We start from the raw sequence: 57,671 nt of genomic DNA, 5'->3' as shown, positions 1-57,671 counted from the left end.
AATGCGTTGAATTATTATACTCAGATCAAATATACCACCTATTATCGCTCCTCTTTCTTCATAATGTTTTACAGCACCCAATAGAAGGTCGTTATTTATTACATTCAACTTAAATGTTAATGCTGGTTCTGCGTCTTTGGTTAGAAGTTCATAAGTTTTAAATCCTCTACTATCAATCGAATAGCAAGACAAGAGCTTTGCAATTTCGAAGATAACAAAACGAGAATTGGTATCGTATACGTCTGATGAGGAAAGAAGTCTGGCAGGCAACTTTTCTTCTAAAAATTGAACAATTTTTTGTATCGTTATTTTTTTGGTAAGTAAAGAGTGATAAAAATCAGGGTAGGATATACGGAAGTATTGCAAAAGTAAAATCGTACCAGGTTGAGAATAGCTATTTGTTTGAATTGTTTGTAGCGTTAGACGAATATGCGCATATATTTTTTCCATTTGCCTTAAATTAAGATGCATCTGAGCAAATATAATTTTGGACATTTTTACAAAACTCTCACCCTCTTCTCTATCTCTAAAATTAGATAAACGTTGAGGGTTTTCGAAAAAAGCATCAAAGTCATACACATCAAAAAGATAGGCGCAAAATTTGTCTATATCTGGCTCTGGCAAAGCATATTCTATATCTATAAAGCGTTTGAGATATTCTTCCGCATTGATAGAGTCACTGCCGTAGTATCCTCGGATGGAGCTGCATAGCTGTTTCTTGTCGATCGATAAAACAAATACAATATTGGGAATAGAGAAAAGGTGTTTGATCCTTTCGAGGACTTTTACCGCATAAGCCGGATTGCATCTATCCAATTCATCCACCATAAATATTAAGGGCTTACCTTCATTACAAGAATCAACAAGATCGATCAATGCATTGCGAAATTCTTTTATTGAGTTGCATTGCTCTTTATAAGTATCTAATTCTTTTTTTAATAAATCAGAAGATGCATCTATTCCGGCTTTAAGAACATCACCTATCTCATCTCCTAAATATTTCTTTACTGCAGTGGTAGTTGCGGCAGAAACGATGCTGGTAAAAATTTTTCCGCCAGTAGCAATAACGGTCGCTAACTTGCTTTTAACATTCTCTTTGAGTTCTAATTCTTGCAACTCCCCTATTAAGCCGACTAAAGGGTCTGAAACAAAATCGTGTTCCCACACATTGAAGTATAGCGTTTTGAAATTCTCTTTATTCAAGTATTGACGCCACATTTTCATAAATGTTGTTTTTCCACTTCCCCATTCCCCATTGATAGCCAAGACACAACCATTTGTGTAAGAAGAAACTATCTGTGTTAATATTCTAGCATACTTTTCACGTCCTAATTTACAATTCTGAAAAGGATTGCGTTCTATTATTTCGGGGTCTTGTAACCTACAAATCATACGATTAATCTTATTATACTATTCTACAAAGTGTTATAATGCTACACTACGAACATACTAACCATGGTCAAAGGTAACGAAATTCTATTAGCAGGATAACCAATTTTTGAGCATATAATATATTTATTAAGTGTAATAGACCCTGAAGATATAGCAAGAGCACATAACCTTCTTTTTGGCTGCCAAGTATAGAGTAAGAAAACAACATAAGTTGCTAAAAACAAAGGTTCTTCATTATTGTTGTTCCCATTTGCCTAATATTCATTAAATTTGTAAGCAAGTAAAACAATTTGAAAATGAACATAAAACAGTATATCGAAGAGTTACAAAGGTAATACCAATCTGGAGTTGCACGTGAACACACCTATCGACCTGCTTTGCAACAGCTTCTGGCAACGATGTTACCCCATCTTATCGTGCTTAACGAACCGGCGCGACAAGCCTGTGGAGCTCCTGACTATATTCTGCAACGAAAGACGGATAATATCCCGGTAGCGTTTATTGAAGCAAAGGATATTAACGATTCCGACCTTACCGGTCGCAATAAGAATAAAGAACAATTCACTCGGTATAAAAATTCGTTAGATAATATCCTGTTCACCGACTACCTTGACTTTTTATTGTATGAAAAAGGTGAGTTTGTTGAAAGCATCCGTATTGCGGAGCTCAAAGGTGAAAAGATTATTCCTCTGCAAGAAAACTTCGATAAGTTCACTCACCTGATAACTCGTTTTGGTGATGCGAAACCACAACGCATAACCTCCTCGGCTAAGCTGGCTGAAATAATGGCGGGCAAGGCGCGATTATTAGCCGATGTGATTGAAAAGTCTTTTTCACAAGGCGATATAGAAGGAAACTTGGAAGGACAGATGAATGCATTTAAAGAGGTTTTGATTCATGACATCACCCCTAAAGAGTTTGCCGATGTATATGCTCAAACTATTGCTTATGGTATGTTTGCGGCTCGTTTGCACGATTCTACTCCCGACACCTTTTCTCGCCATGAAGCAGCGACACTGATTCCTAAAACTAATCCATTTCTCCGGCAACTGTTTCAAAATGTTGCCGGATATGATCTCGACGAACGAATCAGTTGGATAGTAGATGACTTGGCCGAGACTTTTCGTGCCACGGATATTCAAGCTGTTATGAAAGGATTTGGAAAGCGGACACAGCAAACCGATCCGATGATTCATTTTTACGAAAACTTTCTTTCTGCTTATGATCCAAAATTGAGAAAAAGTCGTGGCGTTTGGTATACTCCACAGGCAGTAGTAAGCTTTATTGTAAGAGCTGTAGATGAAATTTTACAACAAGAGTTTGACTTGCCAATGGGATTGGCAGATACGTCAAAAATCAAGATTGAGCGCAGCATCATACAAAGTCTCGATAAGCGTTATACTGATAATAAAAAGAAAGAACAAGTAGAAACCCACAAAGTGCAGATACTTGATCCGGCGACAGGAACAGGAACTTTCTTGGCAGAAGTTGTAAGTCAAATATACGATAAGTTTCAAGGACAGACCGGCATGTGGCAGGGTTATGTAGAAGAACATCTGCTTCCTCGCCTCAATGGATTTGAGCTATTGATGGCTTCCTATACAATGGCGCATCTGAAGTTGGATTGGCTGCTTACTGAAACTGGATATAAAGCGATAGAAAACAAACGCCTACGTGTATTCCTTACCAATTCATTGGAAGAGTATCACAAAGACACCGGAACGCTCTTTGCTCAGTTTCTCGCTCGCGAAGCCAATGGTGCAAACGAGATTAAACGCAACACACCCGTTATGGTAGTATTGGGAAATCCGCCGTATAGTGTGAGTAGCAACAACAAAGGAGAATGGATTCAGAATCTCATTGCGGACTACAAGAAAAATCTGAACGAACGAAAGATCAATCTTGATGACGACTATATCAAGTTTATTCGATATGGGCAGCATTTCATAGATGAAAATGGAGAGGGAGTCTTAGCCTATATTTCTAATAATAGCTTTATTGACGGAGTAACTCATCGTCAGATGCGAAAATCTCTACTCACTACTTTTGATAAGATATATATCATAGACTTACACGGTAGCACGAAAAAAAAGGAGACTGCCTTAGATGGTAGCAAAGATGAAAATGTCTTTGATATTATGCAGGGGGTCTCAATCAACATTTTCATAAAGACCGGAGAAAAAGCACCAACACAATTAGGAAAAGTCTTTCATCATGATCTTTATGGCAAACGAGAAGATAAATACTCTGTATTAAATGCCGGCAATTTACATACAATCAACTGGTCTGAGTTAGCCATCTCTGCGCCATACTACTTTTTCGTCCCCAAAGACTTTTCTTTGATTAAAGAATATGAAAAAGGATTCAAAATAGACAGACTATTTGTATTAAATGTATCTGGTTTTCAGACAAAGCGAGATAAAATTACCATAAAATTCACAGAACAAGAGCTCTGTGATGTACAGAATGTGTTTGCTTTAAATGACCCAGAGCATATACGGTCTATTTTACAACTACCTATGGATGGTCGAGATTGGACTATTAATGCTGCAAAAAATGACCTGAAATCAAATAATCCGAGAGCGATTAAGATTATGTATAGGCCTTTTGACGAGCGATACACTTTCTATACTGGCAAGTCTAAAGGATTTGTCGCTTATCCTAGAGCCGAAATCGCAAACCATCTTTTTAAGGAAGACAATATTTCGTTAATAACCTGCAGACAACAATCATCATTCGATTTCCAGCACGTATTTGTAAGTAAGCTATTATCTGATATGTGCAATATATCTTCTCAAACAAAAGAGACCGGATATATATTCCCTCTATATCTATATCCACAACAGTCTGACTTACTTAACACTACCCGTACTCCCAACCTTGACTTAAAGATCGTTCAGAAGATAACTACAGGCGTTGGGCTGGAATTTGAGGCAGAAAAAAGTGGCGATACTAACAAATATGCTCCGATAGATTTACTCGATTATATCTATGCCATCCTTCATAGTCCGGCATACCGCAAGAAATACAAAGAATTTCTAAAAACAGACTTCCCATATGTGCCTTATCCGCAAGACGCGGAAGAGTTTCATCGCCTTGTTGTCATTGGAGGCGAACTTCGTAAGGTTCATTTGATGGAGCATCCCTCCTTATCGAAACTTATCACGCAATATCCTGTTGCCGGAGATAATATTGTAGGTAAACCACGCTGGGAATTATTTCCTGATGAACAGAGCGGTCGGATATGGGTAAATGACCAACAGTATTTTGACAATGTACCCCTAACAGCATGGCAATTCTATATAGGCGGCTATCAGCCCGCCCAGAAATGGCTAAAAGACAGACAAGGGCGCACACTAGCCTATGATGACATTATGCACTATCAACGCATAATAAAGGCGTTGGTAATGACAAACAAAATAATGTCCACTATTGACAATTAAACATATAATAGATGAGAATCGAAAAACTGAAAGAGTTTATTCAATCAGCCAACATCAATTTTTTGATTGGTTCTGGCTTGTCTCGCCCATACTTGTCAACACTGGGAGATATAGAAACGTTGTTAGCCGATCTGAATGACAACAAAGAGTCCGACAACATAAAAAGTCTTGTTAAGGGATCAATCTACAAGTCGTATTTTATCCAAGTTATGTATCCCAATATTGATTCAGAAAAAGCTAAAAATATTGGCATCTATCAGCAAGTTATAGATCAATATTCATTTTTTCTTGAGCAGTGGAACCAGATAATTCATAATCGGGGCGGAAGTCTCTTAGCTAAACAGCTAAACATATATACAACCAATATTGATACTTTTTTTGAAAATAGTGCTGAAAAATGCAAGGTTGAATTGAATGATGGCTTCAAGGGTAGTGTAAAGCCTATTTTTGACGAAGGCAATTTCCAAAAATCATATACTAAAAACAGTGTCCACTTTCAGAACTCGACTGAACTACCGGTTTTCAATCTGTTAAAGATGCATGGCTCAATAAATTGGTCTGCGAACGAATACGGACAAATACTTAATGATTCAAGACTTCAGTTGGTGGACGCTATCTCTAAGGAGCTGTCAATCATCGGAGATGACTTTTTTATTTCTCTTAAGGATAGTCTCTCCGAGATGATAGAAGATGCCAAGACTAAAATTGGAGGGCAGAAAATAAAAGTAGGAACTCGACTAAAAAAGTTTTTTGACGCGTATGAGAAACTGATTATTGTGAATCCAACCAAAAGAAAGTTCAGTGAAACGGTTTTAGATATCCATTTTTATGATTTAATGCGAATGTTCTCTAATTCTCTCGAGAAAGAGAATTCTTTGCTGATGGTAATGGGCTTTTCTTTTGGAGATGAACATATCGCGAGCATAGTAGAGCGAGCAACAAGAACAAATCCAACTTTATTGGTCGCAATTTTTGCTCATTCAGATGCCGATGAAGAAAAATATCAAACTAAGTTCAAATCGAATAGCAATGTAGTAATATTTACACCAACCAACTTTAACTCTGCTAATAAAGAGGCGATGGAAAAGTTTGGAATAGACAATATTGTAGAATTTGATTTTAGCGGAATAAATAAAGTTTTTGAGTGGATATCTCGCATGATTCCAGTAAGTTTCAACTATGGCAAATAATAATGAGATAGTTGTCAACCAGTCTATATTTAGAATTGGCTGCGTATTGTCAGTCAATGGAAGAGATGTAAGAGTAAGAGTTGATAAACAAAAAAATCTTTCCCACATCATTTATAAAGGTGGATTGGTAAAAAATATCTCGGTTGGTGGTTATATAAAAATCATCAAAGGTTTCTCATCTATTATTGCTAAGGTTGAAAGTGAATATATTACCGAAGACACTTCTCGAAATGGGAACAATTATTCTTCAAGCGAGGACAAAATACATCGAATTTTAAGTGTTAGTCTGCTAGGCTACCTTGATTCAGACAAATTTATTAAAGGAGTGAAAGAACTTCCCCTAATTGATAATGAGTGCTATCTATTATCTAATGAAGAATTTGTAAAAATTCACAAATTTGTTAGTAAAGACACGGATAAGACGATAACAATAGGCACATTATCCTCGGATAACTTTATGCCAATCTCTTTAGGGGTAAATAGACTATTTTCAAGCCATATAGGTGTTTTTGGCAATACAGGAAGTGGAAAGTCATATACGCTCGCCAAGATATATAGAGAACTCTTTGAATCATATAAAGATAATCTGAATTTTTCAAATAACTCTAAATTCTTATTTGTGGATTTCAATGGCGAGTATTCAGGCAAAGATGTAATGGTCTCAAACAAGAAAATATGTAATCTTTCAACCCGCTCAAAAAAAGACACACTGCCTCTACCAAAAGAATCTTTGCTTGATCTTGATATGCTTTGTATTTTCGCCAGTGCAACAGAAAAGACGCAACGACCATTTATTAGTAGGTGTATTGAACTTGCGAAAAGGATCAACAATGAAACTCATTTCAAGAATTATTTAAAACAATGTATTGTCGAAATATTATGCATGGCTGATAAACCCAAAGCAGAACTTCTTTTAGACTATGTTGAACAGATTGTACCAAAACGTATAGATGAGGATTCTGGAGAGGAAATAGAGTTGAGAAGTGATATTTCTTTTCATGACAACAACCGCTATTATTATCTCGTAGGGAGAGGGGAAGCATATTTGAATAATATTCGAGATATTTCTCAAAATGGAAATTCTAATCATGAATTTGCTAAGCAGACTCTCTATTATCAGCAAGCAGGGGCTTATACCGATCCTACGAATTTTATTGAGAAGTTCATCAAAATAATGTATCTTAGACTTATTAGAGACCTTTTGAATAATAGGGCAATGAACGAGCATATTGCTCCAGCCATCAATAAACTAAAAAGTGTAGTGAATGATATAGAGAAGTTGATAGACTTTACTGATGATCGAGATTTTTGGGATGGCAAAAATATTGCTACTATAAACTTGAATGATACCAATCAAGATGCGAAGAAGATGATACCACTCTTAATAACCCGCTATCTATACAATGAGCATAAAAAGAAAAAAGAAGAAGACCTATCATATCTAAATATCATTATTGATGAAGCTCACAACATACTCTCTTATCAATCAAGTAGAGAAAGTGATACATGGAAAGATTATCGGCTTGAAGTATTTGAGGAAATTATCAAGGAAGGGCGAAAATTTGGGGTGTTTATGACAATTGCAAGTCAGCGCCCATCAGATATATCTACCACAATCATTTCCCAGCTTCACAACTATTTTATCCATAGATTGGTCAATGATGAAGATATTGATAAAGTCGGCAGATCTATATCATATTTAGTCTATCCTTAAAAGCATTTCATTTATTTGATTGACAATATATTAGTTTGATTATTTCTTGTTTATATCTGCAAGAATTAGTATCTTTATCTGATAATTCTTGCAGATATTTTATGTTATTACCTTCGAAAAAAGATTCTCAGAGAAGTATGTTCTTCTCATTGGAAGATAGTTTAGACCAACGTCATCCGCTTTATATTTTGGCAAACAGAGTAGATTGGGCTATGTTTGATCGTGAGTTTAGTTCTCTTTATAGTCAAGACAATGGGGCTCCGGCAAAACCGATTCGGTTGATGGTTGGTCTGCTGATACTAAAACATGTTAGAAACCTCTCGGATGAATCGGTTGTTGAACAATGGAGTGAAAACAACTACTACCAATACTTTTGCGGAGAGCTGGAGTTTGTTCCCAAATATCCTTGTGCATCATCAGAACTAGTACACTTTCGTCATCGGATAGGGGAATCCGGTGTTGAGTTGATTCTCAAAGAAAGTATTCGCATCAACGGTAAGGATGGCGATGAAGGTTCAATCTCAGCCGATACGACTGTCCAGGAAAAGAACATAACCTATCCCACCGATAACAAGTTGCATCGTAAGATTATCTCCCAATGTAAAGGTATAGCTAAAACAGAAGGTATTGAACTTCGCCAGAGCTATACACATACCTTAAAGAGACTGCTTCCCGATCAACGTTTTGGTTCGCATCCGAAGAATAGAAAGAAAGCCGCCAAGGCCAACCGTAAAGTAAAGACTATTGCCGGTCGACTGGTTCGGGAACTCGAGCGCAAATTACCCGCATCTCATCCACACAGACAATCATTAGCATTGTTCAGCCAGGTTTTAAAGCAACAAAGGAACAGCAAGCATAAAATCTACAGTCTTCACGAACCTCAGGTTCACTGTATTTCAAAAGGCAAAGAACATAAGAAGTATGAATTTGGCAACAAGGTCTCTATCCTTTATACGCAGACAACCGGAGTGATAGTCGGAGCTTTGGCATTTGGCAATGAATATGACGGACATACCTTGGATAAAGCTCTTGAGCAATACGAAAGATTGAAGGGGAAACGTCCTAAAAACCTATATGCGGATAGAGGATACAAAGGACGATCGCAAATAGAAGAAACTCAAATACTGATCCCTAAACCTTTCTCTAAGAAACTGTATCAATACCAACAACAAAAACGAAGAAAAGCGCATAAGCGAAGAGCTGCTATAGAACCAATAATAGGACATTTGAAAACAGACCATAGATTATCGAGAAACTTCTACAAGGGAGACTTTGGTGATGCCATTAACGTCATGTTGGCAGCGGCAGCATTCAACTTCAAAAGGGTAATGAATAAATACAAACAAAAAATTGCCTATATCATTTTACGGATACAGACAATTTTATTAAGTGAAAAACTTAAAGCCGCTTTTTAAGGGGTGACTATTTAGACAAAGTGTCAAAAGAATCGTTGCCGATCCTCTCAACTGGAGTCTGCGTCATCGCTGGACAACTTACCGAAATGCCTATAGTGGTTAAAGTAGATGAAATAGAGAAAAAGTATATACCATTGAATGAAACTATTGATATTGTCTCCAAGTGGACATAGCCCGAAATCTTTCAAAATCTGTCTGGGAACAATTTGGGAACAATCCCTCAAAATAAAAAGCCTAATTGACTGACTATCAATTAGGCTTTCATTTTTTCAGTACCCAGAGCCGGGATCGAACCGGCATGGAAATGAATCCACTGGTGTTTGAGACCAGCGCGTCTACCAATTCCGCCATCTGGGCATTGCGTGTGCAAAGATATAATAATATTATTTATTTCAAATAATAATATGCTTCTTTTTTTAAAGAAAAAAAATAGCTTTCTTTGTACAATACAATTTTGACATTAAATTTTTGAGTCATATTACTATATATTATTACTAAACATACATAATGAATAAAAACAATTACTGCGTAATTATGGGTGGCGGTATCGGTAGCCGATTCTGGCCTTTTAGTCGAGAATCCCGCCCAAAGCAGTTCCTTGACTTTTTTGGCACCGGAAGATCTTTGTTACAATTAACTTTCGATCGACTAAAAAAAATAGTTCCAGTTGAAAATATATTAATCGTTACGAACAAAGCCTATTTTGACCTTGTAAAAGACGAATTGCCGGAGTTGACTTCCGAACAAATATTACTTGAACCTGTAAGAAGGAATACCGCTCCATGCATAGCCTTTGCAACGTACAGGATAAAAGCGATCAACCCAAATGCAAATATTATTGTTGCTCCTTCCGATCACCTCATCTTAAAGGAAGACGAATTTGTAACGACCATACAAAAGGCATTTGACTTTGTTGAAAAAAATCCAGTCCTGCTGACTCTTGGTATAAAACCGAGCCGACCCGAAACAGGCTACGGATATATACAAATGAGCGAAGAGAAAGTAAATGATGTCACTAAAGTAAAAGTTTTCACCGAAAAACCAGATATTGAACTAGCCAAAGTCTTCTTCGAAAGTGGCGAATTTTTATGGAATTCCGGTATATTTATATGGAATGTGAACACCATTATGGATGCGTTTCACCGTCATCTGCCTGACATCGCAAATCTTCTCGACCCTGGATGTGAACTATTCAATACACCTGAAGAAACGCAATTTATAGAGCAACAGTTCCCTCGATCGCCAAATATATCCATCGACTATGGGGTTATGGAAAAGGCATCTAACGTATACGTTATGGCGGCCAATTTTGGTTGGTCCGATCTAGGTACGTGGGGATCATTGCATGATATTTCCAATCCTAAAGACGATGACGCTAACGCCGCATTGGCAGGAAACACCCTGTTTTTTGACAGTTCTGAAAATATAGCAGCCATTCCGAAAGGGAAAGTAGCCGTTGTTCAGGGACTTGACGGCTACATTATAGCCGATACGGACAATGTTCTATTGATTTGTAAAAAAGAAGACGAGCAACGCATCAGACAGTTTGTAACCGATGTTAAGCACAACTTCGGAGACGAGTTTGTATAAATTTTGAGAAACATACATGACCTTGAAAGGTGGCTTTCGCCACTTTTCTTTTTTTGCATACGGAATGAAAGTTATTTTAAGTATAATCACTGTCAATTTAAATAACGCCAAAGGGTTGGAAGAAACTATCAAAAGCGTTATTGGGCAAACTTATCACTCCTATGAATATATCGTTATCGACGGGGCTTCTACCGATGGCAGCACCGATGTCATAAAGAAATATTCATCCAACATAAATATACATATCAGCGAACCCGATAGCGGCATATTCAATGCCATGAACAAGGGAATAAAACTTGCTAAAGGAAAATATTGTCTTTTTCTCAATTCGGGGGATTCATTCGTTTCGGACGATGTTCTACAAAATATTTTTGAGCAGACAGATTATTCTTCCCCATTTATAAACGGCAATCAAGTCAATGACTGGGGCGATCATAAATCGACCGTGAAAAACAAAGGTCGGGATCTTACCTTATACGATTTTTACGCCGGAACGATCAAGCATCAGGCAACTTTCATCAGACGAGATTTATTTGACAAATACGGACTATACGACGAAAGTTTAAAGATTGTTTCCGACTGGAAATTCTTCCTTGAAGTTATTGGATTACACAACGAACAACCAACGTTTGTAGATATAGACATTGTAAATTTTTCGTGGGATGGCATAAGCACCGACAAGAAGATGCAAGAAAAACACGACAAGGAAAGAGAAAAGGTGCTATCGGAGTGTATTCCGCCTTCCGTCAGAAAAGATTATGAACAATTACAGCTCTTCAAGAATTACGAGTACCTTATCATTCCTATGCGAAACAATAAATTCTTATTTGGAATAGTTCGTTTTTTTGTCCGATTGTTCAGATAGACATGCTCTCTAAGGAATCATTTCGAACGTATACCCTTGAGCTATCAGCCACTCAATACTTCTCTCCAAAGCGCCCCTGATATTCTGTTCGGCTTTCAACGAGTCGTGAAAAACAATGATAGAGCCACTTCTTGTATACTTTCTTACATTCTCAAAAACCAGTTCCGGCGTCATATATTTACTATAATCCCGAGTTACGACATCCCACAAAATAATGCGGTATTTTTTTCTCAAGGGAAAATATTGCCTTATTCTCATGTGCCCGTGAGGAGGGCGGAAAAGATCCGATTTTATATATCGTGCAGCTAATTCGGTGTTTTTTATGTAGTTTTTTGTGCGTGTTCTTATTCCTTGTATATGATTGTGAGTATGATTGCCAACCCTATGTCCTTTATCTAAAACCTGCTGATAAACTTCCGGGTATTTTCTGACATTATCCCCTACACAAAAGAATGTTGCTTTAATTTTATACTTATCCAATATATCCAACACCCAGGGTGTCATTTCCGGAATCGGCCCGTCATCAAATGTGAGATATACGACTTTCTTACCTTCTTGAGGTATACGCCAATACCCTTTCGGGAAAAGCGCTCTATATAAAAAAGGAGGACGTTCTATTAACATAATATCAAAAACAAACGAGATTGCAACTATTATCTCTATATAGATGCAATCTCATTCTTTCTTATTTTGTTTCCTGTTCGTTTTCTATTTTTGGTTCTGGTGCTGGTGCAGGATTGGTCGTCACCGTTTTGTATTGATCGTATAAACGAGGATTATACCTTTTCATCACCTCAAGAATTTTTCCTGTGGCTTCATTTTCAGAATACAATGACGCCATATCCTTCTCTTGCATAGCCTTTTCTCCGTTCGTATAAGAAGTACTCAACATATTGGCCAGAATATAATCTCCAAGACCAATAGACCTGCGCATACCCGGTTCGTAGATGCTAACCCTGTTGGAATAGTAAACCGGAACGTATGAAAGAAGCTGGTCTACATAACTCATGTAAGTTTTACTATCTCCATACGCTTGAGCCACATGCATACTCATCAATATAGTATAAATATTGCTTCTTATATCGTCTGCCAGATTTTTCATCTGCTTTTCTTTCACCCGGTTTAGCCAGTTTAATGTTTTTGAAGAACGGTCTGTTATATCGCCCAACAATTTCCGGCCTTTTTCCACCTCGCCCAACTCATAGTAACAGTCAGCAAAAAGAATAGACTCGGCTCCGAATGGAACTGTTGTTCCGGGAACAACTTCCAAACACTTATCCAGTGCCTTCAATGCTTTGTCTTTCTTTCCTTCTTCTATCAGCGCACCAATCAAAGACCTGAACATCAAACGATATGTTTTACATGTTCTCATATTTGTCTCATCCAGGTAAACATTCGGGTCATTTATTCCTCTGTACACAAACTCGTTCACAAGATTATTAAATGTAACCTCCGTATCAACGCCTTCTTTATTCGGACGTATTCCCGGCACAATTCTGTTGGTAAGGCCTTTCATCATAAAGTTCGACTGCAATCCCATATACATGTCAGTCCCTACTGTGGTAGCGAAATAGATAGGTCGTTTCCAATTGGTTTCGTTTATATTGGAAATCATCTCCAACATCATCAGCTCGCTGCGGCTTACACCTCTTCCAACCCTGTTTTCACCAAGATTGATATACATTTCGGGTAATGGTTCTGTGCCCAGGTTTGCCCAGTTCACCGCCGTGGTATCAATATCCATTTTCAGGTTTATGCCCGGCACTACAGGCGAATACATCTTCAAATTATCCGGACGTTTATATGTATCGTTTCCACTCCTCAACACAGCCATAGCATCTTTCAGCAAAACCGTGTCTTTGAATGCCGTATCATACAAACCCGACACATCAATAGTCTGCAGCCTGTACATACCCATAGCATCATCATCCCTGATACCTTCCCGTCGCCTGATATCTTCTTTTATCATGCCTTCCAGAAGCCTGTTTGTCATCACCATTGCGCTTTGACCTTTTCCTCCCATATAAGCACTTCTTTCCCAATCGATAGGAAGCGCAGGAGAATCGTAGTACGGACGACGCATCTGATCGACATACCAATCTGTTTGCAAGTAACTTAAATTACATACTCGCACATCGGTCCTGTATCCTTCCACCTCTTGTATATACCATAAGGGGAAAGTATCGTTGTCTCCGTTGGTAAATATAATGGCATCTTTTTCACAGCTTTTCAGGTAGTTCATTGCCACATCGTGCATAATGTATCTGCCCGAACGATCGTGATCGTCCCATGTTTGCGTAGCCATCTGAATAGGCACACAAATACACGCCACGGCTGCAATTACCGACGCCGGCAATTCTGCTACACGTTTTTTCAGCAGTGCCCAGATTGCAGGAACTCCGAGTCCAATCCATATTGCAAAGGCATAGAACGACCCTGCATAGGCGTAATCCCGCTCACGAGGTTCGGCCGGTTTCTGATTCAGGTAAACTACAATAGCTAAGCCCGTCATAAAGAACAACATGAACGTCACCCAGAACTGCTGCTTACCTCTTTCGTCACGTGTTATTTGATAAATTATACCCAGTAGTCCTAAAATGAGCGGCAACATATAAAACTTATTGCGCCCTTTACTGTCTGCCATATCAGGAGGAAGATCGTCTTGTGGACCTAAGCCTAAAATATATTCATCTATGAAACTGATACCTGTTATCCAGTTTCCGTCTGTTATTCCACCCCTGCCTTGTATATCGTTCTGCCTACCCGAGAAGTTCCACATGAAATATCTGATATACATGTGATTGATCTGGTAGGAGAAGAAAAATTGTAGATTCTGGAAAAAAGTCGGAGCCTTATTCGGATTTGTTACCCCACCCCAGTTTGCATAGCCTTGCATATAAATATCATAGTTGGGCTGATTTTTATCGGCATGCATTCGGGGGAATAACATCGTGTTCGAATATTCCACCTCCGGAATTTCTGCTTCAACTACATATTTATCCTTTTCGTCAGGCGAATTTTTCACCACACGACCATATTTCTTATCTGATATTTTTCCTTCCTTCAATTTCCCTGTCGAAGCATACGTCCGTCCATAGAAAAGAGGAGAATCGCCATACTGCTCACGATTCAGATAGCCTGCAAGCGAAAACGCATCTTCCGGTGAGTTCTGATCCATCGGAGGATTTGCGGTAGACCGTATCGGGATAAGCGCAAAAGAAGAATATCCTATCAATATTACCATCAGGCACAAAAGGGATGTGTTCAACATCCGAACAGTCAAGCCTTTAAACATTACCATGAAAGCAATCAAACCTGCAAGCAGGATTAACCATATCCAAACACTGGAACTGATGAACACAACTCCCGTTATTGTCATACACAAAACGAAAGCTACTTTTGCCCTGTTCATGTTACCTTTCGACGAGAATGTTTCGAACAATCCCCATATCAATAACAAGGCTACCAATATCAGGTATGCAAAAACTCCGGAGTTGTATGAAAAGCCTAAGGTATTTACGAAGAACAACTCGAACCAACCTCCTACTTTCGAAAATCCGGGGATGATGCCATACATCAGCACCACTATCAACCCGAAAGACCCGAGTAAAGCCAAGAGTGTGCCTTTCAGGTCGGGTTTTTCTGTCTTTTTGAAGTAGTATATCAATACAATTGCAGGAATACACAACAAGTTGAGCAAGTGAACCCCGATAGACAAGCCCATCGCATAAGCGATTATAATAAGCCATCTATCCGCACCCACCTGATCGGATCGGTTTTCCCATTTCAGTATTAGCCAGAACACCAGAGCCGTAAACATTGAAGAGTAGGCATAAACCTCACCCTCGACCGCCGAAAACCAGAATGTATCGGAAAACGTATAGGCTAAAGCTCCTACAAGACCCGCTGACATGATGGCTATCAACTGCCCCATTGTCATTTCTTTACTTTTACTGCTGTCGGGATATATTAGTTTTTTGGCCAGATGTGTTATTGTCCAGAACAAGAATAAGATTGTCAAAGCACTCATCAATGCCGACATTATATTTATCATTGCTGCCACTTGCGATGGGTCGGAAGCAAACAAGCTGAAGAATTTTCCGGTCAGCATGAAAAACGGTGCACCGGGAGGGTGTCCCACTTCTAGTTTGTATGCGGTGGTGATAAATTCTCCGCAATCCCAAAAACTGGCACTAGGTTCAATGGTTAAACAATAGACAACCGCTGCGATAGCAAAACTCACCCATCCGAAGATGTTGTTAATAAGGTTGTATTTTTTCATTTTATCTTTGTTAATGTAATCTCTTTTTAGATTTTTCTGAATATTTGGGTGCAAAGATAAGCAATTGAATGATAGTTAGTATAAATATCATTCAAATTTTGATTGGTTTCATTGAATAAAAACTTCTAAATTGATTTTCGATTTGTTAAAAATAAATAAGGTTACCCGCAATGGATAACCTTATTGTAAAATATTGTAATTCTGTTCTTCTTTAGAACTTGTAACCTACTGTTATGTAAGCATTGCGATTTCTTACTTTATAATCGTCAACCTGACTTATATTGGTAAGACCAAAATCATAACCGATATTTACATTCAATTTACCCAGAACTTCACCACCAACGGCTGCAGTAAGACCAAAATCGTTCTTTTTAAATCCATCGTCACCGAATGTATCATGTTTTTTACCATTCACATCTTTATATTTACCTCCGATACCATAAGCCCAGTAAGGCCCTGCTTTAAATTTCACAGCCAACAAATTCAATGCTGATATTTTATAGCCGAAATAAAGAGGCACTTGCAAATACATTGCATTTGTAGAATAAGTTTTGTCGCCTACTTCTTGTTTAAAACCTTTTGTAGTTAAACTTACACCCGATTCTGCAAATATACCGATGATAGGCACTGTAAAATCTACTGTTGCCCCAACTTGATAACCGACCTTTGCTTTTGTATCGTCCACGTCTCCTCCCACATTAGAAGTATTCATACCGGCATGTATTCCAAAGCCAAATGGCAATAATGCATAAGCAGATGTGCTAAGAAGTAGAGCCATAGCTACCATGCATGATTTAATTACAATCTTCATATTCTTTTCACAATTAAAATGTAAATACCTACTCTTATTCTCAGGTTTTCGGTGTCCCCCTTTTTATAGCTTTGTATTTTAATAAAATTAACGTCAAATATAGTGAATTAATTTAATTTGACAAGAATGTATGCAAAAACACAATATTTTAGTATGAAGTCATCTAGACTTTTTAAATTATACTTAATTTTTGAGTTTTTGTCATGTTGAACGTAGTGAAACATCTAAAAAACAGATCCTTCGATACTCTCAGGATGACAAAATTGAATAAAACGAAAAAGTCTAGACGGTTTCATAACAAAAAAGCAGAATCTTAGTTTTCAGATTCTGCTTTTTATACTGTATAATTTTTCTTTAGAACTTATAACCTAATGTCAAGAAAGCGTTGTTATTATGAGACGATACATGGTCGCTATCTACCATATTGGTGAAACCATATTCATATCCCAAATTCACGGATATTTTTCCAAATATTAAATTTCACAAAGACAACTCACCAGATTTCTATCGCCATAAGCATTATCCACACGGGCAACATCTACCCAGAACTTATTTTCTTTCAAATAATCTAACGGAAATGCCGCTTTTGATCGGGGATAGGCATGCTTCCACTCGTCGGCACAAACTTCATACTGTGGGTGAGGCGAATTAACAAGGACATTGTCTTCTTTGCTGAATGTGCCGTTTTCCACCTCTTCTATTTCTTCCCATATCCGGTTCATAACAGCCACAAAACGATCCAATTCCGAAAGGCTCTCGCTCTCTGTTGGCTCTATCATCAACGTTCCATGAACAGGAAACGAGAGTGTAGGGGCATGATAACCATAGTCAACCAAGCGTTTTGCAATATCAGTCTCGGTTATACCTGATTTCTCTTTTATCTTGCGACATTCAAGAATAAGTTCGTGTCCTACCCTGCCCGATGCTCCTCTATAAACAATACCATACGTATCTTTCAAGCATTCGGACAGATAGTTAGCGTTCAAAATTGCAACCTTGGTAGCATTGGTCAAGCCGTCTTCTCCCATCATGCGGATATATCCGTAGGTAATCGGCAAAATACCTGCACTGCCATAGGGAGAAGAAGCAACCGTATTCATCGTACTGCCATCTAACATGGGGTGATGCGGCAAAAACGACACAAGATGTTTGGCCACACCTATCGGTCCTTCGCCCGGGCCTCCTCCTCCATGAGGTATGGCAAATGTTTTATGCAAATTGAGATGGCAAACATCTGCACCGATAAATCCGGGATTAGTCAAGCCGACCTGCGCATTCATATTCGCACCATCCATATACACCTGACCGCCGTATTGATGTATGATCTCACACATGCGCCTTATTTCTTTCTCAAATATTCCATGTGTGGACGGATAAGTTATCATACAAGCTGCCAAATTATCCTTATGTTCTTCTGCCTTTGCCTGCAAATCATCTACACGGACATTTCCGCCTTCATCGCAAGCTACGGTCACGGTTTCATATCCTGCCTGAATTGCTGATGCGGGGTTCGTTCCGTGAGCCGATGCCGGAATCAAAACAATATTACGATGTCCTTGCCCTATACTTTTTTGATATTCACGAATTACCATCAAGCCGGCATATTCTCCCGCAGCTCCCGAATTTGGCTGAAAGCTGACTGCGGCAAATCCTGTTATTTCGGCCAGATAATCACCTAAATTCTTAATCAACTCGCTATACCCTTCTGTCTGATCTTTCGGGGCAAAAGGGTGAATATTCTGTAACCCCGACATTCCCAACGGCAACAGCTCCGAGGCGGCATTGAGTTTCATCGTACACGAACCAAGCGAAATCATCGAGTGCGCCAAAGAAATATCTTTTCTCTCCAAACGTTTGATATAGCGCATCAATTCGGTTTCGGTATGATAGTTCTTAAAAGTATAGTGAGAAAGGTATTCATCCTTACGCAGATATTTTTCGTCAATGATTGAAGTTTCCGTCAACTCCACTTCTTCAAACGATTTCATCACGGCTAATGCAAAAACCGAAAGCAGTTGATTCATTCGTTCTTGGTTGGTGGTTTCATCCACACTAACTCCTACTTCACCCGTACTGAAATAACGGAGGTTTACTTGTTTTGACTCTGCTATTTTTCTCAATGCATCCTGAGAGATTCCTTCAGGAAGAGCGATTTTGATCGTGTCAAAATATTGATCATTCAACAATGTAAAACCAAAATCTTTCAGTTTTTCACTTACAATGGCTGCTACGGAATGGATTCTTGATGCTATTCTTCGCAAACCTTCCGCACCATGATATACGGCATAAAAGCTAGACATAGTTGCAAGTAAAGCCTGCGCCGTACATATATTGGACGTTGCCTTTTCTCTTTTTATATGTTGCTCGCGTGTTTGAAGAGCCATACGGTAAGCATCTTTTCCGTAAGCATCCTTACTCAAACCGATGATGCGCCCCGGAACGTTCCGCTTGTATTCTTCTTTTGTTGCAAAGAATCCCGCCGAAGGGCCTCCGTAAAACATCGGCACTCCAAATCTCTGACTGCTTCCGAAAGCCACATCCGCCCCCCATTGTCCGGGAGGTACAAGTTTTGTCAATGCCATCAGGTCGGTAGCAACAGCAATCTTGCAACCTATACTTTGTGCTTTTGATGCAAAAGCTGTGTAATCTTCAATCAATCCGTCTGAATTTGGATATTGTATAATAGCACCGAAAAATTTGTCATCCAACTCTATTGTTTTGTAATCTCCGACCACAACTTCAATACCCTGAGGCACAGCCCTTGTTTCTACAACGGCTAAAGTTTGCGGAAATATATTCTTATCAACAAATAGTTTATTTGCTCCATTTTTCACCTGCTCTTTACTCCTTAGCGACATAAACATGGCTGCCGATTCGGCGGCGGCAGTAGCCTCGTCCAGCAAAGAACAGTTTGACAAAGGCAAACCTGTCAATTCACTTACTACGGTTTGAAAATTCATCAACGCTTCAAGCCGGCCTTGCGATATTTCGGCCTGATAAGGTGTGTATGATGTATACCATACAGGATTCTCGAACACATTTCTGTAAATTGCCGCCGGAACAACCGTGTCGTACCATCCCATACCTATGTAAGACGCATAAACTTTATTCTTCGACGCCAAAGATGCTATATCCTGAGCATACTCATATTCGGTCAGGGCAGGAGGCAGATTCAATTTTTCCTTTAATCTTATATCCGACGGAATTGTCTGCTCCAACAATTCTTCCATTGATGACAATCCTAGTTTTTTGAGCATTATTTCCTGATCTTGCTCATTGACACCGATATGACGGTCTTGAAATCTTTCTGACAACATATTCTTTTAGATTAAAGGCGTTTATATTATTTTATTGCAAATATGGATTATGTTTTTTCTCGTAACCTACTGTTGTGTTAGGACCATGCCCCGAATAGACTAATGTTTCGGGAGGTAGTGTCATCAATTTCGATTTGATTCCCGCAACAAGTTCGTCATGATTCCCTCTCGCTAAATCCGTCCGTCCGATACTATCCCTAAACAGAACATCTCCTGCAAAAAGGCACTCCTCTTCTTCATTGTAGAAGACCAAACTACCCGGAGAATGACCGGGCACATGTATAACAAAGAATCTTTGATCACCAAATTCTATCATATCTCCTTCTTTTATCACCTTTCCTATCTTCGGAGCCTCTCCGACAGGATTAAAGCCAAACATTCTGAGTTGACCGTCAAATTGATCCAATAAAAACTGATCTTTATCATTCGCCTCAAGCACAACACCAAATTGCTCAGAAATAAAATTACATCCGAACACATGGTCAAAATGAAGATGCGTGTTTATCATGTGTTTCACAATGAGATCATTATCCAAGATGAAATTCAACAGATGTTCTTTCTCATCGGCATAAAAACAACCCGCATCAATTATTGTACATTCTTTCGTTTCGTCATACACGACGTATGTATTTACCCCTACGGGGTTGAACTGAAATACCTTTACATTCATAATTTTAAAGTTTTTGTCATGCTGAACGAAATGAAACTCGAAAAGCACAGCTTCTTCACATTGTTCAGAATGACAAGATAGATAAAATAAAAAAAATCGCCCCTGTTAAAAATTGACAGATTCACACAAAAATAACATATATCTCTCATACTTTGATCATTTTCACCCCTCCTATTTTTAGTTAAATAATAAAAAACTAACAAACAGACAGATGCACTCGATTTTTCGCCTCATTATTTTATTTTAAGTCGCACTTGATAACATCTAAACAAATTTATCTGTAATTTTGCATCTCATTTTACCAAAACAAACTTAGCACATCGGGAATGAAAAAACGAACAAAATATATTCTCTTCGGTGTATTATTGATAGTTGCATTGTTATCTGCATCAGCCATATACATCTACACGATAGTGAAAACAGGCTTCAATATCAATGAGACTGTTTATATCTATATCGACGAGAAAAAGGACTACAATGATATTCTCACTCAACTGGATACAACAGCTCATATAGAAAATCTGCAAAACTTCGAGATGATTTCTCAATACATGGATTATCCCGACAATATAAAGACGGGGCGTTATGCCATAAAGCCAGAAATGACTGTTTTGCAAGTTGTTAGGCTACTCAACAAGGGACAGCAAACGCCTGTCAACCTGAAGTTCAACAACATACGCACAAAAACTGATTTAGCGGAACGTATAAGCAAACAATTGATGCTGAATCAGAACGATTTACTATCTGCCTTAAATGACCCGAATGTATGTAAAGCCTTGGGGTTTGATACGGAAACAATCGTAGCGATGTTCATTCCAAACACATATAATATATATTGGGATATCAGCCTCAACTCTTTTCTGGACAGGATGAACTCTGAATACAAAAAATTCTGGACTGAAAAACGAAAAGGTGAAGCTCAGAAACTAGGACTTACCCCTATCGAGGTGTCTACACTGGCTTCGATAGTTGAAGAAGAATGTTTCTACTCCGACGAATACCCGGTTGTTGCGGGGTTATATCTCAATCGGATCAACAAAAATATGCTTTTGCAAGCCGACCCAACAATAAAGTTTGCTATAAACGATTTTTCGCTCAAGCGCGTGCTGAACAGGCATAAAGATGCTGCAAAATCGTCTCCTTACAGCACATACGAACATGCAGGATTACCTCCGGGGCCAATACGGGTTCCATCAATCAAAGGCATAGACGGCACATTGAATCCGGCAAAGCACAACTATTTATTTATGTGCGCCAAAGAGGATTTTTCGGGCAGGCACAATTTCGCCGTAACTAATGCCGAGCATGAGCGCAATGCAGCCAGATACCACAATGCGCTGAATAGAAGGAAAATTTTCTGATATTTACGATTCTGCTTCTTCTTGCTTATAGTCGTATTTGAAGAATATGGCGAACAAAATCGCTACAACTAAAGCATAAGCTGCAAACATCAACCAGATGTTGTGCCAGTCTTTTGCTCCATCTGCCGCCGTGAAGTATTTCCCGATCAGCACCCCGCTAATCCAGCTACCCAAGACTGCCCCGAATCCGTTGGTCATCATCATGAACAAGCCTTGTGCCGATGAACGGATCTTATGGTCGGTAGATTTGTCTACAAACAGAGATCCCGATATATTGAAGAAGTCGAACGCCATGCCGTAAACTATGCACGAAAGAATAATCATCCATAGTCCTCCGGCGGGATTTCCGTAGGCAAACAAACCAAAACGCAAAACCCATGCAAACATACTCATCAGCATTACTTTCTTTATACCAAATCGCCTGAGGAAGAAAGGAATAGCCAAGATGAACAAGGTTTCCGACATTTGAGAAATTGATAATATGATAGTGGAATATTTTACCACTAAAGAATCTTGATATTGAGGGATATTCTTAAAATCATCCAAATAAACATCCCCATAAGCGTTAGTCAGTTGAAGCGCAGCGCCTAACAACATGCTAAAGAGGAAGAACAATGCCATCTTATAGTCTTTAAACAATTTGAAGGCATCTAACCCTAGCATCTGCACCCATGTTTTGTTTTTACTTGATGTATTTTGCGGTGGAGATTTCGGCAAAGTGAAAGCATATACACCCAAAACAATAGCGGCAAACCCTGCTATATAAAACTGATTCTCAGAAGATTTATTTCCTGTCAGATTCACAAGCCACATCGCTGCAATGAAGCCGATTGTACCCCAAACACGTATGGGCGGAAAATGCTTTATTGTATCTAACTTATTACTATTAAGCACACTATAAGCTATCGAGTTAGCCAGTGCTATGGTAGGCATATAAAATATCATTGCAAGCAAAATAACCCAGAAGAACGTAGTCGGATTATCAACAAACGGTAAAGAAATGAAAGTCAATCCACCCAATATATGCAGAATCCCATATAGCCTTTCGGTGTTTATCCAACGATCGGCTATAATGCCACACAGGGTAGGCATAAAAATAGAAGCAATGCCCATTGTGGAAAATATAATCCCAAACTCTGCGCTCTCCCAGCCTCTTGTTCCAAACCAATAATTGGCAATTGTAATCATCCATGCACCCCAGATAAAGAACTGGATGAAATTCATTATTATCAGGCGAATCTTGATATTATTCATAAGGTTATTTTTATTTTCTGTAACAAATATACTGTTTATCTTTTTATTTGAAGATACTTATTTTCGATAAATATCAAATTCGCATTTACACAAAAACTCCCTGCCGCAATATTTTACCGACAGGGAGTTCCTTTCATATTATATACCTTACCCCTATCAGGATAGAGCTGCAATAGCAGAACCGATGAGGTTGGCGTTGTCTATTTTCTTGATCCGGACTTTTACATCGAGGTTCATCTCTTCCAACAATTTTTCGAGTTCTTTATCAACCAACAATTCATAGTCTATCTCTTTGTTATCCTTACTCCAGAAAAGGCTGCCTTCGGCTGTCAGCAATATGTTTTTGATAGATGTATCTTGCGCAACCATTGTGCTAACCAATCCGGCTAACGATGCTGCTACCATCTGAGCCGAACGTTTATATATCCAACGAGCCACCTTCACATACCTTTTTTTGTGTATGTCAGGATAATTAATGATGCGGGTCAGTTTTTCAGCATCAAATTCATCTTCAAACTCGTCGTAAGGGAATGTGTATTTCAAGATTTTGCCCAAATACATTCCCGATACGGCTTTCTCGAAGCGTTGCTTTCCTTTTGTGTCTGAACTTGCATCAACAATTTCGTCTATTGTAGTCAGATGGGGAGGTTGAAAATTGCCCGATTCCAGATTTACAGCCAACGAGCCTTCTTTGGAATAGCCGGATGGTAATTTTTCAATTTTGTTTGCCTTAAAGAAACTTGCCATATTAGTACCCGTTCCCACAATCAGTCCGATATAGTCGTCATATCCGGGATTTGTCAATCCTGCAAAAAGGCTGGCTACGGTATCATTTATAACTTTAATGCTTGTGAACTGATTTCTGCCCAACTTCTTATTAAGGTATTCGAGAAGGGGTTGCCCAACAAGCTCCCCTATCATTCCTTCAACTACTACTTCTTTAGTCCATTCGGTGAGGATGGCGTCTCCATTTGTCTGAGACTCGGCAGGATACGAAAAACAGTAACCGATTGCAGACACCCCTTCAAGATTAAGTCCGTCGACTATCAAGTCTGCCATCTTTTCAAACAGAGTTTCACGTTTCGCCCCTTCCGTTTTCATATACTCCACCAAATTCTTTTTCAACCCGTTTTCCGGGTGAATTTCCGCCACGCCGTCTTTAAATTCAACTACCGCCGCCCTGAAATTGGTTCCACCCAAATCTAAGACAAGAGCTTTTCCTTCTACCAAATCCTTTACCGGATTGATATAGGTAAGATAGCATTTTATTTCTGTGTTATCTTCCTTTAGTCCTTTTTCGACCTTTGTTTGCAGAGACAAAGCAATATCTTTTTCTTGCCTTGTTTTCAATTCAAAAATGTTTCTTTCCATTGTTGTATTATTCGTATTGGTAAATTAGATTGTCAAAAAAAAATTGAAATACAAATATAAGAATCTCTTTAGAACTATTACTAATGTAAATCAGTTATTGAATACACCTCTCCCTAACCCTCTCCGAAAGAGAGGGGACAAAGCCTTCCTCCTTTTTGGGGAAGATGAATGGGGGTAGTTTTTGTAGGGGCAGTCCTCTGGTCTACCCCTACAAAATATCGAAAACGACCCAATATTTTGTCATACGTAAAACCGACTACTGATTGGCGTTACTAAATCATGTGGTATAAACAGAAAACACAGCAGAGTTGTTTATTACTCGAATACTTTGTTTAACTTGCTTAAGTTTTCATTGCGGATTTTGATGAAATCTAAAAAAAATAAATTTACAGACCGGATTCTGATTGCGTCGGCCAGCATCATCGTAATCGTATTTGGACTCAACTGGTATCTTACACACAGGCTCGAAAGCTACTTAAGAAGCCAGTTGAGCGCCATTGTTGCCGATGCGTCGGAAGGGTTCTATAAATTTACTTTTAAGGAACTTCATATTGGCCTTTTTGATGGGGAATTATCAATCGGAGGAATTGAATTTATGCCCGACTCGGCTGTTTTTGACCTCTGGAAAAAGAACGACAGCCTACCCGAAAACTACTATAAAGTAAAGGTTGACCTGATTGATTTTAAGGGGTTGAACCTTACATGGAGAATTAATTACAAGAATCTGGGGTTTAAACTGTTTGAGGTAAAAAATCCTCGTATCGAAGTCTATCAGCCTTACTATTCGGTTCGGGAAAATATTGAACCTAAAAATCAGAAAGAGATAAATCTACACAACCTGATTTCTCCCTATATCGACGTATTGAGTGTTAAGGACATAAATCTGGAGCACGCGCATGTGTCATACACTCTTGAAGACTCCGTTCAGCAATCTGTTTATGCGCTTAATGACGTAACTTTCAAGGCTTATGGCTTCAGGCTCGACTCAGAGTCTTACACTTCGGGCAAGCTGCTCTATTGCGACAATTTTGAGTTTGTCACCAACCAACCGCAGGTGCTCATGCAAAATAACATTTTCAGGCTTACCACCGAAAGCATCAGGCTTAGTACACAAGACTCGTTGATCTCGATTGGTGAGAGCCAGCTATCTACACAAAAAGAACTGATTGATAACGAAAGCAACCCGGCAAACAGTTATGTCAATGCCTTGCTAAGCAAGGTAGAAGTAAACGGTATTCATTTCAGAAGAGAAAATGCAATGAACTATCTGGATGCCAGATCGTTCATCATTTCGTCGCCCGATATTGAATATTATATAAATAAAAAAGACTCTGTTCCGACAAAAAAGAATCAACGTTTGCAAGAATTGACGCCCGAAAATATATGGTCGCTTTATAGCTTGATTTCTCCTATTTTGCATCAGGTTTCTATCAATGACATAGGCATAAGGGATGCCAAAATGACTTATTTGATAAAGATGAATCGGGCAAATGACCAATATACCCTAAATCACCTCGATTTTGATGCGAAAGGGTTTCTGGTAGATTCGCTGGCCGACAAAGAGCAAAGGTTCTTATATTCGGAAAGTTTTACTATAAAAGCTAAAGATATAACCGGAAATATGGTCAGCCAAAACCATAACTTCCAAATCGGGGAAATGTCGCTAGATATGGAGGAGGGGCTATTTGAGATTGAAGATGTGAAAATCTATCCTATATCGAACAGACTAAAAACAGACCTTCTGAATGCGTCGTTTTCTTCTCTCAAGGCCAACGGCCTAGAGTATGACAACGGATTCAAGGTTAATGAAATATCTTTAAACTCTCCATCATTTGAATATACTCTGACACCCTATCATGTTCAGAAAAAGGAAATAACCGTAAAAGAACCCGCAAACAACGACAATATTTCCAAATTGATAAATTACTTTATCAATTATCTATCTGTCAGTAAAATAAATATAAACCAAGCCAATTTTATCTTGAACGATAAAAAAACAAACAACAGGTATAAACTCAAAAACTTCGATTTTCGGGCAGAAACGATCCTTCTTAACGACAGCACGATGAAAGAGTCGCCTCATTTATTCACCTACGGCAAGTTCATGCTTAGTTTCAGCAACTTTGACAACCTGTCTCCCGACAAAAATTACAGGTTGACAATAGGCAGGGGGGTATTGGATAGTGAGAAGAAGTTTTTGTTGTTGAAAAACTTCAACCTGATTCCGCTAGTCGGGAAATGGGAAACAGCACCCTCAACGCATATTGGCATTTCCAGTCCGTACATCTATCTCGGTGGCATAACTTACAAAGCCAACAAATCGGGATATGATTTTCTGTCCGACTCATTGATCATAAACAACCCCGATGTAGTGATTGTGAAAAACACACCTAAAGAGGAGATGAAAGCATCAGAAAAAAGCAGTCAAAACGCTGATATAAATATAAACAAGATATTTTTAGGAGGTTTACGAATAACGAATCCGAAATTCAAATTTATAGATCACACAACAAACGACACTCTTATTACCCGATCGAAACGGATTAATCTGAAGTCATTGGCTATAAATCCAAATAAAGAGACGTTAGAACTAAAGAACTTCAACATCACGAATGTGGACTTCTACATAAAGCAGTCGGACAACATTATAAACGCCAACACCCAACATCTGGGTTTGTCTGACATTCTGTTCAACAGTAAAACATTCAAGGTTGGAAAATTCATGCTCCAGAACCCAAACTTTTACGCTTCGCTTGTGTCGGACAAAAAGACCGACAGTATAAGAAACAGGGAGAATGAAGGCAACATAAACATATACGATGCCTTGAGTTCTTTCCGTGAAAAAATCGAAATCGGAGAGTTTGACATAAAAGATGCCGATATAGATCTCACGTTCAATAAACCTGACAACGCCTTAAGGTACAAGTATAAACCCGTCAGCCTGAATTTCGCAGGATTGGCAATTGATACGGACAAAAGGACATTCAATCTACGAAATCTCGACTTCGAGATTAAAGACCTTGAGTTTCCTCTGATGGACGGGTTTTATACTCTGAAATTGGGCAACATAGACATAAGTAAGCAAAAAGGTGTAAACTTATTGGTCGAAAATATACATTTATTGTCCAAATATCCGAAAATGGAGTTTGCGTATCAGCATCCGAAGCACAAAGACTGGTTTGATGTTACCACCAAAAGCATATTATTGTCAGATATCGACCTGTCGCAATATGTATTCAACAATACATTGAAAGCCAGAAGTCTAACAATTCAGGATGTTATACTTGAAAACTTCAAGAATCAGCAGATTGAAATTGAGCACAACATCATGCCAATGATATACGAAGGATTGCAAAAACTTCCATTAGGATTGGATATTGACACGGCAAACGTATATAATTTCAATGTTGTTTACGAAGAATTGGCAAAGCAGGGAACCATTCCCGGAAAATTCTTTATATCCGACATGAATGGGTATATCTCGAAACTAACCAACAGGCCATTTAGCGAAAAACAATTCATCAAGGTTCAAGCAGACGGTATGCTTATGGGGAATGCCAAATTCGACGCAACATGGCTGGTTCCCGCATCTTCGTCATACGACAGATTCTTGTTGAACGGAACTGTCGATAAACTTGAGTTGACCGATTTGAATCAGATAGTAACGCCTTTGGCTCCTGCCCGGATTAATAGCGGGACTGTTGAAAACATGATGTTCCAGATAGACGCATCCAGCAAGGGTGCAACAATAAATATGCTGTTTCCCTACAACGATTTGAACATCTCTGTGATGAAAAGTTTAAACAGCAACTATCAGAATAAATTTGTTTCAGGACTGGCTAACAGTGTTTTGAGAAAGAACAACCCCAACAAACCCGATGCACCTATAAGACGCCCACACATTGTGATGGAACGTGACCCTTATCATTCAACATTCAACTATTTTCTGCAAATATTCAGACCGGCCTTAATCGAGTCGGTAGGGGTTCCTAAAAAGACCCAAGACTTTTTCAAGAATGTCTCTTCATTTTTTGGCAAGGTTAAAAATTTATTCAAGCCGAAAGAAAAAGAGGAAAATTAGTGGTTATTCCTTCATTTTTTACACGAAAACAAACTACGGATAGTTAATTTATGTAACCTGATTTTCAGAATAACAGTATTGAAGGTATCTCATTCGTTCAGAAAGTATTAAAGATTTGTAATTTTAATTTATAGAGCGTAATCTTTAAAACTAATTTTTTTTGTGAGTTGTTTAATTCATTGTAAGACGAATTTTATTTATTTTTTTTATAATGAAGTAATTATGGTAAATGTATTTGACTCATTAAAAGGCCTGATAAATTCAGGGATGATTTCGAAGGCCGCAACAATGTTTGGCGAAAGCGATTCAAAAGTGTCTTCTTCCGTTTCATCTATAATATCCGGTTTGCTGGGTGTTCTGTTGAAAAATGGTAACACTCCACAAATAAAGAATATATTGGACGAAGCCGGCAATCTTAACATTTTGTCGGGAGTAGAGAAAATTTTTGAAGACGATCCAAGTCTCGACCAACAAAAAATAGGCGACGATTTTTTGCAACACCTGTTGGGCGATAGGGCCGAAAGTTTCACAACAGCAGTATCGAACAATAGCGGGATATCAAAGGTTGCAACTAACAGGTTGGTTTCGATGCTGGCTCCTGTGCTGACAGGATTTCTGGGTAAAAAAATATCTAAAGACAAATGGAGCATGAACCACTTGCTTAACGAATTGGACAAACAAAAAGACAGTTTTGCGAAATACATTCCGAACGAGTTGGTTAAGTCTTTCGGACTGTCGTCTGTTCTGACCAGTACGCCAGGCGCACCAAGAGAAGAAAAAAAGAAAAGCAGCAGTTGGCTTTGGTGGCTTCTTCTCGTTCTGGCCATTCTTGCATTGTTCTTCGTTTGGAGATCGTGCGGAGGATCGGAAACCGACAAAGATCGAGGTTTGCTCACTGCTCCTGCTACAACCATTACACAAGGAGAGGAAGCAACCGAACCGGCAGCTCCGGCAACAACCGAAAAGGTCAACACAGAGTTGGTTCTTCCCGATGGGGTGAAAATTCAGGCTTATGCAGGTGGCATTGAAGACCAGATTATTAAGTTCCTAGGTTCTGACGAATACAAGAATGCGGACGAAAATCTGCTGAAAGACAAATGGTTCAATTTCGACAACATAGAGTTTCTGCATGGTAGTTCAACCGAGCTGACACCCGAATCTCACGTACAATTGAAGAATATTGCATCAATATTGAACAATTATCAAGGTACTAAAATTAAAATCGGAGGATATACCGATAAAACAGGCGATTCTAAGGTAAATCAGAAAATATCTCAGGAACGTGCCGAAACTGTCAGGTCGATCCTCGAAAAAGGAGGCATATCAGCCAGCCGATTAAGCGCAGAGGGATATGGCGATAAATTTGCCAAATATCCTGCCGATGCACCCGATTCCGACCGGATAAAAGACCGCATCATTGCTCTCCGGTTTCTAAAATAAATGACATTAACAATCAAAAATGCTGCAATTATTTATTGCAGCATTTTTTTTATCTTTACGCATCGTTTTCATATAACACACCAACACAAGATGAACAGTTCAAACTTTCTGCAACTTCAAGCATACAATACTTTTATCTTCGATTTCGATTACACATTGGCCAATTCCTCAAAAGGAATATTGATGTGTTTCCACACAGTTCTCAGGCGTCATCATTTTTCAGGCATAACTGATGACATGATAAAAAGAACCATTGGCATGACTCTGGAAGATTCATTTGCCCAACTTACCGGACTGGGAGACAAGGAAACGCTCCTAAACTTCAAAACCGAATATAAAAAGGAAGCTGATATGGTTATGTCTGCCAACACTCACTTCTACCCTGAGGCACTATCTTTCTTGAAAAGGATCAGGGAAATATCAATCAATAATAAAATCGGGATTGTTTCTACAAAAGAAAGTAGTACAATAGGAAAAACCATTGACGAATACAACGTACAAGGATTATTCGATATAATCATTGGTATAGAAGAAGTAAGAGTAGCAAAACCTGATCCGGAGGGACTTTTGCTTGCTGTAAGCCGGTTGAACTCAACCACTGACAAAACCCTTTATTTTGGCGATAGCATAATTGATGCAAAAACAGCTCATTCGGCAGGGGTTGATTTCGTAGCCGTAACCACAGGAGCGACAACGAAAGACGAATTAAGCTCTTATCCGCATAAAGCCATTCTGTCCTCGTTTGCCTCTGTTATCGAGTAGGAGTTCAAATTCCGTATAACCGCCCTTGCCACGTATTCCGCTCCTTGAAGCGTTTGAGAATTTTGGCTGTAAACTCAAAGTTTTTCAATCCCCAATCAGGAGCAATGAGGAGAGACTTAGGCGATTGTGAAACAAAACGTTCTATAACAAAATCAGGGTTCAGCCTTTCTGCAAAATCTATACACAGATCAATGTACTCGTCCACCGAAAACAAGCTGAACCAATCGGGATGGTCTTTATATTGCTGTGCCATGGTTGTGCCCTTAATCAATTGCAATTGGTGCAGCTTCAAGGTTGTTAGAGGCAGCGAAGACAAAACGCGTGCATGCTCCAATATCTGCTCCCTGCTTTCGTTTGGCAAACCGAGAATCATGTGTGCGCCTGTTGCAATTCCCCTATCGGCAGTCTTACGTATAGCGTCCACGCTTTCGGCATAGGTATGCCCTCTATTGATGAGTTGCAAAGTACTGTCCGATGTAGATTCAACACCATACTCAAGCATCAGGAATGTCCGTTTATTCAGTTCTGCAAAATAGTTGAGCAAATCGTCAGGCATGCAATCAGGACGGGTTCCTATGATAATGCCCACTACACCGGGATATGCCAAAGCCTCCTCATATTTGGCAACCAACGCCGCCGTCTCATCGTAAGTGTTCGTATATGACTGAAAATATGCCAGATACTTCATCTCCGGATATTTGTAGGAAAAGAAGTCAACCCCGTCTTTCAGTTGTTCCAAAACCGATCGCTGTCCCGCCCCATATCCGGGACTGAAACTCTGGTTGTTACAGTAGGTGCATCCTCCAACCCCCTTCAGTCCGTCTCTGTTGGGGCAGGTGAATCCTGCGTTGATTGATATTTTTTGCACTTTGAAGGGAAATCTTTGTTGTAGGAAATCGCCAAAGTCTTTATATGGTTTTGCTTGCATTTTCACATACATTTTGACTACAAAAATACGAAACCGACAAGCATTTTCGTTACAAATACAGGAATAAGTTTTCAGGGCGATCGGTAAATCGCCTCTACAATATAACAAAAAGCAAATAGGCCTGCCACCTTATCTGTCTTTTTCCTACATTTGTAATCAAGATTGTCATGTCAATCGTAATATCATTTTTGTTCGATAGAAATAAAATAGCCAAATACATCTTCATTGCAATAGCATCGCTCATTGTGATAGGGTCGCTTGTTGTGTCTAACAACCTTGTCAAAAACCTATCGAAAGAAGAAGAACAAAAGATCAGGCAGTGGGCAGAAGCCACACGCATTGTCAACACATCTGATGTAGATACCGACCTCACTTTTGTGCTCCAGATAATTTCGAGCAACACAACCATTCCGGTTTTGCTGTGCGACGAAGACGACAATGTGATCACGTCTATCAATATAGAACTGCCGGAAGAAGAAGAAAAACAGGCTGAATTTCTGAAAAAGAAAGTTGATTCGTTTCGCAAAAAGCACGAACCGATAGTGGTAGACAATGAAACTTTCGAGCAGTTTGTATATTACGATGATTCGTACACACTCAAGCAACTGCAAATTTATCCTTATGTTCAGATTGGTATTCTTACGGTCTTTGTGTTGGTGTCATTCTGGGCTCTTCTGAGCACTAAACGAGCCGAACAAAACAAAGTATGGGTAGGGTTATCGAAAGAAACAGCCCATCAATTAGGAACACCTATTTCTTCGCTGATGGCATGGCTCGAATATATGAGGATGAAAAATTTTGACAATTCCATTATCACCGAAATGGAGAAAGACACTCGCCGCCTGCAAGTAATAACGGATCGTTTCTCTAAAATTGGTTCTGCCCCATCTACTCAAACCGTGAATATGCAGGAAGTTCTGGCTAAGTCGATCGAATACCTGAAAACCAGAATATCGAAGAAAGTTGAGATGACTTACGACTTTGAAGATGAACCCCTGTATGCTTCTATCAACGAACCTCTTTTCGACTGGGTGATTGAGAACATCAGTAAAAATGCGGTGGATGCGATGGAGGGCAAAGGATCTCTCAGTTATACACTTTTTCATAAAGGAGATACGATTTATCTTGACATAGAAGACACCGGAAAAGGGATTCCAAAATCCAGATTCAAGACAGTTTTCAAACCCGGATATACAACCAAAAGCCGAGGTTGGGGGTTGGGGCTGTCGCTGGTGAAACGTATTATTGAAGAATATCACCACGGAAAAATATATGTGCAAGGCTCTGAGCCATACTTGGGCACTATTTTCCGAATTGAACTAAAATCAACACTTCCGCAAGAAACAAACGATGATAAATTGAAATGAAAGGCATATTATATATAGTCCCCACTCCTGTGGGAAATCTGGAAGACATGACATTCCGTGCTGTCCGACTATTGAAGGAGGCCGACCTGATATTGGCAGAGGACACTCGCACGACGTCTTTCCTTCTTAAGCATTTTGAAATTCAAAACAAGATGCAATCGTATCATAAGTTTAACGAACACAAAGCTATATCGCACATCGTGGATCGTCTGGAAAGCGGAGAAAATATCGCTTTGGTTTCGGACGCCGGAACTCCGGGAATATCCGACCCGGGATTTCTCATTGCACGGGAATGTGCCAAAGCAGGAATCAAGGTAGAATGTCTGCCGGGAGCAACTGCATTTGTGCCGGCACTTGTAGCCTCAGGGATACCTTGCGACAGGTTTTGCTTCGAAGGTTTTCTGCCTCAGAAGAAAGGACGACAAACCAAATTTAAACAACTGGCCGAGGAAGACCGTACAATTGTTTTGTACGAATCGCCATACAGAGTGCTTAAGACACTGACCCAATTGTCCGAATACATGGGTGAAGATCGTTATGCCGCCACTTGCAGGGAAATATCTAAACTTCACGAAGAAATAAGAAGGGGAACGTTAAAAGAGCTTATCGCTCATTTCACAGAAAAGGAACCTCGTGGCGAGTTTGTGATCATTGTGCAAGGAAAAGAATAACAACAAGATAAAGTAAAAAAAATGAGAATAGGGCATATTGCAATCTGGACAAACAAGCTGGAAGAAATGAGAGAGTTTTACCAAACTTATTTCAATGGCAAGAGTAACTCAAAATACGTAAATCCAACAAAGGGATTTGAATCTTATTTTGTCAGTTTCGACGGTGAAGTTACAATCGAAATTATGAGACGAACCGGCATTGAAGAACGTGCCGAAGGTGAACGGATTGGATTATGCCATCTGGCATTCAACCTCGATAGCAGGCTGCATGTGGACGAATTGACCGAACGCCTCAGAAAAGACGGATTCCGCATTATTGGCGAGCCAAGAATTACGGGTGATGGATTTTACGAAAGTGTTTTTCTTGATGTGGATGGAAATATCATTGAACTTGTGGCTGAATAATTAATGAGAATCGGTAGTTGAAAACACCTCTCCCTAACCCTCTCTAAAAGAGAGGGAATAACCCCTTTCTCTCTTTAGGGGAGGGATGGGTGGGGCAGGTTTCTAATCTGCCCGAAAGTAGGGGCATAAAATTTTACGCCCGAAAAGAAAAATATATACGGGCGAATGTTTATTCGCCCCTACAAAATACCGAAAACAACCCAACATTTCTCAACTACCGATTGGCATAATTAAATACCCCACATACATCATACAGTATCAATAATCACTTATTTTAACACGTTCAAGTTAGTTTTTTTGTAAAAAAGCCCAAATAATTTTATTTTTATTTACTTTTGAGAACGATTAAGTTTGATGGTTGTTATACATAGAAAGGGAACTAAGGTTTCTGACCTTTTATTGCTTTGGAAACAACATTCGAGGAGCGAAAGCGACTCAAAATAAGACAACCTAAGCAGGTTATAGATCTAAAATACATCATTAAATTTTATCTATTACTTATTAATATTAAATGAAAATGAAAAAATTGATTTTAGGATTTACATGTGTTGCTCTTCTAGCATCGTGTAATTTAAAAAATTCGGATCAGGAAAATAAACTTAAAGCAGAAAACGATTCGCTAAGAACTGCCTTAAGCCAAGGAGAACAGGAAACTGCAGAAATGGCCGCACTAATATCTGAAGTGCAGGAAAACTTCAACCAGATAAGGGAAGCCGAAAAATATCTGGCCGTACAATCTACGACTAAAGGCGAAATGTCGGCCGATACTAAAACCGAAATACAAAACAATTTTGCAATGATCAACGATATTCTGAAAAAGAACAGGGAAACAATTGCAACATTGAATCAAAAAATGAGCAAAGGTGGCAAAGAAGCAACTGCCTTTAAAAGTACCATCGAACAACTGACTGCCGAATTGGAAAAAAGAGCTGCCACAATAACCGAATTGCAAGAAGCTCTGGCTACCCGTGACGCTACAATCGCCAAACTTGCCAACGACAACAAAGACCTGACTGTCAGTAATCAGGACTTAACCGACAAGAATGTGGCTCAGGCTGCAAAAATAAAAGAACAAGACAAAGCGTTGAATACTGCTTATTATATGTTCGGTACATCTAAGGAACTGAAAGAAGCCAAAGTTGTTTCCGGAGGATTCTTGGTTTCTTCGAAACTTATGAAAGAATCTATCGATAAAAATAAATTTATCAAGATTGATATTCGCAATACAAAAGAGATACCCGTATATGCTAAAAAAGCAAAAATATTGTCTGATCACCCATCTACCAGCTACAATTTGGTGAAAGATGCTAACGGCAATGTTGTGGTTATGATTATAGATCATCAAAAATTCTGGAGTCTGACTCCATATCTGGTTATCGAAGTTAGCTAAGAATAGAATTTTAACATACCCTAACGGCACTGCTTATACTTTGTAGGCAGTGCTTCATTTTTTCTAATATATGACTATGAAAAAGAAATACACGAACTTATTTTTCGATCTGGATGATACTCTTTGGGACACAGCAGCCAACAGCTTAGAGTCTATGAAAGAGATTTATCTGATTTATAATTTCGAAAACTATTATTCTTCATTTGATAATTTCTATACGGTTTACCTAAAACACAACAATCGCCTTTGGGATCAATACAGCAAAGGTTTGCTGAAAAAGGAAGAACTCACAAGATCTCGGTTCTACACTTTGTTCGAAAAACACAATGCTTTCAGCATAGAAAAGTCAGAGCAAATAAATTCCGACTATATGGCAAAAACCTCCATGAAGAGAAAAACGATTGATGGAGCAATCGACTTGCTGAACAAACTAAATGGAGAGTACAAATTACATATTATCACCAACGGATTTAAAGAAGTTCAATATACCAAACTCAAACAATCGGGTTTGTATCACTTTTTCGACCAGATTATCCTTTCCGACGAAGCCGGAGTTAACAAACCGAATCCTAAAATTTTTGATTATGCCCTGAAAAAAGCAAATGCGGAGAAAGAAGAATCATTAATGATTGGCGATATGCTGGATACCGACATAAAAGGCGCACATGCCTGTGGCATTGATCAGGTTTGGTTTAATCCACACCATCAAGAGATTAAAGATATCAAGCCTACTTATGAAATAAGCAGAATTGATGAATTGATGAAAATATTGGATTGATTAGATATTAGTAAAACTCTTGCGGTGCTTTGCCCGGAGGTGTACCTTTCTGATAAACATGTGTTTTATTTTTCAAAAGGCCACCATATCTTCTTACAAATTCTTCAGAAGCTCGAGAGTTTATGCGATTATAATCTTTCGAAAAATATAGATATCCGGTTGGATGAAAACTCTGTTGTCCGTACAAATTATAGTGGGTATCACCTTTAACATAAACATGTAATCCATTACTCATTCCTTCATACCTATAGCTATAAAAACTTGTTGAGCCATCAGGGAATTTTTTTATATATCCATTTTGATCAGATTCATAACAACCGTTATCGGTGAAAACAATATATACCCCAACAATATTGGTTAATTTCTCCTTTACACCATTCTCATCAACAGACTCTATATATTTATAATATGTCTGGGATTGCATATTAAATATACAAGTACCGATAATACAGCACAATAGAATTATTTTTTTCATATATATATATTATTTAAATTACAAAATCATTTAATAACACCTTTACCATAACAAACTCTGCATTTACCATCTCCATAGCATCTCGAACAAGAGAAAATCTTTCCATCTTTTTTCCAAAATCCTTTTCCTTCACACATACTACATAACCCAGAGCCTCTACAACCTTTGCATTGTTGCACCCGATTAGGTGCAGGTCTGGGAGAGGGATTTGGCATTGGATTAGGCAAAGGCATTGGGGATGGATTGGGTGCAATATTTTTTATTTTAGATGATGTTTTCACTCCATTTGGGGGTGTCATACGCTGATAGACATACGTATTACCCGTAGATTGCTCTTTCACATTAAGCCTTCCTTTGTCTGATGAGAAATAGTAATTGCATGTTCCCCAATAACTAGTTCCATAATAAACGTATATACCATCATCAATCCCTTTATATTCCAGAAAACCATTCTTTACTGTATATCCTTCTATATTTGAATCGTAACACCCTTTGTTACTAAACGTTACAAACTGACCGGTTCCGTCTCCCGAAACTTTTTGACCATTACTATATACAATATTTACTTGTTTATAATAATAAGTTTGCCCTAGAAGCGGAGTAGACATTATTAACAGTAAGAATACAAAATATTTTTTCATAGTCAGATTTCTGCCATAAACATTCAATATCCTCAAAAATAATAAAAAATCTAATTCGATATATTCAGATATATAAAAATAGAGCGTAACTAAAACAGCTACGCTCTACATATTACTTAGAATTATATTCTCTTACTTGTTTTCTCCAGAAAGTTTTTCTTTCAAAGCAGCCAATTCTTCGATATCTCCAAGAGTTGTTTTCTCTGTTGAAGTTGAAGTCACTTGTGAAGATTCTTCTTTATCTTTCTTAGTTGCTCTTTTCTTCTTTTCTGGTGCAGCATCAGCTTTTTCGTCTTCGAAAGTTCTGCTGTGAGAAACAATGATTCTCTTAGAATCTTTGTTGAACTCAATCACTTTGAACTGAAGTTTCTCATCTACTTGAGCTTGAGTGCCGTCTTCTTTCACCAAGTGTTTTGGAGTTGCAAAACCTTCAACACCGTAAGGAAGAGAAACCACAGCACCTTTATCTGCCATTTCAACAACTGTTCCTTCGTGTACCGATCCTACTGTAAAGATAGTTTCAAATACATCCCAAGGATTTTCTTCCAATTGTTTGTGTCCCAGACTCAAACGACGGTTATCCTTGTCAATTTCAAGAACCTGAACATCAATATCAGCACCAATTTGAGTTACCTCGCTTGGGTGTTTGATTTTCTTAGTCCAAGACAAGTCAGAAATGTGGATAAGTCCGTCCACACCTTCTTCTATTTCGGCAAATACACCGAAGTTAGTGAAGTTGCGTACTTTAGCTGTATGTTTGCTTCCAACAGGATATCTTTCTTCGATATTTTCCCATGGATCCGGTTTCAATTGTTTGATACCAAGAGACATCTTACGTTCGTCACGGTCAAGAGTAAGAACAACAGCTTCTACTTCGTCACCCACAGACATAAAGTCTTGAGCACTGCGTAGATGTTGAGTCCAGCTCATTTCCGATACGTGTATAAGACCTTCTACGCCCGGAGCAATTTCGATGAATGCACCATAGTCGGCCATAACCACAACTTTACCTTTCACTTTGTCACCAACTTTAAGGTCAGCACTCAATGCATCCCAAGGATGAGGAGTAAGTTGTTTCAAGCCAAGAGCGATACGTTTTTTGTCATCGTCGAAGTCAAGGATAACAACATTGATCTTTTGATCCAATTGTACCACTTCTTCCGGATGCTGAACACGTCCCCAAGAAAGGTCTGTGATGTGGATAAGTCCGTCTACGCCACCAAGGTCGATAAACACACCATACGAAGTGATGTTTTTAACTGTACCTTCAAGCACTTGTCCTTTTTCCAGTTTCGAGATAATATCTTTCTTTTGTTGTTCAAGCTCAGCTTCGATAAGCGCTTTGTGAGATACAACAACGTTTTTGAATTCGTGGTTGATTTTAACAACTTTGAATTCCATTGTTTTATCAACAAACACATCGTAGTCACGGATAGGTTTAACGTCGATCTGAGATCCCGGCAAGAACGCCTCGATACCAAATACGTCAACGATCATACCACCCTTAGTGCGACATTTGATGTAACCTTTAATGATTTCATCATTTTCAAGAGCTTCGTTCACTCTATCCCAAGAACGTGTAGCACGTGCTTTTTTGTGAGATAGAAGCAATTGACCTTTTTTGTCTTCTTGGCTTTCGATGTAAACTTCTACTTCATCACCAACTTTAAGGTCCGGATTGTAGCGGAATTCGTTCATAGAAACCACACCATCCGATTTGTAACCGATGTTAACAACAACTTCACGTTTGTTCATCGAAGTTACTTTACCCATAACCACTTCTTTATCGCTTATTTTGTTTAGCGATTGGTCATAAGTTTTTTCTAATTCTTCATGGCTTTTACTTGTATAAGAATCGCCTTTTTCGTAAGCATCCCAGTCGAAGTTTGCGTCTGGTTGCACATTTTTTAAATTGTCAATCATTCAATTTCGATCTGGCACCGGTCCTGATCAGTATCTTTAAAAGTTAAACATTATTTTTCGCTTAATAAAAAGCGGTGCAAAGATATTGTTTTTCAACGAACTTACAAAATATATCCCCACCCATTTTTTAGCAAGAGTACAGAAAATGCGGATCATATTGTGAAGTCATCCGGGCTTTTTAGTTTTGTGCATTTTTGTGTCACGCTGTTTGACAAAAAAAAGTCAAAAAAAATAAGTTGCCCTTATACAAGGACAACTTACCCAAACACTATTACAGACTCTTATTTATTGCACTCTTCGTCGGATGCGTATGCGACCAACATCCACACGGTTTTTTCTTGTTCTTTCAGATAATCACTCAAAAGAGATACGGTAGACTCATCGTTTGCGTCACCTGCCAATTCGAGCAATTTTCTTTCGTCTTCAATCAATAATCCTAAAGTCTCAAGGATATTTTTAACAGCTTCGCAACCGCAGGTAACACCGGCTACTTCCTTTACTTTTGATATTTTCAGGTAATCGCTGAATTTATTGGCAGGAGTGCCACCTAACATCAAAATGCGTTCTGCTATTTCGTCCACTTTTTCAGCGGCATCGTCATACATTTCTTCAAATTTACTATGCAGAGTAAAGAAATTCTTACCTTTTATATTCCAGTGGAATCCACGCAAATTGGTGTAATACACCTGATAGTCGGCTAAAAATTGTTGTAATCCTTTTACTACTTTTTCGGTTGCATTTGCATCAAGATGAAGATAATCTAAAGTTTTCATATTCATTTAAATTTTTATAGTTGTTAAATATTAAGTTTTACATTTTTTATCAGGATATTCCTGCTTAGAAACAAACGTACGGATGATTTATATACATGCCCTATCTTGCCTGTGTTCTCTTTATAAACAAGGTTAAACCAGAATTGTTCATCAAAAATCCGAAATTTGTAAGATTTCACCCCGGAAATCTAATTGACTGTCACAAACAAAATTTCTCAACCTGTTTATTTCCAATTGAATATTTTTAGCTTTGTGCTAGCATATTATTATTGTATCTTTGCACCTCGAAAACATAAGGTAGCATTTCATTTTTATATTTTGCATGAGTGAACTAGAAACAGAAATAAAACGAAGACGTACATTTGCCATCATCAGCCACCCTGACGCCGGGAAAACGACATTGACCGAAAAACTGCTGTTGTTTGGAGGCGCCATCCATGTGGCGGGAGCCGTGAAGTCGAACAAGATAAAAAAAACGGCTACATCCGACTGGATGGAGATTGAAAAGCAGCGTGGTATATCGGTTGCTACTTCCGTGATGGGTTTTGAATATGAAGGATACAAGATAAACATTCTGGACACTCCCGGTCACCAGGATTTTGCGGAAGACACATATCGCACTTTGACGGCTGTTGACAGCGTAATCATAGTGGTGGATGTGGCTAAAGGCGTGGAAGCCCAAACCCGCAAACTGATGGAGGTTTGCCGGATGAGGAATACTCCCGTGATGATTTTTGTCAACAAAATGGACAGGGACGGGAAAGACCCTTTCGACTTGCTCGACGAGTTGGAGGAAGAATTGAAGATAAACGTCCGCCCGTTGAGTTGGCCTATTGATAGCGGACAAAGTTTTCGGGGTGTATACAATATATATAAAGAAAAACTTGATTTGTATACTCCAAACAAGCAAATGGTTACCGAATCCATCGAATTCAAGGATATAAACAATCCTGATTTGGAAAAACATATCGGCAACTCTCTGGCAGAAAAATTACGGGAAGATATAGAACTGATTGACGGGGTTTATCCCGAATTAGACATAGACACATACCTGAAAGGGCAGATAGCTCCCGTTTTCTTTGGCTCGGCATTAAACAACTTCGGGGTGAAAGAACTGCTCGATTGTTTTACGCAGATAGCTCCTTATCCCCGTCCGGTAGAAGCCATTGAAAGGGAAGTTGACCCGATGGAAGAAAATTTCTCCGGATTTATATTCAAGATACATGCCAACATGGACCCGAACCACAGGTCGTGTATAGCTTTTGTGAAGATATGTTCCGGTAAATTTGAACGGAATGTCAACTATAAACACATCCGTTTCAACCGTATGATGCGCTTCTCTTCGCCAACAGCCTTTATGGCGCAAAAGAAAGAAACCGTGGACGAGGCATACGCAGGAGACATTGTAGGTCTTCCCGATACAGGAAACTTCAAAATAGGCGACACCTTGACATCTGGAGAAGAAATCCACTTCAAAGGATTGCCTAGCTTCTCTCCAGAGATGTTTAAATATATTGAAAACGCCGACCCGATGAAGACCAAGCAGCTGCAAAAAGGCATCGACCAATTGATGGACGAAGGGGTTGCCCAGCTGTTTGTGAATCAGTTTAACGGACGGAAGATTATAGGAACCGTAGGTCAGTTGCAATTCGAAGTGATTCAATACCGCCTTCTTCACGAGTATGGAGCACAATGCCGGTGGGAGCCTCTCAATCTGTATAAGGCATGTTGGATAGAGAGTGACAACAGCGCTGAACTAGAGAATTTTAAGAAGCGTAAATCTCAGTACATGGCGAAGGATAAAGAAGGCAGGGATGTGTTTCTTGCCGACTCCAACTATGTTTTAATGATGGCACAACAAGATTTTAAAGATATAAAGTTTCATTTTACATCTGAATTCTGAATTAAAAAAATTATTTCTTGAAAAAAGAACCATATAAAGTAAAATTAGTTCCCTATCGTAAGAATCTCGGAGACATAATGCTCCGTCAAACAGAGGGCGGACTAGGATTTTCTTCAGATGGACGCTATCGGTTTTATATCGATGAGGATATTGACGAACCCGACTTCTGGGTGATTCAAGGAAAAGGAATTCGTCAGGCGGAAACTTGTCGGGTTGCCCCTCAGAACACGATATTATTAAGTACCGAGCCTCGTTCCGTGCTGGTTTATCCGAAAAATTATATCCGTCAATTCGGTTTGGTATGTTCGTGCCAAGCGAAAACCAACCACCCTAATCTGGTGCTTGGACCTGCTATATTGCCTTGGTTTGTCGGATACAATAAGAAAACAGACGGAACCTTTGAATATTCGCTAGATTATGATAATTTAAAAAAATCACCTGCGCCAAAGAAAACAAAACTCATATCAGTCATTACCAGCAATAAAGCATTTACACAAGGGCATCTTGACCGCATTCGTTTTGTGGAGAGGTTGAAGGAATATTATGGTGACAAAATAGATGTTTTCGGGCGGGGATTTCATGATTTTGATGATAAGTGGGATGTTTTGGCTCCTTATAAATATCATATAGCTATTGAAAATTCGGCTCAGGATTATTATTGGACTGAAAAAATATCCGATTGCTTTCTGTCCGAATCATTCCCGTTTTATTACGGTTGCACTAATCTTTCCGATTATTTTGACGACACATCTTTTCAGCCGATTGATATTTTCAATTTCGACCGAACTGTCGAAACAATTGACCGGATGATAGCTGACAATGTTTACGAACAAAGAATCAAAGCATTAGAAAACAGCAAGGAACGAGTTCTGGAAGAATACAATATGTTCAATTATATCGCCTCGTTGTGCGACAGGCTCAACCCCTCGCTCCCCAAGAAAGAGGTTACACTACAACCCTGCCATACTATGAGCAATTGGCATAATTTTTACAATTACACCATTGGTCGTAATATATTTAAACTGAAACAAAAAGTAAAATATCTCTTCGATAGTCCATCACCATTAAGCCGGTAAATTATGGGAGAAAACAAAAAGATAATTATAAGTCGGAACTACGAGAACACCCCTCTCGTCAGAAACTTTATAGAAAACCTTCCTGAAACTTTCAGCTCTAATGGAACTGTAATCTTCTCGGCTCGCAATGTCATCAAAAGTTTTGCAATTGACTCTTCGGATGAAACGTTGAAGGATGTTGTTGTAAAACGCTATAAAAAACCATACTTCCTCCAACGTGTGATATACAGCTTCTTTCGAAAAAGCAAAGCTAAACGGGCATTTTACAATGCAATGGAATTGAGAAAAAGAAATGTTGACACACCTCAAGAGATAGCTTTTCTGGAAGAATGGGAAAACGGCTTATTCAAGTACGGATACTTCATTTCGGGTAGCAATTACTCCCCTCCAATACGGGAAAAACTTATTGATCTGGAGATATTCGACCATGCGATAGCAAAAGACTTTGCCTTTTTTGTGGCAGAATTGCACCAAAAGGGGATATTACATCGCGACCTCAACTCAACAAATGTATTGTATCACCAGCAGGAAGGGCATAACACTTTCTCTTTGATAGATATAAACCGTATGGATTTTCTTTCTTCGGGAAAGCAACTTTCAATCTCCGATTGCTTTAACAATCTGACCCGTTTTACCGGACGGATGGATTTGTACGAATACGTTTTGCAGCACTACATAGAAGCACGGGGTTGGGACAAAGACACAACTTTAGGCGAAGCCATAGGCATAAAAATGCGGCACGACAAGCAATGGAAACGCAGAAAGTCATTCACAAGAATGTTTTCGCTGAAAAGAAAAAAATAGAGAACACTACCTGAACCAAGTTCTTATCAAGGCATCTGCCCTGTTTTTTGGAAATATTTTTTTAGTACCAACAGACTTAATAAATCTTCCCGTTCTTTGTTTTTAAATTGATTCACATATTCATGGGCATTATCTATAATTTGCTGAGCCTTGTCAGGATTTTGAATATAATAATCCATCCTTTCTTCTAAATCCGAATAATCGTCTTTTATCAGCACATAATGATAATCCGGAATCAGCGTTCCCTCCATAAACCATGTTTCATATTTAGGTTTAGGCATAACGGCCAATGAGTTAGAAGACATCACCCATTTCAAATTGCTGGCAACATCATTACCCTCGATACTCAAAATAAATTTATAGTCCAGTTGTTCGCCTATAGTCAATCTATTCGCAGGATATTTTGCGTCGGGTGTAATATTCACCTGTCCGATATCTATTCTCGGACTTTTATTATAATACATATCCATAAAACGTATCCGATGCTCTTGCCGTACTTTTCCCCTAAAAATCAGCATATCTTTCTTTTCCTTGAACGATTTTTTATCATTGAGAAAAAGAAAATGCCTTATTTTATCCAATTTCAACACTACAGAATTTGCATTATCGCCCTCTATCGGGCGACTTTTTACAAGAGACGGATATTCCGGCACGTGAATTATATCCCCGAATAATGGAATTATCTGTAAATCCTGTGGAAAATAGCGTGCGTACTCAAATGTATCGAAAAAATACACCTTACGATGATTCTCTAGTTTAAATCCGGATAAAGATTCTGCCATTTCATCGGGCAAAGTATATTTTTCTTCCAAACGATTATAATAATTCAGCCTGTAATTAATATACTCAAGATCATAATCTGCAACAGATGCTAATTTTTCATCCAATAATTTTTGATAATGAGCTAAACGTGGTAATTTATAACGAAAGTGATTCTTTACGTAATACCATGGTTTATTATTTTTATGCCTGAAAGAAGCTCTTTTTATATTTGAAAACATATAAAAATTTAAATAGTATATTAATTATTATATCAACAAGAATGAAATCTACACAAATATATACAACAAAACTTTAATAATCTTATAACCGCAAAGTAAAAGACCGCCGATTGAGAAAATACCCTAAAGCTCTATTTCGTCGGCAGATATGTAACCGTGGCTAATGCAGTAAAAAATAAGTCCTGAAACAGTTTTTATCCCTAACTTTGATGTGATATTTTTCCTGTGAGACAGAACTGTGTTCAGACTGATATTGAGCTTGTCGGCTATTTCTTTGTTCAAATATCCCATTGCGATAAATTTCAAGACTTCCAATTCGCGAGGCGAAATTTCCTGAGTCTCTTCTTTATGCACGGAGTTGTCGTTATCTGCAAAAATTGCCTGCCAATCGTCGATACCGGAATCTTCCAATTCCTTTATCTTAGGTTTCAATATTTTTTCCCTGATCCGATTGTGTTTGCTTAAGTCGGAAAACAAGCTGTCGACAGAAAAAATAACTGCGTAACACAGGTTTTCATTGAAGTTTCCGGAAATGTGTTTTATCAAGATGTTTTTCAGGTCTAGCAACAAGGCTTGCGAATTGTCTTCATCCAACAATCCGGCATTGATACGGCTGAGAAGTTCGTCCTTAAACTTGTAGAATATTTTTCGAATAAGATCAAGCTGTTTATTATTCGGATCGCTCATTGCGATAAACGCATTGAGGTGTTTTTCTATGTTCGGTATCTGAGCATGAGCGTAGTAGACATCGGTTTGTTTCAGGTACTTCATCACCAGCTCAATATCAAACTCCTGCAATTTTTTCTCAGGAAAATACTCTTCATTCAGATACGTATTGAGTATTGCCAGAAAAAACTCGACATTAATTCTCAAATCAATACAGATAGCTTCAACAGTTCTATCTTCCAACCCTAATTTTATACCAAACCTATTGATAACAGGGATTAGCGATAAATTTTCGTTGATATACTCCGAAAGAATAGAAGTCCTTGTCAGAAAACTCATAAGTCTTTGTTATTCCAGGGCATTAATTGCATTCCGAATTCGAGGGCAGTTTCGTACTGAGTGGTGATGAATTCGTATAAGAAAGGTGCTTTATGAGCTTTCTTTTTCTGGGTTTCGTCCAACCTCCTAACCAAACCAACAGACAACATTTTTCGTTGAAAATTTCGTCTATCCAAGGGTCTGCCGATAATAGATTCATAGACAGCCCTTAGCTCGGGCATTGTAAATTTATCCGGAAGCAACTCATATCCTATGGGCACATACCCCAACTTCATACGGATAGATTCTATTGCATAATGAATCATTTTATTATGATCGAAAAACAAGGATGGAAGATCATTAAGATCGTGCCATTCGGTTTGAAAATTGGGATCAATGTTATCGGTAACAACTTTAGTATAATCAACCAAAGCGTAATAGCCAACAGCTATAAATCTTTGAGCAAACCAATGGTTTTCCACATCTTTCACCCCGGCTTTACGTAAAATCTCTTTGTTTTGCTCCAAATCAATCCTATCCTTATCACCAAACAGATGATATTGATGTATATAGATATTATTAACTTTTGTTCGTTCTGTTGCAATTCTGAGGGCCGCTTCGTCAACACCTTCATCCCGACGTACAAAACCACCCGGCAGAACCCATTTGTCTACCAAGTTAAACTTATTGAGAAGAACTTTCAAGTGCCCTTCAAAAAACGCCAGAATAACGCAATTGACTACAAATCCGGGCTGTAATTGAGTTTTGTTCAAGTTTGAAGATAATAAATCCTCATTTATAACATCTGTTGTTTGCATAATTTCATAAAATGATACTCACACAATTAAGATAATACGGCATTCCCCCGAATTACATTAACAATTTCCACAAAGTTATTCGTAATATTTCAGATTCGCAATATACAAAGTATTAAGAAAAAGTAATTGCATTAAGGAAATTACGAGATTACACAATGTTACAAGTCTTGTATAATGAAGAAAGCCATAAAATTCCGACTCATTTATTTTGCTAATTCGGTCAAAAAGAGTAATTTTGCAGACCGATTATTGAAGAAGTGAATTTAATTATTTGGTATTTAAGTAGTTATTTGTTTCAATACCCTTAGCCCGAAACGAAAATACTAGAGCCAAATAGAAAGCATTAACAAATTAAAAACATTAAAAGAAAGTGGATACTTTAAGTTATAAGACCATTTCTGCAAACAAGGCAACTGCAAACAAAGAGTGGGTTGTGGTTGATGCAACTGGACAAACATTAGGTCGTTTGGCTTCGAAAGTGGCTAAAATATTGAGAGGTAAATATAAGCCAAATTACACTCCACATGTTGATTGTGGCGATAACGTGATCCTTATCAATGCAGAAAAAGTTGTATTGACAGGAAACAAATGGAACGACCGTGTATATTTGAGATATACAGGTTATCCTAGCGGACAAAGAGAAATGACTCCTGCCAAATTGCTTGAAAAAGGTGCGGATCGTCTGGTTCATAAAGTAGTAAAAGGTATGTTGCCTAAAAACAGACTAGGTGCGGCACTTTTGAAAAACCTTTATGTATATGAAGGAACTGAGCACAAGCACGAAGCTCAACAACCTAAAACAATTGATATTAACGCTCTTAAATAATAACAATGGAAGTAATAAACGCAATCGGAAGACGCAAAGCTGCGGTAGCACGTGTGTACGTAAGCGAAGGAACCGGAAAAATCATTATCAACAAGAGAGAGTTAGATAATTACTTCCCTTCAACTATTCTTCAATATGTTGTAAAACAACCTCTAAACACATTAGGCGTTGTTGAAAAATATGACATAAATATTAATTTGAAAGGTGGCGGATACAAAGGACAGTCTGAGGCTGCTCGCTTAGGTATTGCCCGCGCACTTGTTAAAATTAATGCAGAAGATAAACCAGCTCTTAGAGCAGAAGGGTTCATGACTCGCGATCCTCGTGTTGTTGAACGTAAAAAACCGGGACAACCAAAAGCGAGAAAAAGATTCCAATTCTCGAAACGTTAATCAATATCAGTCAACTACTATCGGCTTGCGGCTATTGTTCGACACAACTCTGCAAGTTGCATGAAAGTTACTGCTAACTGGAAACGTTTAGCATCTAAATTGACAGGACTTCGGAAAGATGCGAACTACCTGACAATTCATTTTTAACAGAAAAAGAAAGTAAACGAATTAAAACAAAGTAAAAAAACACAATGGCAAAATTAGAATTTGACCAGTTACTAGAAGCAGGTGTTCACTTCGGACACTTGAAGAGAAAATGGAATCCTGCTATGGCTCCTTATATTTTTATGGAGCGTAATGGTATTCATATCATCGACCTATACAAAACAGCTGCGAAAACTGACGAAGCGGCAGCAGCTCTAAAACAAATAGCAAAATCGGGAAAGAAAATTTTGTTTGTTGCTACAAAAAAACAAGCAAAACAAGTGATTGCCGATTTGGCACTTTCGGTAAATATGCCTTACGTTATCGAACGCTGGCCAGGAGGTATGTTGACTAACTTTCCAACAATCCGTAAAGCGGTGAAGAAAATGTCAACTATCGACAAAATGGTGAAAGACGGAACATTCGATACTTTGTCGAAAAGAGAAAAACTTCAAGTAACACGTCAACGTGCTAAATTGGAGAAAACTCTTGGTTCTATTCAAGATTTGACTCGTCTTCCATCGGCATTGTTCGTTGTTGACGTAATGAAAGAACATATTGCCGTGAAAGAAGCGAACAGACTGGGTATACCTGTATTTGCTATGGTAGATACCAACTCTGACCCAACAAACATCGACTTCGTTATTCCTGCGAATGATGATGCTGCAAAATCGGTAGAACTGATTGTCTCTACTTTGTGCGAAAGCATTAAAGAAGGTCTTGAAGAAAGAAAAATAGAGAAAGCTGATTCAAACGCAGCAGAAGCACAGGAAGACGGCGGCGAACGCAAAGAGCGTAAAGCCAGAGCAACAGCAAAAAAAGAGCGTGTTGCTAAGGAAGACGTAGACGCTTTGAACGCAGACGTTGTCAGCAAGATCGCAAAAGAAGACGAAGAGTAAAATATTCTGATATTAAGTTAAGACTTAAGTGCCGGAGTGTTTTATTCTGAGCGCTTATATCTTAACTTTTTTTATTTCAAAAAACAAACCGGAAATTAATAATCTAAAGAAAGGATAAAAATATGGCTATTACTATGGCAGACATCCAAAACCTACGCAAAAGAACAGGCGCAGGGATGATGGATTGTAAAAGTGCTTTGACTGAAGCAGAAGGAGATATTGATAAAGCAATAGAAATAATACGTAAAAAAGGACAGGCTTTTGCTGCCAAACGTGGCGATCGTGATGCATCTGAAGGATGCGTATTGGCCTCTACAAATGGCGATTTTGCGACAATCGTAGCTCTTAACTGCGAAACGGACTTCGTTGCAATGAATGCTGACTTTGTTGGTTTAACTACAACTATCCTTGACGCAGCATTGGCCAACAAACCTGCTGATATGGATGCTTTGAAAGCCATTCAAATTGATGGTCGTTCTATCCAGGATTTGGTAACTGACAGAATGGGTGTTACCGGAGAAAAAATGGAAATAGGCGCATACGAAACAATTACTGCTCCTTCGGTTGTGGCTTACGTTCACCCTGGAAATAAATTGGCAACTATCGTAGGTTTCAACAAAGCCGATGTAGATGTACAAGTAGGAAAAGATATCGCTATGCAAATTGCAGCTATGAACCCTGTTGCTTTGGTTGCAGAACAAGTGTCTGAAGAGATCAAAGAAAGAGAAATGAGCATTGCACGCGACAAAGCTCGTGAAGCAGGTAAACCTGAAAACCTATTGGATAAAATTGCAGAAGGTGCATTGCAAAAATTCTACAAAGAATATACACTTCTTCAACAAGAATTTGTAAAAAATCCAAAACAAACAATCGCTCAGTATTTGGCAAGTCACGACAAAGAACTGGCTGTTGTAGGATTTAAACGCATTACATTGAACGCAGAGTAATTTGCATCAAAATATATTAAAGAGAGCCGCTTCAAATAGAAGTGGCTTTTTTTGCTTATTACTAATAATTGTTAATCTTGATTTACAGGCTTGTAATTACTTTTGAATCGTGAATTTAGTATTGCATAATCGGGCTTTTTTTTGTATATTTGTTCTGCTTTTTGCGGAACATTTCCGCTACTGAAAATGGGTTTGCAAACGGCATAGAAAACACAAATAAAAAATGACAGAAAAAGAAAAAAAAGCAGCGAGCGCGTCATACTCCGCCGACAATATCCAGGTATTGGAAGGCTTGGAGGCCGTGAGGAAAAGACCCGCCATGTATATTGGCGATGTTGGTGAAAAAGGTTTGCATCACTTGGTCTATGAAGTTGTTGATAACTCAATAGATGAGGCTTTGGCAGGTTTTTGTACCAATATCGAAGTTTTTATCAATGAAGACAATTCCATCACTGTGAAAGACGATGGTCGTGGTATACCAGTCGGTATGATGGCCAAGGAGCAGAAATCCGCTCTTGAAGTTGTTTTGACAGTTCTTCACGCCGGAGGTAAATTTGACAAGGGTACATATAAAGTATCCGGAGGTTTGCACGGTGTGGGGGTATCTTGTGTGAACGCCTTGTCTACTTTCTTAAGAGCAGAGGTAAGAAAAGACGGAAAACTATATGCAATGGAGTTTTCTAAAGGTGTACCAACTCAAGGGTTGGAAATAGAAGGTGAAGCCTCCGGAACCGGTACTACTATTACCTTTAAGCCGGACGACTCGATTTTTACGCTTTCAACAGAATATAAGTATGATACCCTTGCTTCTCGTCTGCGAGAACTTGCTTTCCTGAATGCGGGAGTAAAACTATCCTTGACGGATAAAAGGGTAAAAAAAGAAGACGAGTCTTATAAATCGGAAATCTTCTATTCAGAAAAAGGTCTGGAAGAGTTTGTTCGTTACATAGACGCATCAAAAGAGGCATTGATTCCCGATGTAATCCACATCGTTACGGAGAAACAAGGAATTCCCGTAGAAATAGCGATGTCGTACAACACCACATACAATGAGAATGTATATTCTTATGTAAACAATATACACACCATAGAGGGAGGTACTCACCTCACAGGTTTCCGTCGGGGATTGTCCAGAACTTTGAAAAAATATGCCGACGACTCGAAAATGTTGGAGAAACTGAAAATTGAAATCAGTGGCGACGACTTCCGTGAAGGACTTACTGCTGTCGTTTCAATAAAAGTTGCAGAACCTCAATTTGAAGGACAGACTAAAACCAAACTAGGAAACAACGAGGTGATTGGCGCTGTTGATCAGGCGGTGGGTGAAGCACTTGGTTACTATTTGGAAGAACATCCGAAAGAGGCTAAAACTATCGTAGAAAAAGTTGTTCTGGCTGCAACAGCTCGTCATGCCGCACGTAAAGCTCGTGAAATGGTACAACGCAAGTCTCCGATGGGAGGTGGCGGTTTACCGGGTAAACTGGCTGACTGCTCAAGCAAAGATCCTGAAATATGCGAAATATTTCTGGTCGAAGGAGATTCGGCAGGTGGTACAGCCAAACAAGGAAGAGACAGGATGTTCCAAGCAATTCTACCTTTGAGGGGTAAGATTTTGAATGTGGAAAAAGCAATGCCTCACAAGGTTTTGGAGAGTGATGAAATAAAGAACATATATACAGCTCTGGGCGTAACTATCGGAACAGAAGACGACTCTAAGGAGTTGAATCTGGAAAAGTTACGTTACCAAAAGGTTGTAATCATGACCGATGCCGATGTGGACGGAAGCCACATTGCCACATTGATTTTGACATTCTTCTTCCGCCACATGAAAGCCCTGCTTGAGAAAGGCTATATTTATATTGCCACTCCTCCTCTTTACCTGTGTAAAAAAGGCAAGGTTGAAGAATATTGCTGGGACGACAGACAACGCCAGGCATTTATTGATAAGTACGGAGATGGGAACGAAAATGCCATCCATACTCAACGCTATAAAGGTCTTGGAGAAATGAACGCCACTCAGCTTTGGGATACAACAATGAACCCAGAACACAGAACGTTGCGTCAGGTAACAATAGAAAATGCTGCGGAAGCAGATCATATTTTCTCAATGTTGATGGGTGAAGACGTAGCTCCACGTAGAGAGTTTATCGAAGAAAACGCCACTTATGCTAATATAGACGCATAACCGGGCAGAATGAAAATAAAAAACGGAGGCTTGATTTTCAGAATCAAGCCTCCGTTTTTTTTCGCTAGTCTTACATTATTTCTTAATATATGTAAGGATATTTTTCCCGTCTCTGGTTAACGTGAGCGTACCGTTTTTAGTCATAGATACTTTACTAACACCGGTCAATGCCTGTGTGTATTTATATTCTCCCTCCATATTAGGACAGGCACGACGAGTTGTCATTAATGGACCTACAGTTATATATTCACTTGCAACACTATAAGTTCCATTAAAAGTATTGCAGCCTGCGCTTCCATTCACACGTTTCTCTTCCACATTAAACTTCAGGGTAGGCAGAGTTTCTTCTGTAAATAATTTGTCGGAACTTTCTCCATTAATAGACTCCAGTTTCCACTCTTGAGTAAATACATTTTGATCTACGCCTCTGATGAAAGTTGCCACAACCGACCCACTATTTTTAAATGTCAAAACACCATTTTCAACAGATATTGTATTTGGTTTCGCCAACATTGCAAAAAAAGCAGACTCTTTGTTTTTTGCAAAACACATCATCATTGTAGCAGCCACACGTGGAGCCGAGAACACACCCTTTTCGTAAGTAAAAGCACCTGTGTATGAGTTGCAACCACCATTACCGAAAATTTGTTTTGCTGATGCGTCAACATTCATAGTAGGAACTTTACCTTCAAAAATATCAGCTACGTCCTCTCCATCCAATGTTGCTAATACCCATGTACCATTAATGGCACTCACCCCTCCAAGAGTATCTTTCGTACTTTTACAGCCTTGTGTTGTCATACCTAAAGAAATAATCACTGCCATAGCAAGTGATAAATTAATTAATCGTTTCATTGTTTTCTGAATTTAAATCGTTTTGTTTATTATATGAACAATGTGTTTGAAGTTATGTTCAAATATTTTTTCTTTTATTTTTCAGGGGGCAAAGATAGGCTCTATTCTTCCCCCTTCAAAATGCTAGAGTATTGTGAGAGGGGTATTCCATATATTTTTACGATTCTTAATATTTTGTTAGATATATTATATGCCACTGATATACATCGGTATAAAAAATCCGATATATTTGTGATAACTCTAAATAATAAAGCTAAAACTTATTACGAATAAAATTATGAAGAAAGTATTATTTTCGTCGATGTTGGTGGTAGCACTTCTTTCATCAAACTTTGCAATGGCACAAGACAATCAAAAAACGTGCAAGAATAAGGCAAGGACAGAATGTACAAAAGATAAGAAAAACACATGCCCAAAAGACAAAAAAGCGTGTGACAAGACTCCCGCCGAAAGAAAAGCCTGCTGTCCTCAGAAAAAATAACGACAAATAAACAAGTAAAATAACACAAAAGAGGAGTTGAAAACAGTTCAACTCCTCTTGTCGTTTATATCCTTCCGGTTATACCGTCAATTCTGAAATACATACCGCCAAGCTATCCTCCCATTTTGGAATAGATATCCCGAACGTCGATTTTATCTTACTCTTATCCAACACACTATATTGTGGACGCACGGCACGAGTAGGATAATCGCTTGTAGGAATAGGGCTAACCTTACACGTCGTAATACCGGCCAATTTGTGAATAAGCAGGGTGAAATCATACCATGTTGCAACTCCCTCATTTGAATAATGATAGATTCCCGATTTTAATCCGTTAGCTTCGCTATAATCAATAATCTTCACGATTGCACAAGCCAAGTCTGCCGCATTGGTAGGTGTTCCCGCCTGGTCTGCAACCACATTCAGCGATTCGCGCTCCTTTCCTAATTTTATCATTGTTTTAACAAAGTTGTTTCCATATATAGAATACAACCAGGCGGTGCGGATAATAATTGAGTTTGGGCAGATTTCCATCAAAACGGCTTCTCCCTCCTGTTTCGATTCTCCATATACAGATTTCGGATTTACCGGATCTGTTTCTTTATAAGGGGAAGTGCTTGTTCCGTCAAACACATAATCGGTTGAAACATGAATCACTTTTGCATTGTGCTTAGTTGCTGCCAAAGCCAGATTTTTCACTGCATCCCTGTTTATTTTGTAACAAAGGTCTACATCATCCTCCGCCTTGTCAACGGCTGTGTATGCTGCACAATTGATTATATAAGAAATTTTGTTTTCATCCAAAAACGTTTCTATCTCGTCAAGACGGGTAATATCAAGAGTGTCTACATCCGTGAAAAAGAATTGCAGATTATTTTCGTGAGATTGCACCAACCTCTTCAACTCACTCCCAAGCTGACCGTTACCTCCTGTCACAAGGATATTTTTTTGTTCTAAATTGAGATGAAAAACATTTTTGGCTGTTTGCTCCTCATCTCCCGTCTGTTTATTTCCTGAAAAGAATGCCATCGTATTATTTTTTAGTGACAGTATGTATCAACAATGTATTTTAGCAGTATAACCACCTGTCTTATTTATATTTACCAAAGTAATAAAAAATCTATGACCTTAGATTTCTAATTCTCCTTTACGCTCCTGAAAATATTTTTCAGCCAATAATCTCAACAAAGAACTTATCTGCGACATGGCTTTCTGGGTTTCATCCGAAATTTCACGCCCTTGTATTTTGAGCAATAAATATCCATACATAGCTGAAAAACAAGTTTCAATTTCGGGAATATCTTTATCCGGATTTTTCGCCCTGAGTTCAACTATAAATGGTAATGTATTATAATAAGTAGCGATATAAAACGATTCTTGTGGCGATTTTAAAAGTCTGAGGTGCAGATCTGTCAACTCTATAATAACATTTTTATTTATTTGCAGATGACCGGTTTCTTTTATGCCTTCCAGCTCCATCATCTTTATCAGGTTCTGATACCAATCTTCTATTTCTTGTTTCACCTCAACCGGTTGATCATACTGATCTATAATATTTTTCCTGATACGATCAATATCAGATCCGTTTGCTCGTATCAAGTCTTCCACTTGCCACATATAAAGCAGATATTCGGCAATATTACTTTCTTTTTTCTTTTGAGCAATAAGCATTAGTTGTATATTTCTAAAAGTACAAAGATAATGTAAAATGTTATACTATATTTTTTTAACCGGTATATTTAGTTCAGAAATGCTATCTTTGTTTTTACATTTACAAAGTAATTAACAACTTAAATACTCATAAAATTGGTTCTCAATATTGTTTCTTTTAACATACCATATCCTCCAGATTACGGTGGGGTTATTGATGTTTTTTATAAATTGAAATCGCTTCAGGAATTAGGAGTGAACATAATCCTTCATACATTTGAATATGGCAGGAAACATTCGGCTGAATTGGAAAAATACTGTAATAAAGTATACTATTACAAAAGACACACAGGTATTATATCGCAATTATCTACACTGCCATACATTGTAAAAAGTCGCAAAAATAAAGAGTTGATTAAAAATCTTTCATCTAATGATTACCCAATTCTTTTTGAAGGAATTCACACCTGCTATTATCTGGGTAATTCATCATTGAGTAATAGGTTAAAGATTGTAAGAACTCATAATATAGAACATTTTTATTATGACGGGTTGAGAAAAACTACAAAATCAGTAATTGAGAAACTATACTTCTGGCTCGAAAAAATCCGCCTTAAACACTATGAAAAAAAACTGAATTTTAGCAATTATATAATACCTTTATCAAAATCGGATACAGATTATTTTCAATATAAATTTGGAAAAGAGAAGGTTATTTATATTCCTATTTTTCATCAAAATGACAAAGTTGAAATTGTAGAGAAAATAGAAAAACCATATTTACTTTTTCATGGAAATTTGAGTGTTGCCGAAAACATTAATTCAGCCATCTATTTAAACGAAAACATAACACAAAGAGACCATTCGTTAGATATTATTATTGCAGGAAAAGATCCGGATAAGCTTTTAATAACCAAATTGAAGGATCTAGAAAATGTAACTATAATCGGAAATCCCAGTTCTGAGGAGATGGAGAAACTTGTAAAGAATGCTTCGATAAATGTACTATATACGGAATATCCGGCAGGGGTTAAGATTAAACTCATAAATTCCTTGTATACAGGACGCTTTTGCTTGGCTAATGATGCAATGCTAGAAGGTTCCGGTTTGGAGGACTTGTGTTTGAAATTCCCTGAAAATAACTCTGAATTATTGAAAATAATTCACAAATATTACACTAAAGATTTTGATTTATCTGAACAGGAAAAGAGATTGCAGAAACTGGATTCTCTGTATGGGAACAGACTTAACGCTCAACAAATAATAGATTTGCTTCAGTGAAGCAAATCTATTATTTGTCTTTCACTTGTGCATAAGCTTCAAGGGCTTTTTCGAGTACAGTCAAAGCCTTTGCCAAATCTTCTTTTTTCAAGACATAGGCTATACGAACCTCGTCCCGTCCCAATTCGGGGGATGTGTAGAAACCAGACGCAGGAGCCATGAAGACGGTTTGTCCCTCATATTCAAAGTCGGAAAGGCACCATGCGCAAAATTTATCGGCATCGTCCACCGGCAGGCGGGCAACCGTATAAAAGGCCCCCATAGGTATTGGCGAATAAACCCCCGGTATTTGGTTCAATCTGTCGATCAAGAACTTACGACGCTCTACATATTCTTCGTAAACATCTCTCAAATATTCAGGATCGGCATCTAGCGAAGCCTCTGCCACTATTTGTCCAACCAGAGGAGGGCTCAAGCGTGCCTGACAGAATTTCATCAGGGTTTTGCGCAGTTCTTTATTTTTAGTGATTATTGCACCTATGCGTATACCACATTCGCTATATCTCTTTGATACTGAATCGATAAGCACAACATTTTCTTCTATTCCAACCAAATGACAGGCCGAAATATAGGGCGACCCCGTATAGATGAACTCACGATAAACCTCGTCGGAAAAAAGATACAGGTCATATTTTTGAACAAGGTGCTTTATCTGATTCATTTCCGACCGAGAGTATAGATAACCGGTTGGGTTGTTCGGATTGCAGATCATAATACCTTTGGTACGCTCATTTATCAGCGCCTCAAATTTTTCGACAGGAGGCAATGCAAACCCCTCCTCGATAGAAGACGGCACTGTTCTGATAACCGCTCCGGCTGATACGGCAAATGCCATATAGTTTGCATAGGCCGGTTCGGGAACAATTATTTCGTCTCCGGGATTAAGGCATGCCAGAAAAGCAAACAGAACGGCCTCCGAGCCTCCGGTTGTGATTATAATATCATCGGCCGCCACATTTATTTTATATTTGGCATAATATGTGACAAGTTTTTCCCGATAAGAACGATAACCGTCACTGGGACTATATTCCAGAATAGTGCGATCTATATTCCGCAACGCATCAAGTCCCTCTTTTGGTGTTGGCAAATCGGGCTGCCCGATGTTCAAATGATAAA

Annotated in this window: 44 protein-coding genes, 1 tRNA gene and 1 pseudogene (1 of these 46 running past the window's edge); 25 read left to right on the top strand and 21 right to left on the bottom strand. The window is 38.6% G+C overall.

Features of this window, described 5'->3' with window-relative positions; all coding sequences use genetic code 11:
• Window positions 1-1,392, bottom strand: partial view of a P-loop NTPase fold protein gene (locus tag D0T56_RS11680; RefSeq protein ID WP_163320339.1) — the 5' portion only. Its footprint begins 39 nt before the window's first position; 1,392 of the gene's 1,431 nt are visible here — the first part of the coding sequence; the start codon lies at window positions 1,390-1,392; its stop codon lies beyond the left edge, outside the window.
• 398 nt (window positions 1,393-1,790) lie between these two features.
• On the opposite strand from D0T56_RS11680, the gene D0T56_RS11675 reads away from it, so the two are divergent.
• The 4 genes and pseudogenes from D0T56_RS11675 to D0T56_RS11660 all read left to right on the top strand — a co-directional run.
• Window positions 1,791-4,835, top strand: a complete 3,045-nt coding sequence (locus tag D0T56_RS11675; RefSeq protein ID WP_163320338.1) for a type ISP restriction/modification enzyme — start codon at window positions 1,791-1,793, stop codon at window positions 4,833-4,835.
• An 11-nt stretch (window positions 4,836-4,846) separates the two neighbouring features.
• Window positions 4,847-6,025, top strand: a complete 1,179-nt coding sequence (locus D0T56_RS11670) for an SIR2 family protein (RefSeq protein WP_163320337.1) — start codon at window positions 4,847-4,849, stop codon at window positions 6,023-6,025.
• Window positions 6,015-7,739: an ATP-binding protein gene (locus tag D0T56_RS11665; protein ID WP_163320336.1), complete on the top strand. Its 1,725-nt coding sequence runs from the start codon at window positions 6,015-6,017 to the stop codon at window positions 7,737-7,739. Before D0T56_RS11670 ends, D0T56_RS11665 begins: the two co-directional genes overlap by 11 nt.
• A 101-nt stretch (window positions 7,740-7,840) precedes the next feature.
• Window positions 7,841-9,070 (top strand): annotated as a pseudogene (locus tag D0T56_RS11660) (IS5 family transposase); the annotation flags it as partial.
• Between the two features lie 357 nt (window positions 9,071-9,427).
• Here the strand turns inward: D0T56_RS11660 and D0T56_RS11655 are convergent.
• Window positions 9,428-9,511 (bottom strand) — tRNA-Leu (locus D0T56_RS11655).
• 150 nt (window positions 9,512-9,661) lie between these two features.
• Between D0T56_RS11655 and D0T56_RS11650 the strand changes: the two genes are divergently transcribed.
• Both D0T56_RS11650 and D0T56_RS11645 read left to right on the top strand, forming a co-directional pair.
• On the top strand, window positions 9,662-10,744 hold the full coding sequence (locus D0T56_RS11650; RefSeq protein ID WP_255491165.1) for a mannose-1-phosphate guanylyltransferase: 1,083 nt from the start codon (window positions 9,662-9,664) through the stop codon (window positions 10,742-10,744).
• A 16-nt stretch (window positions 10,745-10,760) separates the two neighbouring features.
• Window positions 10,761-11,609 carry a glycosyltransferase family 2 protein gene (locus D0T56_RS11645; protein ID WP_163320334.1) on the top strand — a complete coding sequence of 283 codons (849 nt, stop codon included), beginning with the start codon at window positions 10,761-10,763 and terminating at the stop codon, window positions 11,607-11,609.
• A gap of 9 nt (window positions 11,610-11,618) precedes the next feature.
• On the opposite strand, the gene D0T56_RS11640 is transcribed toward D0T56_RS11645, so the two are convergent.
• The 5 genes from D0T56_RS11640 to D0T56_RS11620 form a co-directional block, all read right to left on the bottom strand.
• Window positions 11,619-12,233, bottom strand: a complete 615-nt coding sequence (locus D0T56_RS11640) for a polysaccharide deacetylase family protein (protein ID WP_163320333.1) — start codon at window positions 12,231-12,233, stop codon at window positions 11,619-11,621.
• A 61-nt stretch (window positions 12,234-12,294) separates the two neighbouring features.
• A complete protein-coding gene (locus tag D0T56_RS11635) occupies window positions 12,295-15,891 on the bottom strand; it encodes a DUF2723 domain-containing protein (protein ID WP_163320332.1) in 3,597 nt (1,198 codons plus the stop codon).
• Window positions 15,892-16,102: 211 nt separating this feature from the next.
• Window positions 16,103-16,702: a porin family protein gene (locus D0T56_RS11630; protein ID WP_163320331.1), complete on the bottom strand. Its 600-nt coding sequence runs from the start codon at window positions 16,700-16,702 to the stop codon at window positions 16,103-16,105.
• A 473-nt stretch (window positions 16,703-17,175) separates the two neighbouring features.
• Window positions 17,176-20,019, bottom strand: a complete 2,844-nt coding sequence (gene gcvP / locus D0T56_RS11625; RefSeq protein WP_163320330.1) for an aminomethyl-transferring glycine dehydrogenase — start codon at window positions 20,017-20,019, stop codon at window positions 17,176-17,178.
• A 31-nt stretch (window positions 20,020-20,050) separates the two neighbouring features.
• Window positions 20,051-20,689, bottom strand: coding sequence for an MBL fold metallo-hydrolase (locus D0T56_RS11620; RefSeq protein ID WP_163320329.1), 639 nt, complete (start codon window positions 20,687-20,689; stop codon window positions 20,051-20,053).
• A gap of 326 nt (window positions 20,690-21,015) precedes the next feature.
• On the opposite strand from D0T56_RS11620, the gene mltG reads away from it, so the two are divergent.
• Entirely contained in the window at window positions 21,016-22,050 is a 1,035-nt protein-coding gene (gene mltG / locus D0T56_RS11615; RefSeq protein WP_163320328.1) for an endolytic transglycosylase MltG, read from the top strand.
• Window positions 22,051-22,053: 3 nt separating this feature from the next.
• Here mltG and D0T56_RS11610 read toward each other — a convergent pair whose 3' ends face one another.
• Together D0T56_RS11610 and D0T56_RS11605 are read right to left on the bottom strand one after the other, a co-directional pair.
• Window positions 22,054-23,304 (bottom strand): nucleoside permease, encoded by a 1,251-nt coding sequence (locus D0T56_RS11610; protein WP_163320327.1) that lies wholly within the window; start codon window positions 23,302-23,304, stop codon window positions 22,054-22,056.
• Window positions 23,305-23,460: 156 nt separating this feature from the next.
• Complete coding sequence (locus D0T56_RS11605) at window positions 23,461-24,675, bottom strand: hexokinase (RefSeq protein WP_163320326.1); 1,215 nt, start codon at window positions 24,673-24,675, stop codon at window positions 23,461-23,463.
• Between the two features lie 364 nt (window positions 24,676-25,039).
• On the opposite strand from D0T56_RS11605, the gene D0T56_RS11600 reads away from it, so the two are divergent.
• The 3 genes from D0T56_RS11600 (at window position 25,040) to D0T56_RS11590 (ending at window position 30,958) form a co-directional block, all read left to right on the top strand.
• Window positions 25,040-28,756 (top strand): hypothetical protein, encoded by a 3,717-nt coding sequence (locus D0T56_RS11600; RefSeq protein ID WP_163320325.1) that lies wholly within the window; start codon window positions 25,040-25,042, stop codon window positions 28,754-28,756.
• 222 nt (window positions 28,757-28,978) lie between these two features.
• On the top strand, window positions 28,979-30,196 hold the full coding sequence (locus tag D0T56_RS11595; RefSeq protein WP_163320324.1) for a DUF937 domain-containing protein: 1,218 nt from the start codon (window positions 28,979-28,981) through the stop codon (window positions 30,194-30,196).
• Between the two features lie 90 nt (window positions 30,197-30,286).
• Window positions 30,287-30,958: an HAD family hydrolase gene (locus D0T56_RS11590; RefSeq protein ID WP_163320323.1), complete on the top strand. Its 672-nt coding sequence runs from the start codon at window positions 30,287-30,289 to the stop codon at window positions 30,956-30,958.
• 4 nt (window positions 30,959-30,962) lie between these two features.
• Here the strand turns inward: D0T56_RS11590 and D0T56_RS11585 are convergent, their stop codons facing one another.
• Complete coding sequence (locus D0T56_RS11585; protein ID WP_163320322.1) at window positions 30,963-31,886, bottom strand: TIGR01212 family radical SAM protein; 924 nt, start codon at window positions 31,884-31,886, stop codon at window positions 30,963-30,965.
• Window positions 31,887-32,065: 179 nt separating this feature from the next.
• Here D0T56_RS11585 and D0T56_RS11580 point away from each other — a divergent pair, with 179 nt between their 5' ends.
• The 5 genes from D0T56_RS11580 to D0T56_RS11560 all read left to right on the top strand — a co-directional run bounded on the left by D0T56_RS11580 (window position 32,066) and on the right by D0T56_RS11560 (window position 36,497).
• Window positions 32,066-33,253, top strand: coding sequence for a sensor histidine kinase (locus tag D0T56_RS11580; protein ID WP_370458804.1), 1,188 nt, complete (start codon window positions 32,066-32,068; stop codon window positions 33,251-33,253).
• Window positions 33,250-33,924: a 16S rRNA (cytidine(1402)-2'-O)-methyltransferase gene (gene rsmI, locus D0T56_RS11575; protein ID WP_163320320.1), complete on the top strand. Its 675-nt coding sequence runs from the start codon at window positions 33,250-33,252 to the stop codon at window positions 33,922-33,924. Before D0T56_RS11580 ends, rsmI begins: the two co-directional genes overlap by 4 nt.
• A gap of 21 nt (window positions 33,925-33,945) precedes the next feature.
• Window positions 33,946-34,329 carry a VOC family protein gene (locus D0T56_RS11570; RefSeq protein ID WP_163320319.1) on the top strand — a complete coding sequence of 128 codons (384 nt, stop codon included), beginning with the start codon at window positions 33,946-33,948 and terminating at the stop codon, window positions 34,327-34,329.
• A 517-nt stretch (window positions 34,330-34,846) separates the two neighbouring features.
• Window positions 34,847-35,719: a hypothetical protein gene (locus tag D0T56_RS11565; RefSeq protein ID WP_163320318.1), complete on the top strand. Its 873-nt coding sequence runs from the start codon at window positions 34,847-34,849 to the stop codon at window positions 35,717-35,719.
• A gap of 76 nt (window positions 35,720-35,795) precedes the next feature.
• Window positions 35,796-36,497, top strand: coding sequence for a YjjG family noncanonical pyrimidine nucleotidase (locus D0T56_RS11560; protein ID WP_163320317.1), 702 nt, complete (start codon window positions 35,796-35,798; stop codon window positions 36,495-36,497).
• A gap of 7 nt (window positions 36,498-36,504) precedes the next feature.
• Here the strand turns inward: D0T56_RS11560 and D0T56_RS11555 are convergent, their stop codons facing one another.
• The 4 genes from D0T56_RS11555 to D0T56_RS11540 form a co-directional block, all read right to left on the bottom strand.
• Window positions 36,505-36,972, bottom strand: a complete 468-nt coding sequence (locus D0T56_RS11555) for a hypothetical protein (RefSeq protein WP_163320316.1) — start codon at window positions 36,970-36,972, stop codon at window positions 36,505-36,507.
• A 26-nt stretch (window positions 36,973-36,998) separates the two neighbouring features.
• Window positions 36,999-37,613 carry a hypothetical protein gene (locus tag D0T56_RS11550; RefSeq protein ID WP_163320315.1) on the bottom strand — a complete coding sequence of 205 codons (615 nt, stop codon included), beginning with the start codon at window positions 37,611-37,613 and terminating at the stop codon, window positions 36,999-37,001.
• A gap of 132 nt (window positions 37,614-37,745) precedes the next feature.
• Window positions 37,746-39,533, bottom strand: coding sequence for a 30S ribosomal protein S1 (rpsA, locus tag D0T56_RS11545; protein ID WP_163320350.1), 1,788 nt, complete (start codon window positions 39,531-39,533; stop codon window positions 37,746-37,748).
• A 284-nt stretch (window positions 39,534-39,817) separates the two neighbouring features.
• The gene (locus tag D0T56_RS11540) at window positions 39,818-40,309 is read right to left on the bottom strand and encodes a Dps family protein (protein ID WP_163320314.1); all 492 of its coding nucleotides are present in this window, start codon (window positions 40,307-40,309) and stop codon (window positions 39,818-39,820) included.
• 322 nt (window positions 40,310-40,631) lie between these two features.
• Between D0T56_RS11540 and D0T56_RS11535 the strand changes: the two genes are divergently transcribed.
• Genes D0T56_RS11535 through D0T56_RS11525 form a run of 3 tightly spaced genes read left to right on the top strand, consistent with a single transcriptional unit; the run spans window position 40,632 to window position 44,092 of the window.
• Window positions 40,632-42,212: a peptide chain release factor 3 gene (locus D0T56_RS11535; RefSeq protein ID WP_163320313.1), complete on the top strand. Its 1,581-nt coding sequence runs from the start codon at window positions 40,632-40,634 to the stop codon at window positions 42,210-42,212.
• A 17-nt stretch (window positions 42,213-42,229) separates the two neighbouring features.
• Entirely contained in the window at window positions 42,230-43,288 is a 1,059-nt protein-coding gene (locus tag D0T56_RS11530; protein WP_163320312.1) for a glycosyltransferase family 10 domain-containing protein, read from the top strand.
• 3 nt (window positions 43,289-43,291) lie between these two features.
• A complete protein-coding gene (locus D0T56_RS11525; RefSeq protein WP_163320311.1) occupies window positions 43,292-44,092 on the top strand; it encodes a lipopolysaccharide kinase InaA family protein in 801 nt (266 codons plus the stop codon).
• A 26-nt stretch (window positions 44,093-44,118) separates the two neighbouring features.
• Here D0T56_RS11525 and D0T56_RS11520 read toward each other — a convergent pair whose 3' ends face one another.
• From D0T56_RS11520 to D0T56_RS11510, 3 genes are all read right to left on the bottom strand, one after another.
• Window positions 44,119-45,093, bottom strand: coding sequence for a glycosyl transferase family 90 (locus D0T56_RS11520; RefSeq protein ID WP_163320310.1), 975 nt, complete (start codon window positions 45,091-45,093; stop codon window positions 44,119-44,121).
• A 123-nt stretch (window positions 45,094-45,216) separates the two neighbouring features.
• Window positions 45,217-46,098: a LuxR C-terminal-related transcriptional regulator gene (locus D0T56_RS11515; protein ID WP_163320309.1), complete on the bottom strand. Its 882-nt coding sequence runs from the start codon at window positions 46,096-46,098 to the stop codon at window positions 45,217-45,219.
• Complete coding sequence (locus D0T56_RS11510; protein WP_163320308.1) at window positions 46,095-46,895, bottom strand: NUDIX domain-containing protein; 801 nt, start codon at window positions 46,893-46,895, stop codon at window positions 46,095-46,097. Before D0T56_RS11510 ends, D0T56_RS11515 begins: the two co-directional genes overlap by 4 nt.
• Before the next feature lie 370 nt (window positions 46,896-47,265).
• Here D0T56_RS11510 and rplM point away from each other — a divergent pair, with 370 nt between their 5' ends.
• From rplM to gyrB, 5 genes are all read left to right on the top strand, one after another.
• Complete coding sequence (rplM, locus tag D0T56_RS11505) at window positions 47,266-47,721, top strand: 50S ribosomal protein L13 (protein WP_163320307.1); 456 nt, start codon at window positions 47,266-47,268, stop codon at window positions 47,719-47,721.
• Window positions 47,722-47,726: 5 nt separating this feature from the next.
• Complete coding sequence (rpsI, locus tag D0T56_RS11500; protein ID WP_163320306.1) at window positions 47,727-48,113, top strand: 30S ribosomal protein S9; 387 nt, start codon at window positions 47,727-47,729, stop codon at window positions 48,111-48,113.
• A gap of 191 nt (window positions 48,114-48,304) precedes the next feature.
• A complete protein-coding gene (gene rpsB, locus D0T56_RS11495; protein ID WP_163320305.1) occupies window positions 48,305-49,156 on the top strand; it encodes a 30S ribosomal protein S2 in 852 nt (283 codons plus the stop codon).
• Window positions 49,157-49,278: 122 nt separating this feature from the next.
• Window positions 49,279-50,103 carry a translation elongation factor Ts gene (gene tsf / locus D0T56_RS11490; protein WP_163320304.1) on the top strand — a complete coding sequence of 275 codons (825 nt, stop codon included), beginning with the start codon at window positions 49,279-49,281 and terminating at the stop codon, window positions 50,101-50,103.
• A 223-nt stretch (window positions 50,104-50,326) separates the two neighbouring features.
• Window positions 50,327-52,288 carry a DNA topoisomerase (ATP-hydrolyzing) subunit B gene (gene gyrB, locus D0T56_RS11485; protein ID WP_163320303.1) on the top strand — a complete coding sequence of 654 codons (1,962 nt, stop codon included), beginning with the start codon at window positions 50,327-50,329 and terminating at the stop codon, window positions 52,286-52,288.
• 75 nt (window positions 52,289-52,363) lie between these two features.
• Here gyrB and D0T56_RS11480 read toward each other — a convergent pair whose 3' ends face one another.
• Window positions 52,364-53,143 (bottom strand): META domain-containing protein, encoded by a 780-nt coding sequence (locus tag D0T56_RS11480; protein WP_163320302.1) that lies wholly within the window; start codon window positions 53,141-53,143, stop codon window positions 52,364-52,366.
• A gap of 277 nt (window positions 53,144-53,420) precedes the next feature.
• Between D0T56_RS11480 and D0T56_RS11475 the strand changes: the two genes are divergently transcribed.
• Window positions 53,421-53,624 (top strand): hypothetical protein, encoded by a 204-nt coding sequence (locus D0T56_RS11475; RefSeq protein ID WP_163320301.1) that lies wholly within the window; start codon window positions 53,421-53,423, stop codon window positions 53,622-53,624.
• Between the two features lie 78 nt (window positions 53,625-53,702).
• Here the strand turns inward: D0T56_RS11475 and rfbD are convergent, their stop codons facing one another.
• Both rfbD and D0T56_RS11465 read right to left on the bottom strand, forming a co-directional pair.
• Window positions 53,703-54,653: a dTDP-4-dehydrorhamnose reductase gene (rfbD, locus tag D0T56_RS11470; protein WP_163320300.1), complete on the bottom strand. Its 951-nt coding sequence runs from the start codon at window positions 54,651-54,653 to the stop codon at window positions 53,703-53,705.
• 99 nt (window positions 54,654-54,752) lie between these two features.
• Entirely contained in the window at window positions 54,753-55,295 is a 543-nt protein-coding gene (locus D0T56_RS11465; RefSeq protein ID WP_163320299.1) for a DUF4924 family protein, read from the bottom strand.
• A 135-nt stretch (window positions 55,296-55,430) separates the two neighbouring features.
• On the opposite strand from D0T56_RS11465, the gene D0T56_RS11460 reads away from it, so the two are divergent.
• Window positions 55,431-56,555 carry a glycosyltransferase gene (locus D0T56_RS11460; protein ID WP_163320298.1) on the top strand — a complete coding sequence of 375 codons (1,125 nt, stop codon included), beginning with the start codon at window positions 55,431-55,433 and terminating at the stop codon, window positions 56,553-56,555.
• Between the two features lie 10 nt (window positions 56,556-56,565).
• Here the strand turns inward: D0T56_RS11460 and D0T56_RS11455 are convergent.
• Window positions 56,566-57,671: pyridoxal phosphate-dependent aminotransferase (locus D0T56_RS11455; protein WP_163320297.1), on the bottom strand; the 1,106-nt coding region annotated here is incomplete at its 5' end.

It is taken from the genome of Dysgonomonas sp. 520 (genome assembly GCF_010501095.1).
Lineage (GTDB): Bacteria > Bacteroidota > Bacteroidia > Bacteroidales > Dysgonomonadaceae > QVMP01.
Note: the sequence above shows the minus strand (reverse complement) of the source record. Positions and strands in the feature narration are given on the sequence as shown.

Bases quoted from the DNA above. Each gene is read 5' to 3' on its own strand.
- D0T56_RS11465 (WP_163320299.1), bottom strand. From the start codon at position 55,295: ATGCTTATTGCTCAAAAGAAAAAAGAAAGTAATATTGCCGAATATCTG.
- D0T56_RS11640 (WP_163320333.1), bottom strand. From the start codon at position 12,233: ATGTTAATAGAACGTCCTCCTTTTTTATATAGAGCGCTTTTCCCGAAA.
- D0T56_RS11560 (WP_163320317.1), top strand. From the start codon at position 35,796: ATGAAAAAGAAATACACGAACTTATTTTTCGATCTGGATGATACTCTT.
- D0T56_RS11525 (WP_163320311.1), top strand. From the start codon at position 43,292: ATGGGAGAAAACAAAAAGATAATTATAAGTCGGAACTACGAGAACACC.
- D0T56_RS11650 (WP_255491165.1), top strand. From the start codon at position 9,662: ATGAATAAAAACAATTACTGCGTAATTATGGGTGGCGGTATCGGTAGC.
- tsf (WP_163320304.1), top strand. From the start codon at position 49,279: ATGGCTATTACTATGGCAGACATCCAAAACCTACGCAAAAGAACAGGC.
- rpsB (WP_163320305.1), top strand. From the start codon at position 48,305: ATGGCAAAATTAGAATTTGACCAGTTACTAGAAGCAGGTGTTCACTTC.
- D0T56_RS11635 (WP_163320332.1), bottom strand. From the start codon at position 15,891: ATGAAAAAATACAACCTTATTAACAACATCTTCGGATGGGTGAGTTTT.
- D0T56_RS11515 (WP_163320309.1), bottom strand. From the start codon at position 46,098: ATGAGTTTTCTGACAAGGACTTCTATTCTTTCGGAGTATATCAACGAA.
- D0T56_RS11520 (WP_163320310.1), bottom strand. From the start codon at position 45,093: ATGTTTTCAAATATAAAAAGAGCTTCTTTCAGGCATAAAAATAATAAA.
- mltG (WP_163320328.1), top strand. From the start codon at position 21,016: ATGAAAAAACGAACAAAATATATTCTCTTCGGTGTATTATTGATAGTT.
- D0T56_RS11510 (WP_163320308.1), bottom strand. From the start codon at position 46,895: ATGCAAACAACAGATGTTATAAATGAGGATTTATTATCTTCAAACTTG.
- D0T56_RS11665 (WP_163320336.1), top strand. From the start codon at position 6,015: ATGGCAAATAATAATGAGATAGTTGTCAACCAGTCTATATTTAGAATT.
- D0T56_RS11620 (WP_163320329.1), bottom strand. From the start codon at position 20,689: ATGAATGTAAAGGTATTTCAGTTCAACCCCGTAGGGGTAAATACATAC.
- gcvP (WP_163320330.1), bottom strand. From the start codon at position 20,019: ATGTTGTCAGAAAGATTTCAAGACCGTCATATCGGTGTCAATGAGCAA.
- D0T56_RS11570 (WP_163320319.1), top strand. From the start codon at position 33,946: ATGAGAATAGGGCATATTGCAATCTGGACAAACAAGCTGGAAGAAATG.
- D0T56_RS11550 (WP_163320315.1), bottom strand. From the start codon at position 37,613: ATGAAAAAATATTTTGTATTCTTACTGTTAATAATGTCTACTCCGCTT.
- gyrB (WP_163320303.1), top strand. From the start codon at position 50,327: ATGACAGAAAAAGAAAAAAAAGCAGCGAGCGCGTCATACTCCGCCGAC.
- D0T56_RS11600 (WP_163320325.1), top strand. From the start codon at position 25,040: ATGAAATCTAAAAAAAATAAATTTACAGACCGGATTCTGATTGCGTCG.
- D0T56_RS11605 (WP_163320326.1), bottom strand. From the start codon at position 24,675: ATGGAAAGAAACATTTTTGAATTGAAAACAAGGCAAGAAAAAGATATT.
- D0T56_RS11675 (WP_163320338.1), top strand. From the start codon at position 1,791: ATGTTACCCCATCTTATCGTGCTTAACGAACCGGCGCGACAAGCCTGT.
- D0T56_RS11670 (WP_163320337.1), top strand. From the start codon at position 4,847: ATGAGAATCGAAAAACTGAAAGAGTTTATTCAATCAGCCAACATCAAT.
- D0T56_RS11475 (WP_163320301.1), top strand. From the start codon at position 53,421: ATGAAGAAAGTATTATTTTCGTCGATGTTGGTGGTAGCACTTCTTTCA.
- D0T56_RS11540 (WP_163320314.1), bottom strand. From the start codon at position 40,309: ATGAAAACTTTAGATTATCTTCATCTTGATGCAAATGCAACCGAAAAA.
- rfbD (WP_163320300.1), bottom strand. From the start codon at position 54,653: ATGGCATTCTTTTCAGGAAATAAACAGACGGGAGATGAGGAGCAAACA.
- D0T56_RS11480 (WP_163320302.1), bottom strand. From the start codon at position 53,143: ATGAAACGATTAATTAATTTATCACTTGCTATGGCAGTGATTATTTCT.
- D0T56_RS11590 (WP_163320323.1), top strand. From the start codon at position 30,287: ATGAACAGTTCAAACTTTCTGCAACTTCAAGCATACAATACTTTTATC.
- D0T56_RS11630 (WP_163320331.1), bottom strand. From the start codon at position 16,702: ATGAAGATTGTAATTAAATCATGCATGGTAGCTATGGCTCTACTTCTT.
- rpsI (WP_163320306.1), top strand. From the start codon at position 47,727: ATGGAAGTAATAAACGCAATCGGAAGACGCAAAGCTGCGGTAGCACGT.
- D0T56_RS11565 (WP_163320318.1), top strand. From the start codon at position 34,847: ATGAAAAAATTGATTTTAGGATTTACATGTGTTGCTCTTCTAGCATCG.
- rsmI (WP_163320320.1), top strand. From the start codon at position 33,250: ATGAAAGGCATATTATATATAGTCCCCACTCCTGTGGGAAATCTGGAA.
- D0T56_RS11645 (WP_163320334.1), top strand. From the start codon at position 10,761: ATGACCTTGAAAGGTGGCTTTCGCCACTTTTCTTTTTTTGCATACGGA.
- D0T56_RS11610 (WP_163320327.1), bottom strand. From the start codon at position 23,304: ATGAATAATATCAAGATTCGCCTGATAATAATGAATTTCATCCAGTTC.
- D0T56_RS11535 (WP_163320313.1), top strand. From the start codon at position 40,632: ATGAGTGAACTAGAAACAGAAATAAAACGAAGACGTACATTTGCCATC.
- D0T56_RS11595 (WP_163320324.1), top strand. From the start codon at position 28,979: ATGGTAAATGTATTTGACTCATTAAAAGGCCTGATAAATTCAGGGATG.
- D0T56_RS11555 (WP_163320316.1), bottom strand. From the start codon at position 36,972: ATGAAAAAAATAATTCTATTGTGCTGTATTATCGGTACTTGTATATTT.
- D0T56_RS11585 (WP_163320322.1), bottom strand. From the start codon at position 31,886: ATGCAAGCAAAACCATATAAAGACTTTGGCGATTTCCTACAACAAAGA.